A 57,671-nucleotide genomic window follows, 5' to 3' on the forward strand; every position below is an offset into this window, starting at 1 on the left:
ATTATTTCCAATAAATTAATATTTCTGCATCTGCGTGGAACATTTAGAATGTTATTGTTCAGACTACAGTAAACTTGCGTTTTATCTTTCTTGTGAAAATTCTCAATACAAACCTTAAATTACAAAAAGCTCAAAACACTTCCAATTTTAGTCAGAGTTAACACCGTGAACTCTAAGCAGATTTTCCTATCTTTGCGCCTCAGTTTTTGAGTAGAAATTATTTCCCGTTCAGAATGTCGAACAGAGATAAACTGCAAGAAATCCACTGAAATAAACAACAACAGGTCAGCGACCTTAGAATGCTTAAAATCAACCATTATCATGGAATACAAATTCTGGGAAATTGAGCCCAAATGGCAAGCTTACTGGGAGGAACACAAAACCTTCAAAACCGAAAACGATTTTTCGAAACCGAAATATTACATCCTCGACATGTTCCCTTATCCGTCAGGAGCAGGACTGCATGTGGGACATCCTGAAGGATATACTGCAACCGATATCATCAGTCGTTACAAACGAATGAAAGGGTTTAACGTACTTCATCCAATGGGATGGGATGCTTTTGGCTTGCCAGCCGAACAATATGCCATTCAAACCGGAACACACCCTGCCGTTACGACTCAGAAAAACTGTGACAACTTCCGTCGCCAGATCAAAACACTGGGATTGAGTTACGACTGGGATCGTGAGATCAACACAACCGACCCCAAATATTTCAAGTGGACTCAGTGGATTTTCACCAAACTTTACAACACTTGGTTTGATGCAGAGCAAGGCAAAGGTCGTCCGATTAGCGAGTTGCCGATTCCTGAGGATGTAAAAGCTGAAGGCGACGCAGCGATAAAAGAATACATCAGCAAAAAACGCCTGGCTTACTACGACAATGCACAAGTTTGGTGGTGTGCCAGCTGTAAAACAGTTTGTGCCAATGAGGAAGTTCTGACGGACGGCTCGCACGAAAAATGCGGGCATCAGGTGAAACGCAAAAACCTGAAACAATGGCTGCTGCGCATCCCTCATTATGCCCAACGATTACTGGAAGGACTGGATAATCTGGATTGGCCGGAAGGCGTAAAAGACATGCAGAAAAACTGGATTGGCAAATCAACCGGTGCTGAAGTTGATTTCAAACTGGAAGGTTTAACCGAAAATCTGCGAGTGTACACCACCCGCCCGGATACTCTTTTCGGTGCTACCTACATGGTCATCTCGCCTGAGCACCCCATGATGAGTGAGATTGTCACTGCCGACAACAAAGAAAAAGTTGAAAAGTACATTCAGGCCGCTTCGCTGAAGTCTGATCTGGATCGTACCGAATTAAATAAAGAAAAAACCGGTGTATTTACCGGTCGCCATGCGATTAACCCAATCAACGGCAAACAAATTCCGGTTTGGGTGGCCGATTATGTATTGATGGGTTATGGAACCGGAGCGATCATGGCTGTACCGGCACACGACACCCGCGACTTCGAATTTGCTGTCAAATTCGAAATTCCTGTCAACTGCATTCTTGACCCGAAAGATGCCGACGAAGAAACCCGGGAACTTGTTTTAGCAGGCAAAGCATGCTGGACCGAAGATGGTGCTTACATCAATTCGTCAAGCAGTGAAACCGGAATCGACATCAACGGCCTCAACAAAAAAGAAGGAATTTCAAAAGTCATCGACTGGTTAGAAGCGAAAGGAATTGGAACATCGACCATTAACTTCAAACTGCGCGACTGGCTTTTCAGCCGCCAGCGTTACTGGGGCGAACCTTTCCCTGTTATCCACTGGGAAGATGGTGAAGTAACCGTCGTGGAAGATGAGCTGCCTGTAAGCTTGCCGGATCTGGAAAAATTTGAACCGGGCGAAGGAGGCGAATCACCACTGGCAAATGCCGGCGACTGGCTAACCGTTGTTGACAAAAACGGACGCAAAGGCCGCCGCGAAACCAACACCATGCCACAATGGGCCGGATCGTGCTGGTATTACCTGCGCTACATCGACCCCAAAAACGACGAGCAAATCTTCGATCCTAAAGTAGAAAACTACTGGATGCCGGTCGATTTATATATTGGTGGTGCTGAACATGCTGTACTCCACTTGTTGTACTCCCGCTTTTGGCACAAGGTCCTGTTTGACCTGGGTATCGTTTCAACCGAGGAGCCCTTTCAAAAGCTGTTCAACCAGGGAATGATCCTGGCTTTTGCCTACGAAGCTCAATCAGGTGCTAAAGTCGCATCGGATTTAGTCGAAGAAAAAGACGGTAAATATTTCCACACCCAAACCGGTGAGGAAGTGCGTCAGATTGTAGCCAAAATGTCGAAGTCGCTGAAAAACGTGATCAACCCCGACGATGTTGTGGAAAAGTACGGTGCCGATTCACTTCGTCTGTACGAAATGTTTATGGGACCACTGGACGACACCAAGCCGTGGGCGGAAAACGGAGTCAAAGGAGTGTCCGGATTTTTGGGGCGCGCCTGCCGTTTCTTCGGAAACCTCGATAACATTGTTGAAGGCGAAGAAGACAAAGAAGTACTCAAGCTGCTGCAACAGACCATTATTAAAGTTGGCGACGATATTGAAAACCTGAAATTCAACACAGGTATTTCAGCCTTGATGGTTTTCAATAACCTGGCTATGAAAAAAGGAAAGGTAACCAAAGCAACAGCCGAAATCTTTGCAAAGATACTAGCGCCATATGCACCTCACCTGGCTGAAGAACTTTGGCAGCTGTATGGTAATACCGACACCCTGGCCTATGCAAGCTGGCCGGTAGCCGACACCAGCCTGTTGGTTGAAGACTCGTTCGAATATCCGGTTTCGTTTAATGGTAAAGTGCGTTTCAAACTGGCTATGCCAATGGATGCCCCCAAAGATGAAATTGAGCAATCAGTTCTGGCTCATGAGCTGGCACAAAAATGGCTCGACGGCAAAACACCGAAGAAAGTCATCATCGTACCGAAGAAGATCATTAACGTGGTATTATAATACCATTCAGATATAATATTGAGGAGATCCGTACCGTCGTTGGTGCGGATCTTTTTCATTCCGTCAGTTTCCTGAGCAAGCCGCTGAAAATATAACCATGAAAGGGATACACCATTGCCCAGTATAAACGTCCACCGACCCCCCTGGGCCGAAAAGTCGCCGTTTGCACCAACTCATTACCGTCAACCCGGAACTCCAGCCAAGCCTCGCCGGGTATCTTCATCTCAGCAAACAGCAGTAATCGTCCCTCGGCTTTATTCGCATACAGCACCCGCCAAAAATCAAGGGTGTCGCCCGCCTGAATTCGATCGACACTTGTTCGTCCACGCCGCAAGCCAACGCCCCAGGTCAGTTCATCCATAAAGCCCCGGATCCGCCAGAGCCAATCTCCGAAATACCAACCATTGTCGCCTCCAATGCGCCAGATTCGCTCGATGCAAGCCGGCAAATCCGCGATCCGTCTTCGCCGAATATCGCGGAAACATCCAAACGTTGGCACATTGATAAAATCTGAGATCTGATAATTCAGGCGTCCGCTAATTGTTGAATCTTTCCAGCTTGAGACAATTTCATTCTGTTCAATCTTTTTGAAAGCCTTCACAATCGCTTCTTCGTACGATAGCGGCTCGATGCCCAAAAGATCGACAAGCTCCTGATCGCGGGCAACAACCTCAACCTTCATGCTGTCGACTAAAGCGGTGGCCAGCTTATAGGAGGTAGACGTGACAAAATACAGCCAGTAGGACGAAAACTGCGGCGTCATAACCGGAACCGTTCCGACATAACGTTTAAGGCCCCGAACTTTGGCAAACTCCAGCAACATTTCTTTATAAGTCAGAATTTCCTTCCCGGCAATATCGAAACTGCGATGAAAAGTCGCTTCATTGTTTAACGTCAAGGTTAGGATCTTAATGACATCGCGAATCGCAATGGGCTGGCACCTCGTATTCAGCCACCTTGGAGCGATCATCACCGGGAGCTTTTCTACCAGGTCCCGAATAATCTCGAAGGAGGCACTTCCCGATCCAATAATAATTCCTGCCCGCAGTGTTGTCAACGCGTACGTCCCTTTTTTCAATTCATCTTCTACCGTTTTTCGCGACTGCAAATGCTTCGACAAGGTTTCAGAGTTAACAATGCCGCTCAGGTAGATCACCTGCCTGACCTGTGTTCCGGCGAGAGCATCGCGGAAATTAACAGCCGACAGCTTTTCCAGCGCATCAAAATCGGTCGCACCCGACATCGAATGAATTAAATAGTAAGCAAACTCGATGTCTTCCGGGATATTGCCTAAGGTTTCAGATCGGGTAAAATCATTTTCAATAATTTCGATCTTATCCCGGATTGAATTCGCCGGGCTAAAGCGTCGCTCATCCCTCACCGAACACACGATCTGGTGCCCCTGATCGACCAAAACAGGCAATAAACGTTTCCCGATATATCCGGTGACTCCGGTCAGCAATATTTTCATTGGTTCAGTTTACGTAATGACACAGCACTTGCCTATATAACGGCAAAGCGGTCAACAGTGTTCTGATTGGGAAGCGACATAAGCCTGCTGACCGATGTGCAAACAGGCTTAAGGCGACTGAGATTACGAGACAACAGGTGATAAACAAGCCATTACGCCTTCCGTTAAACTTTTTGTAATTCCTTCGACAGATGACTTTTAACAGGATTTATTCAGAATGAATATTCTTCATTTGCAGCCAATTTAAAATATGCTGAAAAAGCAATCACAACTTGATAAATTTTAGGAAATGACTGAGGAACGCAAATTCAAATTAAAACACCTGCTAAGCGACTACCTGATTATTACAATGGGGATGACCCTTTATGTTTTAAGCTGGACTTTATTTTTGATTCCTGCGGAAATCACAGGTGGTGGAATTAGTGGTCTGTCAGCGGTAATTTTCTACAGCACAAAATTCCCGATTGCCATTTCCTATTTCATCATCAATATATTTCTCATCCTGGCAGCCATTAAAATTCTGGGAGCCAGTTTCGGTATCAAAACAATCTGGAGTATGTTGGTGGCCACCACCCTGTTCTGGATCACTCCCGGGATGCTTAAAGAACCACTCATCAACGACACGTTCCTGTCGGCAGTACTCGGCGCCATGATGGGAGGCTTTGGCATTGGGCTGGTTTTCACCCGTGGCGGCAGTACCGGCGGCACCGACATCATCGCCATGATTATCAACAAATACCGGAATGTCAGCCCCGGGCGGGTTATCATGTACTGCGATGTGATCATTATTGCCTCCAGCTATTTTGTGTTTCACTCGCCGGCCAAACTGGTTTACGGCTATGTTACCATGTGGGTCCTTTCGTATTCAATCGATGCTTTTTTGAATGGAGCCAATGCTTCTGCTCAAATTTTTATATTTTCGAAGAAATTTAATGAAGTTGCGGATCACATCAACCTATACGCCGGTCGAGGCGTCACCATCATGGACGGGACGGGTTGGTACACCAAAGAAAACGTTAAAATTGTCATGACTGTTGTTCGCAAGCGCGAAGCAAGCATGGTTTTCAGAAAATTAAAAGAAATTGACCCGGATGCTTTTATCTCCATGGGCAGTGTGATGGGGGTTTATGGCAAAGGGTTCGAAAACATTAAAATTTAGCATGAAGAAGTATTGGGCGGAAGGAATTTTTATTGTTGTTGGAATCGTGTTAGTAAGCTGGATTTTCATTCAGAAAGAACAACGAGAGCCCGAGCCTGCAGTGGTCGTAGCACCCGTGATTATCCCGGAACCGGTGTTGAAGTTTGGACTTCCTGTCGATTCTTTTTACATTGAACCGGGGGTCATCAAACGGAATCAAAATTTATCCGACATCCTGATCGCTCAAAATATTTCGTACCAAACAATCGACGAAATTGCCCGCAAATCGAAACCTATTTTCGATGTTCGGAAACTGAAACAAGGCAACAACTGCTATTTCTTTTGTACGCCCGACAGCAACCGGACCGCTCAATATTTTATCTACGAAATCGACCCGATTGAATATGTGGTTTACCAGCTAAACGACAGCCTCGCCATTTACAAAGGCGAAAAACCCATTACAAAGGAAATAAAAACCGCATCGGGCGTTATTAGCTCGTCGCTGTGGAATACGATGATTGGCAACGACCTGAATCCGGTTTTGGCCATTGAGTTGTCGGAGATTTATGCCTGGACCATCGACTTCTTCGGCATTCAAAAAGGCGATAAGTTTCGGGTGATTTATGAGGAAAACTATGTCGACAGCGTATCGGTCGGCATCAGCGCGATTTATGCCTGCCAGTTTCAACACATGAACGAGGATTTTTACGCGTTTCAGTTTGAACAGGACAGCACCCTGAGCTACTACGACGACAAGGGAAACAGCCTGAAGAAAGCATTCCTGAAAGCGCCGCTGCAGTTTTCGCGAATCAGCTCCCACTTTTCAAGAGCCAGACTGCATCCGGTACTGAAGATTCGTCGCCCTCACCTGGGGATTGACTATGCCGCACCAACCGGCACCCCGGTTATGAGTATCGGCGATGGCGTGGTTACACGCAAAGGTTATCAAGCCCGCGGTGGCGGAAACTTCATCTACGTTAAGCACAACTCGGTTTATACAACCTGCTACATGCACCTGCATAATTTTGCCAAAGGAATGGCTCCCGGTGTTCGCGTTCGCCAGGGACAAGTAATTGGCTATGTTGGCAAAACAGGACTGGCGACAGGGCCGCACCTCGATTTCCGCGTGTTCCGGAATGGCTCGGCCATGGACCCGCTGCAGGTGAAAGCACCGCCTGTTGAACCGGTTAAAGAGGCACTGATGCCTGACTACACCATTCTTAAAGATTCGCTCATGCACCGGTTGGATGCGATTTCGTTTGGCGACGAGCCAGTCGCAACGCAAGCACAACTACAAGCTACGCTGCCGGCAGACCAGCCCGAACACGCCCCTGCCAATTAGCGCCCGGAACAGGCACCAAGGCAGCTTCTACGGCCATCATATTGAGCCAACGTGAAGGCGGCTGGCTGTCCAAAAAGTTCAGTAAGTTTTTTCGGTACTATCAAATTGTAAGCCTAGCCCAAGTTCCTAACCCCTAAATCCCCTGAAGGGGACTTAAGCCATCCGGCATCTGCCGGAGAGGTTTGGAGGGGTAAATCGAAAGTTGACTAACAATTTGCAAGTTGACAAAACCTGGAATCTACTTTTGGGACAGCCTCATTTAATACGTCAGGATTCCAAATCCTGACGGGCAAGGATAGACTTTAAATTGAGGTTGACAATACCTTCCCACAAAGCTAAAGCATTGTAAAACAAAAAGAAACAGGACAAACAGCCCATTGACTGGCATTTTTAACCGGGAGATTGACTGCTGGGGATTGCCGTTGCGCTATCCTGGCTTTGTGAAGCAGCTCCCGGACGTCCGGCCAGGCTCTTGCAGGCAAAGCGTCCTGACTCTTTCCCGAAAAAGCAACGATCCGAAGTCTGGAGTCATGACCCGAAGAACAAGAGTCATGACCCGAAGAACAAGAGTCATGACTCCGGTGATAAAAATCAGTAGTTGAAGAGTAGGAGTCATGACTCCCGAACAAAAAATCAATAGTTGAAGAACAGGAGTCATGACTCTCATGCAAAAAATCAATAGTTGGAGAGCTGGAGTCATGACCCGGGGACAAAAAATCAATAGCTGGTGAGTTGGAGTCATGACCCGGAAACGAATAAGCAGAATCGCCGGAGGAAAAAGCAACAGACCGGAAAGACTGCCGGAGATCCCGCCAGGTAAGAAGTGCTGTAACCGAAAACAACAGAACCGCTTGCCGGATGTTGAGTTCCTGCTTTGACTGCGGCTGTCTTTTCGGCTGAAATCTCAGCGACTAACTGACCGACGGAAGGTTGGCCGCCTTTACTTTTGCCCAATTCTCCGGACGATGTTGGCTTTTCCCTGGTGGAATTGGTCTTCCGGCATCCCGGTTTCCGGTAGTTTAATACGTAAGGATTACAAATCCTTACGACTTGCCTAATGCAAGTTAATACCCGCATGGCAACACCTTAAGAACATATTTAGCTCACTCATACACGAAATGATAAGGCTCCGTTCCTGCAGAAACGGAGATTATCGCCATTTCTTGTTTTACAAAAAACAAATATTAAAAACAATATATTTAACAACACAATGCCTATTCAACGCAAATGCATTATGTTTGCTTTGTAAACAAGGACTACTTACTACTCAATAACATGCTAAACCAAAATCAACGATATTATCGGCAGTTTTCGGTATGTATGCTGTTTATGATAGCCACACTAAGCTTACTCTGTGGATGCATGCAAACGAATCCAGGTACAGCAACAGCATTAAACCTAACCGCTTCCCGAAAAACAATAACCTTTGCGCCACCCGATTCCGTTTTGCTGCTTTCTCAAAGACTCAATAATCTTAGGTCCCAAGATGGAAAAACTGTCTCTTCCGAGCTTTTGCGACAAGCAGATTCGCTTTACTCCGCCATGAAGATCATTCCATTTCGCTTTCAACAACTAGAAGACTCAACTTACCTTGATCCTTCCTTCTTCAGCAAGAACAAGAAATTAGCCCAACAGGCCTTAAGTGACTCTCCATAGAAAGAATTGATTAGCGAAAAAGACTTTGAAGAGTATATTCTCCCCTACAAAATAGGTGACGAGCTGGCAGATAACTAGAGAGAGGTGCTGTACGACGAAAATCTATTACTACTAAAAAACAATCCCTTGCTAAATAAAAAAAGGCTGTCCGAATGAACGAACAGCCTCTTGGGAAAAAATCTATCATCAATTATTAAACGCCTAATTTATTCCGTCTAATTTGTTCCGGCTCGGTATAGTTACTCTTCACAACGTGCCCTTTTAACGGCACAATTTTTTCGTGAATGGCATCGATCAACCAGCTGGCTTGCGGGAAGAACGAGTCTTCCAATTCGTAAGCCGGCGTAATCCAGTTCCGTGAGCCCACCACTACCGGCGGTGCATCCAGCTCGTCGAATGCCAGTTCGGTAATGTTTGAAGCCAACTCGCGCATGAACGATCCGCGGGCCGAAGCGTCGCCGGAGATCACGATGCGGCCGGTCTTTTTAATCGACTCAATAACCGGCTCGTAATTAAATGGCACCAGCGTACGGGCGTCAATCACCTCGGCACTTAGGCCATATTTTTCCTGCAGAATATCGGCTGCTTCCAGCGCACGATACAGCGTTGCACCAATGGTCAGGATGGTTACATCCGATCCCTGACGTTTCACATCGGGCTCGCCAAATGGAATTTCGTAGTACCCTTCGGGCACGCCACCTTCGTGGAATTGCTCACCAATATCGTAAATCCGCTGACTTTCGAAGAAGATAACCGGGTCGGTTCCCTGCAATGCCGTATTCATTAATCCTTTGGCATCGTACGGCGTAACCGGGAAAACAACCTTCAAGCCCGGAATGTGCGCCGGTAAAGCGGTCCAGTCCTGCGAGTGCTGTGCACCGTATTTCGAACCAACCGACACCCGAACTACAACGGGCATTTTGATTACATTACCGCTCATGGCCTGCCACTTCGGCATTTGGTTGAACACCTCGTCGCCGGCACGCCCCAGGAAGTCGCAATACATGATTTCGGGAATCACGCGTCCACCGCACATGGCATAACCGATGGCTGTTCCAATAATTGATGCTTCGGCAATGGGCGAGTTGAACAAGCGGTGATAAGGCAAAGCCTCAGTGAGGCCGCGGTACACCGCAAAGGCACCACCCCAGTCGCGGTTTTCTTCACCGTAAGCAACCAAGGTCGGATCTTTATAGAATCGGTCAACAATGGCTTCGAACAAGCCGTCGCGCAGACCGTATTGTTTAATTTTCGAGAAGGGCTTGCCAGCCTTATCGAACGCAAAGCGCTCTTTTGTTTTCAGTTGTTTTACCCGTGGGTTTTCTTCCATGGGGTGATTCACCTCAACCGGACGGTCTTCCATCGCATCAACCGACTTCTCCGAGAACATCATTTCACCAATTAGTTCCGGGTATTTCTCCATATCCATGAGCGGCGAAACTTCTTTATCGATCGCCAGCTTCACGCCCCAGGTAATTAAATCGGTGGTTGCTGCGCGCATGCCATCCAACTCGGCGTCGGTTGCAACACCGGCTTTCACCAGCTCGCTGCCAAACCAAATAATTGAATCGGCTGCCTGCCAGGCTTCCACTTCTTCCTTCGAACGATACGACGATGCATCCGATGGTGAGTGTCCGCTGAAACGGTAGGTCAACACATCCAGCAGAACCGGGCCGCGTTTCTCTTCCAGAATTTTGCGTTTGCGTTTGTATGCATCAATCACGGCCAGCGGGTTGTAACCGTCAACACGTTCGGCGTGCAACTGATCGGCATTCAAACCGGCACCAATACGAGCTGCGACACTGTAACCGGCAGTTTCTCCACAGGTTTGTCCGCCCATACCATATTGGTTGTTCATGATATTGATGATCAGTGGCAGGCCACCTTTCATATCACCTTCCCACAACTCGTTAAACTGATCCATGGTGGCGAAGGTCAAGCCTTCCCAAACAGGACCACAGGCCATCGATGCATCGCCAATATTGGCAACCACGATACCGGCCTTGCGGTTTACTTTTTTGAAAAGCGCGGCACCCACGGCAATATCGCCCGATCCGCCAACAATGGCATTGTTCGGATATACGCCGAAGGGGGTGAAGAAGGCGTGCATCGATCCGCCCAAACCCCGGTTGAAACCGGTTTCGCGGGCAAAAATCTCTGCCAGTGTTCCATAAATCAGGAAGCGAATGGCCAACTCTTTCACCGTACCTTTAAAATTAGCTTTTACCGGCGCGAAGGTTTTTCCGTCGAAGTGATTTTCCATCACCTTCGTCAGTTGTTCGTCGCTCAGTTTATGAATGGCCGACAAACCTTTGGCCAGAATCTCACCGTGTGAACGGTGCGAACCGAAGATGAAATCATCGGCATCGAGCGTGTAAGCCATACCAACCGCAGCAGCTTCCTGCCCGATCGACAAGTGAGCCGGTCCCGGATGGTTGTAGGCAATTCCGTTGTATTCGCTTTTGATTTTAATCTCATTCAACATGGTTTCGAACTCGCGAATCACCACCATATCGTGATAAATGCGCAGGAAATCATCTTTTGAAAAATTAGCTTTTTCTTCTTCAACTGTTTTGTTGTATTGATTCACAGGAATCGGTTTGAAAGTCACTTCACCGGCTTTCCTGACATTTTGCGGATCAATAAATTGTACTTTAGGCATATCTTATTAGTTTTTAAGTTACGAGTTTTGAGTTTTGAGTTTCATCACTTGCGAAATTTTCGGCCTTTAATTTCAGATGTGCTCAGATAGCTCATAAGTCCTGAAATCATTTTGCTGATTTCCTCTGCTTCCTGATAAGCCTCATCAAACTCAGATTGATTAATATAATTGCTGTCTAATGCCCGATAAAGTTGCGATTTGACCTCTACGGAAGATCCCTTCGAAATGGACAAGAATTGGATAAACTCACGATTCCCCTCCCTCTCAAAGCCTTCTGCAATGTTGTCCATAACTGAACCGGAAGAGGCTTTAATCTGACTAACCAATCGATAATCTGATGAAAAGTTAGCTTGTGTTGCGTAAGTATGAATTCGCTGACACAATTGGCGCGCGAGCTGCCATGCTTTAATATCCTCGAATCGTTCGATCGTCGCCATAACTTTAAAATCGAAACATTAAACTTGAAACTATTTAAAATTGAAAGATCGTTTCTTTTATGATTTCACTGACGGTTGGGTGCGGGAAGACGATTTCTTCAACATCCTGCACCCGAAGCTGCGCTTCGACGAGTGCACAAGCGCCCCAAATCATTTCGGAGCAAGCACCGCCCACCATGTGAACTCCCAGAATCTCTTTGTATTTTTTGCCGACAATTACTTTACAGAAACCGTCTTTGCCTTCGTTTTCTGCAATGAAACGACCGGCATAGGCCATCGGTAATTTGCGGGTTTCAACGTCAATTCCTTTTGCTTTGGCTGCCGACTCGGTCAAGCCAACACCTGCAATCTCAGGGTGAGTGTACACGACGCCGGGAATGGCATTGTAGCGCATCACATCCTTGCGTCCCAAAATATGGTTAATGGCAACCTCTCCTTCCCGACTGGCCGTGTGAGCCAACAGGGAAAAACCGGTAATATCGCCCGCTGCGTAAACATTCGGAATGTTAGTCCGGCAGTACTGGTCTATTTTTACCCCGCGCGGAGAAAACTCAACGCCAATGTTTTCGAGGCCAATTCCCTGCACATTCGGACGACGACCAACAGACAGCAAGACCTGCTCGCCGGTTACCGACTGCACTTTACCATCCTTCTCAAAGATGACTTCCTTGCCTTTCAGCTCAGTTACTTTGGCATTCAGGTGATATTCAATTCCGCGTTTCGTGAATTCCTTGCGGACAAAGGCCGCAATTTCTTCATCAACGCCAGTCAGAATCTCCGGCAACATCTCAATCACCGTCACCTGAACTCCCATGGCATTGTAAAAATCGGCGAATTCAGTGCCAATGACACCGCCACCAATAATCACCAGGCTTTTGGGTAATTCTTTGAGTTGAAGAATTTCGCGGTTGGTTACAATCTGATCTTTATCCAAGCCCGGGATTGGCGGCACGGCAGCTTCCGATCCCGTACAAACCAACAGGCGGGTAACGTCAAAATCTTTACCGTCGGCCGTGACTGTAATCACATCGCCCCGCTTTTCTTTAATCACAGCTTCCGCCATCACAACCTCAGCTTTGGCATGTTTCATTTTGGCACCCACACCCGACACCAGCTTGCGCACCACCTTGTCTTTGCGCGACATGATCTTTGCAAAATCGAAGCCTACACCAGTGACTTCAATTCCGTACTTCGATGCCTCGTGTGCACTTTCGAGCACTTTGGCTGAGTTCAGGAGCGTCTTGGTTGGAATGCACCCTTCATTCAGGCACACTCCACCCAATGCTCTTTTGTCAAAAATGACCACGCTCAGCCCTTTTGCTCCGGCACGTTCGGCCGCAACATAGCCAGCGGGGCCACCCCCCATAATTGCTATATCGAATTTGTTACTCATTTTCTTTAGATGTTTAGATGTTAGACATTAGATTTCAGACTTTCCGCCATACTTTAGGGTAATTCAGTCTAAAATTTGCGTCTCTAATGTCTTCTTCACTATATCGACAGGTTTTCAATTTGTTCTTTAACTTCTTTCAGGAAGAGCGTTGCTTCGCCACCATCAAGTGCCTGGTGATCGTAGGTGAGCGACAAGCCCATCATCGGCACAAAGCCGTAAACACCGTCACCCAAATCTTTCGGACGGGGAACAATGGTACATACGCCTAAAATGGCGGTTTGTGGTAAGTTGATAACCGGCGTAAACATCTCGACGCCATAATTACCCAGGTTCGAAACAGTGAAACTGGCTGCTTCTGGTTTCAACAACTCCGGATCAACATTGCCCTTGCGAGCTGCACCGGCAACCGAAGAAAGCTGCGACGAAAGTCCTTCAATAGAAAGATCATCGGCATTTTTAACGGCCGGAACCATTAAGCCTCGCTCTGTGTCAACGGCCAATCCCAAATGAACCTTTTTAAACCAGCGCATGCTGTCGCCAATAAAGTGCGTGTTGACTTGCGGGAATTTTTTCAGCGCTTTAATTACTGCGAAACACACCAAGTCATTAATGGTGATATTTTGTGAAACTTCACCCGATTCCAATTTCTTTTTGAAGCTTTTGCGCAATGCCATAACCTTACGGGCATCAGCACTCATGTGGTGAGTTAACTGAGCCGAATTCTGCAACGACTGATGCATTGCCTTGGCAATCAACTTGCGTATATTTGGCAATTTCTTCACTTCGAAATCATCGCCATAAACAGGATTATAATTGATCAGATCGGCAGCAGTTGCACGACCTCCTAAGCCCGTTGCTTCTTTGACAGGAGCCAGATTTTCCGCTTTTGCTTTTTCCTGAGCCAATGGCGTCAATTTTGGCAATGCCTGAGCGGCAGCCTCAACATCCTGAGCAATAATACGCCCATGCGGACCACTACCCTGAATTTGCTCGAACACAACGCCCATTTTTTCGGCCATTGCTTTGGCGCGTGGTGAAATCCTGATTTTTCCTTCGGGCTTTTCAACCAAGACAACTTCCTCTTTTTCCGCAACGAGACTTTCTTGCACTACAACTTCCGGAGCTTGCTCCTCTGCAGCCGTTTCTCCTCCCGGACGGAACTCATCTACACTCTCTCCTTTTGCTCCCAATACGGCAACATTGGTCAAAACAGGAACTTCATCTCCAGCTTCGAAGAAGATAGCGAGCAACTCGCCATCTTCCTTTGCTTCTTCCTCAAATGATGCTTTATCGGTTTCGTAGGAGAAAAGGACATCACCCGTTTTTACCGGGTCGCCAACTTGCTTGTACCATTCTCCAATAATACAAGTCTCAACAGATTGCCCTTGCCTGGGCAGAATAACTGGAATTGCCATAGCAGTATCTTATTTCTTTTAATTAGTTTAAGTTTTAATCCGCCACCTGATCAACCTGAATATTCATCAACTTGTAATGACAACAGATCATCTATTTTAAACAATAAATCATCTCAAACACCTAATAAACAAGCTAAGAAACGAATTACGGTTGTAAACTTATATTTTTTAACTTGTATATACAAGTTTGAAATTGAAATTTAATATTTTTTCTTAATTTTGGTCTGACATTGACACGAAGTATCACTATTTCAGGCGCCAATCATCCATTTAAATTTGAATACGATTACTGAAATATGCTGAGTCGAAGACTTAGTTGTAAAGACAACAGAATGACGGAGAACAAACTACCACAATACAAAAAGCTATACGAGTCACTACGCAAACACATCCTTTCGGGTGTTTACGAGGAGGGAAGTCTACTTCCTTCGGAGAATGAATTGTGTGCCGTTCACAACATGACCCGCCCGACAGTCCGCCATGCTCTGGAAGCCCTCGTGCAGGATGGATTTATTTTAAAAAAGCAAGGAAAAGGCAGTATTGTCAGGAAACCACCACAGGATATTGGCATTCTCTCCATTTCAGGAACATCATCTGCAATTGGCAAGGATTTTCTACAAACTCAGATTCTGCAAAAACCACAAATTACTTCCTGGCCGGATCCCTTCCATTTTGACATTACTGAAGTTGAGCGCGATTTTGGCTGTATTTATATGGAGCGACTACGGATTGTAAACGGTCAACCTGTCTTTTACGACATCAACCATATTCCAAATATCAACCTACCGCGCTTTACGAGCCGAACGTTCGAGAACAAATCACTTTTCGAAATACTGAGAACACAGTACCAAATTGAAGTAAAAGGAGGCCAGCAGAAACTAAAGGCCATGAAAGCCGATGAGAAAATTCGCAAATTGCTCAAACTAAAAAAAGGTGAACCTGTCTTATACATTGAACGAAAATTATTCACCAATCGCGAAAATTTCAATATTTATTCAACAATCTATTTCAACTCGGAAAAACACAGCATTTTCGGAAGTTTTTAGCAAAAAGAGGTGGACATCCGTGCAACCACCCCTAACTGCACATAAATCTCCGGATCGGAGACTGGACGTCCACCTTTAATGACAAACACAAATAACGAATATTTTGCGGCTTCATCAATATTTTATACAACAGGCGAACGAAACACACTTTTTTTGCAACCTTTCCAACTTCCCAACGAAAAACAGCATCTAATTCTGCTCAATAACGAAAGTTGCAAGGCTACTCTTAAATATTCATTCATTTTACGTGAATATTTATACATGTAAATGCGAAATTCTTTACAAATCAGAATAAAATCCGCATCTTTGCCCATCGTTATAGAGCAACTTAACAAACTAAATTACACGACAAAATAGCCTTGAAATGCGAACACTATTTTGTGCTTAAAAGTATCTTCAGGACTATTTACCGGGCATAAAAACAAAATATTCACACATGAAAGTATTAAAATTTGGTGGCACCTCGGTTGGAAGCGTTGAAAATATGAACGCAGTAATGAATTTGATTACCGATGGAGAAAAAAAGCTTGTTGTATTATCCGCCATGTCTGGAACAACCAATACACTGGTTGAAATTGCTGACTACCTGAATAAAAAAAATAAAGATGCTGCTTTCACACAGATTGCTGCACTGGAACGAAACTACGAAGCCGTTGTCAAAGAACTGCTGAAGTCACCGGTACACAAGAAAGAAGGTAACAAGGCTGTCAAAAGCGCATTCAACACGATTAAATCTTTCACTTCGGGAGAATTCAATGAAGTTGGAGAAAGAACGATTTTGGCTCAGGGCGAACTAATTTCAACCGCTTTGTTCACCCAACTGATGAAAGAAAACGGGTACAATACCAAACTTTTGCCGGCTCTTGAGTTTATGCGGATTGATGCCGACAAAGCGGCCGACATGAGCGAGATTAAACCCTTAATTCAAAAAAATTTACAAACAGCGGGAGACGCTGATTACTATATCACCCAAGGTTTCATTTGTCGAAATATCGATGGTGAAATTGACAACCTGCAGCGTGGAGGTTCAGACTATACCGCATCATTGATTGGCGCGGCCATTGATTCGGAAGAAGTTCAGATTTGGACTGACATTGACGGGTTCCATAACAATGACCCTCGGTTTGTACAAAACACCCGCAAAATTGAGCAACTGTCGTTCAACGAAGCGGCTGAGCTGGCTTATTTCGGGGCAAAAATTCTTCACCCGCAAACTGTCCTGCCTGCCAAACTCCATAACATTCCTGTTCGCTTAAAGAATACGATGAATCCATCAGATGGGGGAACGCTGATCACACACGACTCAAGCGGTGTCGGAATCAAAGCAGTTGCCGCCAAAGATGGTATTACTGCTATAAAAGTGAGATCTTACCGAATGCTGATGGCTTATGGTTTTATGAAGAACTTATTTGAAATATTTGAGTTTTTCAAAACGCCAATCGACATGATTACGACATCGGAGGTCGCTGTTTCAATTACGATCGACAATACCACCAAACTCAACGACATTGTTCGTGAGTTGAAAGAATATGGTGAAGTTGAAGTAGACGAAAAACAAAGCATTATCTGTATTGTCGGTGATTTAATTGCTGATGAACACGGATTTGCGGCCAAGGTATTCTCAGCATTGGAGGGTATTCCGATACGAATGATTTCGTACGGTGGTAGCCGTCACAATATTTCGGTACTGGTTGCAACCAAAGACAAACAAGCAACACTTCAGGCATTAAGCGATCATTTGCTTTCATAACCAAGATGATTAAAGAAACACTGATCAGTCAGTTCCAAAACAGGGAAACACCCTTTTATTTTTACGACATGGATATTCTCAGGAAAACCATCTCGAAAATAAAAGCGGCAAACACTTACGGATTCCATGTGCACTATGCCATTAAGGCTAATGCAAATAAGGAGATTCTTACCTGTTTGTTTGACGCCGGTTTTGGAGCTGATTGTGTTAGTGGCAACGAAATAAGCAAGGCAATTCAAATGGGTGTTCAGCCCTCGAAAATCGCCTTTGCCGGCGTTGGCAAAACAGACAAAGAGATTATCACCGCGCTGGAAGCCGGAATTTTCAGCTTCAACTGTGAATCTCTTCCCGAATTACAGGTCATCGATGAACTTGCCGGAAAGCTGAACAAAACGGCGCCCGTTGCGATTCGGATCAACCCCAATGTTGATCCGAAGACTCATAAGTTTATCACCACCGGCTTGACTGAAAATAAATTTGGCTTCAATCATCAGGATCTAACAAAACTGGCCGCGCTCCTGAAAAGCCTGAAAAACATTCAACTAACGGGAATCCACTTCCATATCGGCTCACAAATAACCGACATCGAAGTCTTCAAGGAACTCAGTTTAAAAGTGAACGCGTTTTCAGATTGGTTTGAAGAGCAAGGGCTAAAATTGGAACACATTAACATGGGTGGTGGATTAGGTATTGATTACCAAAATCCAGAAACTAACACCTTCGCAGATTTTGAAGCGTACTTTGCCGCCTTTCACAAGCACCTAAAACTAAAACAGGGACAAGAACTTCATGTTGAACTGGGACGATCAGTAGTCGCCCAATGTGGTCACCTCATCACCCGGGTTTTATATCTAAAAGAAGGGCAAAGCAAAAACTTCCTGATTACAGACGCGGGAATGACTGAATTAATTCGTCCGATGCTCTACCAGGCTTACCACGCGATCAGCAACCTCACATCAAAACAGGAAGAGCATGCCTATGACATTGTCGGGCCGATTTGTGAAAGCACGGATGTTTTCGCTACAAATTTATGGCTTTCGGAAGCGAAAAGAGGAGATCTGTTAGCGATCCATTCGGCCGGTGCATATGGCGAAGTAATGGCTTCTCAATACAATCTACGTGATCTTGTAACCTCTTGTACTTCTGACAATTTTAGATCATAAACGAACCGATAATTAAGCTTTTGGCATAAAAGGATAAATAAATGATTTATTTTTAGTCATTAATTTTTTTAAAAGCAAAATAAGTCTACATTTGTCACTTACACTATTTATTTTTTATTGATTATGAACATTTTTGTAGGAAACCTCAATTACACGATCACTGAGGACGACCTCAGAGAAATTTTTGAGGAGTATGGTGAGTTAAGTTCTGTAAAATTAATTTCAGACAAATTTACCGGTAAAAGTAAAGGTTTTGGGTTCGTTGAAATGGCTGATGCTGATGAAGCAAAAAAAGCTATCGAAGAATTAAACGGAGCTGAAGTCGAAGGAAGAACAATGGTTGTTAACGAATCTATCGAAAAAAAGAGAGAACCTCGTGACAATCGCAGACCAGGCGGCGGCGGCGGTGGTTTCCGTGGCGGAAACAGTCGTGGCGGTGGTTACGGCGGCGGTGAAAACCGTGGCGGTGGTTACGGCGGCGGCGGCGGTCGTAGAGACAACAATTTCAGATCAAACTATTAATTCAGTTTGGACATGAAAGGTACTGTAAAATGGTATGACGCTACCAAAGGTTTTGGATTTATCCTGACCGAGGACAACAAAGACATCTTTGTACACCGCTCTGGTTTAGTAAATGCCTTTGCTGGTCTTGAACCTGATGAGACCGTAGAATTCGAAATTGGACAAGGTAAAAAAGGTCCGGTTGCAACGAACGTAACAAAAGTAGATTAATTTCGAGATTGAGCAGAGACCTCGGGTCCGCTCTTCAATTTAAGATATTTTTCACTCTTTGTTTAAAACCCGAAATACTTCGGGTTTTTTTTATTTTATATCGTCATCCTGAATTCAAAACGGCTCCCCCGACCAATCACCGACTCAACGTCAATTTCTCCGTCCAACGCCATCGCATAAGCCTTAGAAATAGACAAACCCAGGCCAGATCCTTCCTTTCTTCGGGTTAGATTCATATCGGCCTGCACAAAGCGATCAAAAATAGCATTCATTTTTTCCGGATAAATACCGCAGCCACTATCTTTCACGAAACAACAAAGCGAATCTTCGTCAATAGTATAACCGAACTCGATCGTCCCTTCCGCTGTAAATTTCACGGCATTTTTCAACAGGTTCATCAGGATCGTTTCCAATTTATATTGATCTGTTTCGATCCAGGTCTCCGCGTCTTCGTCCGGAATATCACATGTTAATTTTAGACCTTTCGCTTCTGCTTGCGACTCAAAAAAATCGAATAAAAAACGGAATTCATCTTCCAAACAAACACTCCGTATTATCAGCCTGTTCTCCCCTGCTTCAATTTTAGAAATCTCCAAAATATTGGTAATCGTATCCATCAACCTCCGTGCACTCAGGTTCACAACTTCAAAAAAACGTTTATCCTTCGCACCGTCAAATTCCTCATCCTCGAACATTTCCAGGAAGCCAAGAATACTATTCATTGGGGTACGTACCTCATGCGACATATTCATCAAAAAAGCAGACTTTAGTCGTTCACTCTCCTCAGCTTTTTCTTTGGCCGCTATAAGTTCTGCCTGGTTCTGCTTCGATTGACTGATATCCACACAAAAGCCTTCATAAGTGGAATCCCTTTCATCTAACTGCACGTAGATTGAAAACCATTTGATCTTACCGGAAATTAATCTGGCCTCAAACTCATAGGCCATTACCTGCCCTTTATCCTTTAACAGACGGAGAAAATTTTCACGGTCACTACCTTCCAGCCAAAAATCAGCCACATTTTTATAATACCGTACGAATTCGTCATCGGTCTGACATTCGAACTGATCAAGCAATGTTTTATTGAAAATTTGAAACTCGCCAGTAAGTGCGATCTTAAAAATACCAACCGGGGCCTTTTCAAAAATGTAACGGTACTTCTCTTCGCTTTTACGCAACGATACCTCTAACTCCTTCCGCTGGCTAATGTTACGCCCGATACCCAAAATACCAATCAAGTCACCATCATATTCATAGATTGGTGTTTTTATCGTTTCCAACATTTCGCGATGTCCATCGGCAAATACGACTTCCTCTTCATAAACATAGGGATCATTCTTCTTCATCGCGGCTTGATCCTTAAGATTGAAATGATCGGCTAAACCCTTCGAGAAAAAATCGTAATCCGTCTTTCCTATGATTTGACGCTTATCGACACCAAGGAGCTCTGCCAGTCGGTCATTGCACTGCAAAAATACCCCTTGTGCATCCTTCAGCCAAACCAAATCAGGAATCGCATCAATCAAAGCACGCAAACGCCCTTCTTGTTTTCTAATATTTTCTTCAGCCTGTTTTGCAGCTGTTATATCACGGCGTATACCGACCATCCGCTTTACTGTACCATTCTTGCCCGACCGAACTGCTGAACCGATTACCTGATGCCAACGATAGCTACCATCAGCATGTAACATGCGGGCATCGTATGCATATTCACCGCACTTCCCGGTAAGTATCCGGTCAATCTGCTTCAGGAAAACCAAGCGATCTTCCGGGTGAATCCGATTAAGCCAAACCGACCGATCCAGATTGCCATTTCCCGGCTCATACCCAAGCATCGTAAAAAAAATAGGCGTTGCGAACCAAACATCATTTACGACATCCCAGTCCCAAATGCCGGTTTGAGTTGTCTCTAAAGCCACCCGAAGCCGCTCCTCACTGGCTCGCAGCTCCTCCTGCAATCTAAAATGATGTGTAATATCGATCAGCGTGCCGGAAATAGCGGGTTTGTTCCTGTATTTGGTTAAACTTCCCAATACCCGAACATGAATGATGCTTCCGTCTTTCTTCACCCCTCTAAATTCATACTCTAATGAGTCCGTATCGCCATTGATTCTCTTTTTAACATTCTGCCTCACCAGCGCCCTGTCCTCTTCAAAAACCATGTCTCCGGGTCCCATTCCTTCAACTATTTCATTATAGCTGTAGCCAAAAATTTCGCAAAAACGGGGATTTACATACTTGAAACTATCATTCTGAATGATATACATTCCGACCAATGAATTCTCCAGTAAACTGTTTTTTAATGCAGCCATCGCATCTGTCGAATTCACGTCCTTATGTTTTCTTGAGTCAGCTCCGAAGATTCGGGAAAACAACTTAAACATGATAACATTTCTTTAAATGGATTGGAAAGATCGTCCTCTTATCTAAAATAGCTAAAACCCGGGACATAGACCAACTAAAACAGCCACAAAATCAGCCCATTCAAATAAAAGTGTGCACAATGACAAAAAATATCATGTCTCAGAATGATTCCTCACGCCAGCATGAAATCCAACATAACTATATTCGGTGCTACCTAGACGAGATCAAAGTCGAAAGATATCGGTTGACTTACTGCGGGAGGTAAGTTCAACCCGAAAACGGTCGCGAAGGGGATGAAAGACAGCCTCTGCGATCTCGGGCTTATTATTTTCGCCGGATATGTGGCTCAAAAAGATTGTACCGAGATTTTCTCCGGCAAATTCACTCGCCAGACTAAAGGCCTGGGTATTGGACAAGTGCCCAATTGACGACGAAACCCTTTGTTTCAAATAAAAGGGATAAGGGCCGTTCATCAACATATCATCATCATAATTGCTTTCTAAAAATACGGCATGACACTCCGAAAAGTGAGATTTTACGTGTTCGCATACTTCTCCAATATCCGTCATCACTCCAACATGCTTGTCGCCATAACTAACCCTAAACGAACATGCATCGGCTGCATCATGTTGTTTTGAAAAAGGATGAACATCGAACTCCCCCAATTGAAATGACTGATTTGGCTCAAACCAAACAACGTTGTCCGGTCGATTTGCCTTGCTCAAAGCAAGAAAAGTTTTTTTCGTTATGTAAACCGGAACTTGAAGTCGTTTACTTAAAACGCGGGCTCCACGGGCGTGATCGCAATGTTCGTGAGTAACCAGAAGTGCCTTTATTTTTTGCTCTTCAATCCCCATGGACTGCAAACGCAACTGGAGTTGACGGGCGCTTAGTCCTACATCAACCAACAACGCTTCACTCTCGTTCCCGATGTAATAACAGTTACCATTGCTTCCCGACGCTAAAGCGCATACTTCCAATTTACTCATGCTCCAACTCAATTCTCGATAAAATTTCTGAGACTGTGATATTTCCGCCTGTTAGCGTATATTCTGCCTGTTCATAATAAGGCCGCCTTTTCTCTAACATGCCTTCAATAAATCCGACCAACTCTTCAGGACTTTTACCTTTAACTAAAGGACGCTCGCTTTTGGAATGCCGCAAGCGTTCAGCCAGCTCATCAGCCTCAACATCCAGGAAGATGCAAACCCCTGTCCGATTCATTACCTGTACATTATCAAAAAAACAAGGAGCTCCACCACCGGTCGCAATCACAACATCTTCAAATTCAGAAACCTCCTGCAAACAGGCCTGTTCTTTGAGCCTGAAACCCGATTCACCTTCCTCTTCAAAAATCTGAGGAATTGTTTTGAAATACTTTTTTTCCAGATATTTATCTAAATCCAGAAAAGACAGGTCCAATTTATGAGCTAACTCTTTTCCCAAAGTAGTTTTGCCACAGGCCATATAGCCGATTAAATAGATTCTCATTTAGAACAGCGACATTTGGTTCTTATCATCATCTTCTTCTTCGTCATCCTTCTTTTTTCGATTGATTTCAAAAGGAACATCTTCCGTATCAACCTCCTCGGTCTCTTCCACCGGCTGCTCGTGTATATCTTCATCTTTCACAACCGGCTCGATCTCTGCAATATTATCGATCTCGTAATTGGTTAACCGTTTGCCTCGTGCTTTGTACGATTTAACGCCAATAAACTCGGAAACTTCAATAATCTCGTTTTCACGCTGAGCATTCTTCCCGCCAAAGGTAATCTCTAATCTTGGATAATGCACCCAGGTGATACTGATTAGTTTATTTCCGGGATGGTCTCCGATAAAGCTGAGCCGCTTTCCTTGCACATCGTCAACCTGAAACCGCTTCACATAGTAGAATTCTTGCTCTGCATCGTAATAAACAACCGATAATACTTTTTCATGGTCAAATTTTTCAATGGCTAGTATATCCTGATCGAAGTGATTACTCAGATCGAAATTGTAAAGTTGATAATCACCGTTTTTATACAAAACCAGAATCTCGTCGTCCCCCTGGAATTCACCCAAAAACTTCCCGCGACCGTCTGAATTCAATCGCAATACATCTGAATCGAACCAAATTTTACGACCACCGAGCGTGGAAACACCCTTTTCTTTCAGGACAATTTTATGCAGTTCATACTTCGATAAAATATTCCCCATAGCGCCGCGGCCTTTGATTGCCAGTTCTCCCATATCAACTTCAAACATCAGGCGCTTCAATCGAGCTTTCGGTTTCAACGTAACTTTCAGCACTTCTGCCTCTCCATTCGGGTTTGCACTAAAATACCAAATCCGGGAACCGGCAGTTCCTCTCGTCACATCATATTCTTTATCCCGTGTCACCCCGGTTACAGCAAAACGTTTCATATAAAAATGACCTTGCTTCCCGTCTCGGTAAACAACATTGTATATCGTGCGTTTATCGTTTTTCTTGAAAACGGCCAAATGCTGGATATTCTTCCCAATGAAAGCTTTGTCAGAAACCTTCGTTATGAAATAGGTTCCGTCTTTTCGGAAAACAATGACGTCGTCAATGTCCGAGCAATCACAAACATATTCCGCTTTTCGAAGACTGGTCCCGATAAAACCTTCTTCGCTGTCGAAGTATAATTTTTCGTTGGCAACAACCACCTTGGTCGCTACGATATTTTCAAAATTCCGTAATTCGGTTTTCCTTTCCTTTCCCTTACCATACTTGGCTTTTATGCGCTCGTAATAGTCAATGCTGAAAGGTATGATATTTTTGATGTTGTGATCAATCTCCTTAATTTCATCCTCAATCGACTGAATATGATCGTTCGCTTTGTCGGAATTGAACTTCAGAATCCGAGCCATGCGAATCTCCATCAACTTCAGAATATCTTCACGGGTAACTTCCCTGATGAGCTTGGGCTTCCAAGGTCCCAAGCGTTTATCGATATGGGCTATTGCCTCATCCATATTCTCCGACTGCTCAAACTCTTTATCCTTGTAAATCCGTTCTTCAATAAAGATTTTTTCCAGCGAAGCAAAATGAAGGGCATTCTGGAGCTCGCTTTTCCTGATTTCGAGTTCCAATTTTAGCATCGCAACCGTTTGATTGGTATTCCGAATAAGAATATCAGTCACGCCTAAAAACACTGGTTTATCATTTTCAATGATACAGGAGTTTGGCGAAATAGAAACTTCACAATCGGTAAACGCATAAAGCGCATCAATGGTCTTATCTGAAGAAACGCCTGGCGCCAGGTGGACCAAAATCTCAACCTTATCCGACGTATTGTCGTCGATATGCTTGATCTTAATCTTACTCTTCTCGTTCGCTTTAATGATAGACTCAATCAACGAACTTGTTGTCCGTCCGAACGGAAGTTCCGTAATGACCAGCGTTTTGTTATCCTGTTTTTCAATTTTAGCCCGAACCTTAACAGCTCCACCACGCAACCCATCGTTGTATTTTGAAACGTCAACCGAACCTCCTGTTGGGAAATCGGGATACAACTCAAACTCCTCGTTTTGCAGGTGTGCGATCGAAGCGTCAATTAACTCAAGAAAGTTATGAGGAAGAATCTTGGATGCAAGTCCTACGGCAATCCCCTCTACACCCTGCGCTAATAGCAACGGAAATTTCACGGGCAAGGTTACGGGTTCTTTGTTGCGACCATCGTAAGACAATTTCCATTGCGTAGTCTTTGGATTGAATACAACATCGAGGGCAAATTTCGATAGCCGGGCTTCAATATAACGTGGTGCAGCTGATCCGTCACCGGTTAAAATATTCCCCCAGTTTCCCTGTGCGTCAATCAATAAATCTTTTTGGCCCAGCTGAACCAAGGCATCACCGATTGAAGCATCACCGTGCGGGTGATACTGCATGGTTTGCCCGATTATATTGGCCACCTTGTTGTACCGTCCGTCGTCCATTTCCTTCATTGCATGAAGGATACGTCGTTGAACGGGCTTTAGACCATCATTGACGTAAGGAACGGCTCTTTCAAGAATCACATAGGACGCATAATCGAGAAACCAGTTCTTATACATTCCCGGCAGATACGTGATATTATCTTCCATTTCCGAACCTGACTGATCTGTTTTGATATCCTCTTCGCTCACCTTAAATTACATTTAAACGTTGCTATTAAACTTCATCCTTTTCAACATACAGGTTTTCAATAATGAACTCCTGCCGGTCGGGCGTATTTTTTCCCATATAAAACTCAAGCATTTGTGCTACCGATTCATGTTTCTTCATCAGCACAGGTTCCAGACGAATATCGGGGCCAATGAAATTTTTAAATTCATCAGGGGAGATTTCACCCAACCCTTTGAATCGGGTTATTTCGGCTGCTTTTCCACATTCAGCAATAGCCGACAAACGTTCCTCATCGTTGTAACAATAAAAAGTCTTTTTCTTATTGCGCACCCGGAATAAGGGGGTTTGCAAAATATATAAATGTCCTTTTTTAACCACTTCGGGGAAGAACTGCAAAAAGAATGTGATCAGCAACAAGCGAATGTGCATACCATCCACATCAGCATCGGTAGCGATAATCACCTTGTTGTAACGCAGGTCATCCAGGCTCTCTTCAATATTCAGCGCAGCCTGCAGCAAATTAAACTCTTCGTTTTCGTAAACAACCTTCTTGGTTAAGCCATAGGTATTCAGTGGCTTTCCTTTCAAACTAAAAACAGCCTGCGTATTAACATCGCGTGATTTCGTGATTGAACCGCTGGCCGAGTCCCCCTCAGTAATAAAAATGCTGGACTCAGCTTTATTTTCTTTGTTCGAGTTGAAATGTACCCGGCAGTCGCGCAATTTGCGATTGTGCAAGCTAACCTTTTTGGCCCGTTGCTTCGCTAATTTTTTAATGCCCGAAATAGCTTTGCGCTCTCTCTCTGACTCCTGAATTCGGCGCAGCAAAACTTCGGCGACATCAGCATTTTTATGCAGGTAGTTATCCAGCTCTTTCTGTACAAAATTGACGACATGATTCCGAACGGACGGTCCGTCAGGACCAATGTCGCGCGATCCTAGTTTCGTTTTTGTTTGCGATTCGAATACAGGTTCTTCAACCTTTATACTGATAGCCGCAATGATAGAAGCACGAATATCTGAGGGATCAAAATCTTTTTTATAAAAGTCACGGATTGTTTTCACAATTGCCTCGCGGAAAGCGACCAGGTGTGTTCCTCCCTGGGTTGTATGCTGACCGTTGACAAACGAATAATAGTCTTCGCCATATTGGTTGCCGTGCGTCAGTGCAAGTTCAATGTCCTCCCCTTTGAGGTGAATCACCGGATACAACGGTTCTGCATCCAGGTTTTCCTCCAGTAGGTCTTTCAAGCCATTCTTACTCTGATAACGGTCGCCATTACAGTAAATGGTTAAACCGGCATTCAGGAAAGAATAGTTTTTCATCATGTTCTCCACGTAATCGGCCCGGAAACGATAATTGCGGAAAATATCCACATCGGGCACAAAACTGACCTCTGTCCCGTTTGGAAGCTCGCTTGTTGTAACGTCTTTTTCGTCGACAACATGACCTTGAGAGAAAATAATTTCTTTGACCTGCCCCTCGCGAAAAGCTTTAATGTTGAAAGTGGTAGAAAGCGCATTCACCGCTTTAATACCAACCCCGTTCAACCCAACCGATTTTTTGAAGACCTCTGAATCGTATTTAGCCCCGGTATTCATTTTCGAAGCCACGTCTTTCAATTTACCGAGCGGAATACCACGTCCGAAGTCGCGCACGCTAACGATTTCATTAGACACCTTTACTTCGATTTTCTTCCCGAAGCCCATCATAAACTCATCGATAGAGTTATCGAGAACCTCTTTCAGCAACACATAAATACCGTCATCACTGGCAGTTCCATCCCCCAACTTCCCAATGTACATACCGGGGCGTTTGCGAATATGCTCTTGCCAGTCTAGCGTTCTAATGGATCCTTCGTCGTAGTTTGGAGTCATAATTTCAACAGAATTTTATCACAAATATAAAGAAAACAAAAGTGCGCAAAATTTGAAAGAATATGTCAATAACTAATGCCAAACAGTTGAAAAATTCCCCATAAAAGAAGGGCAATAGCACGAAACCATTTGCCCTGACCAACTGAGCCCGCTAATTACTAATTCGTTGACTTAGCCGTAAACATCCAATTATTTTATTCGATCGATTCAACCAACTTATTGACGAGAGCAACTGTTAAAAAATTCTCGATTTCGTTCGCCTCATCCAACACCATGATCATTTGCGACAACAGCAGCTCAAAATCCTAAAAATCTCTCCCTCCATGATTTTCCGGTGCTAGAATACTTTCGGGTTCAGCAGTTCAGGAGTCATGCAACTAGTCGGATAGGCAAGCCATTATTACGACGCGTATTCCGTTCTAACTTATTTTCTATTTCAAATTGTCTTCGTGATAAACCAAGACTGGCTTATTAAAATGTCTGATTAATTCATGGGTGTGCGAACTGGAGAAAATATCTTCGAAAAATCCTTTCCGTTCTTTCAAGGCAACAATCACGTCAGGATTTTCCATTTTCACATAAGCCTCAATGGACTCCTCAACATCTTTCCCTTTTGACAAATAAAACTCAGGAGTGTATTCCGGAAGCGAATTTTTCACCAATGTTTGGAAACCAACCCACTTCAGTCGATGATCGAAATCGACATTATTACAGTGATGAAAAACGTGCAGATCTAAACGCGAACCGCAGGCAAGCAATTCGACCATGCTTTTAATCGCATCAAGATCTTCGCTATGCATCGCCGTTGCATAAAGCACTTTATTAAATCTCAAATACTGCCGGTCATCAGGAATCACTAAAACAGGGCAAGCTACCTTGTCCAATATATTGGGGTAATTGATGATTCCACCCGGGCTTTCGGAAATACTGCTGTAATTACTCATCATCAAGACAACATCTTTTTCCTGTTCGATAAGTTCATCAACATACTCCAGCCGATTGTACTCGCGAACTTCATATTCGAAAGGAATGTTCCGGGGATTGTGCAGTAAATATTGAGAGGTGATCCGTTTAATTTCTTTTTCGGCCCGTTCGTAATCTGCCTTAATTTGAGTTTCAGCATACTGCATACCTGTTCCCAAATTAGGCGGGGTAACTCCCAAATAGTTCGCACCGGTAACCCAATTAAAATCTTCGATGTAAACAATCCTTAGCTTTCTATTTTGCTGGCCACTAATTGAAAAAGCAGAATAAATCAGATTTTCCATATTCCTCAGTGTATCCAACAACAATACATTTGTTTTCATGGCTTTTATTTTTTGGTTTAAAAACGTACTCCCGGGGTGACTTGCTGAACTTAAAACCGGAATTCCAGTTGAGAACAGCGCCACATAAACTGATGTGGCAATCTTATTAGTTGTACGATTATCGCGACTGTTTGTTAATGATTTGGTCATTCACTCCAAAACAATTCACCAGTGCGCTCCCGATTGTTGGCTTCTCCCTTTGACAGCATTCGTTCTGATTCAGACGGTGCCACATGCTTTCTTTAAACTTCATGATTCTTCATTTTTGCCTGAACGATTTATTTAATAAAAAAAACATTCCGAATCCAAGGTTCCATGCGACAAGAATACTACGAAACTGACAACAACCCGAGAACAAGTCAACAAATGACAACTCAATTTTTATAAAAAGCAGAATCCTTACAATGAGTGTGAAAAATGAAAGACAGAAGACACCTTTTCGGAAATAACAACTGCTAATAGAACCACGCAAAGGTTCAAATATGAGTACCAACCCCAAAACTTAACCCCAGAAACCAAGACGAATTCCCTTTTTAACTATAAAACAAAGACATACAAACAAGGTGAGACAAACGAGCGGATGCCCAGATATGACTACGAAAACAGAATGATCTCAGACATAGCATATATAAGTTTTTTTAAAGTTTAAAAGACAGTGCGACTGACAGTTTTAATTATCTTTGCCCGGTTATGAATGGAAAACAGATACTCTTATTTCTGCTGTTGGTCGTTGCCGCCCACCAACTTAGGGCGCAGCAGGGTGTAGAAACATTCGGAACAGGAGGAAACTATTCGACCCGCAATTTCGATAGCGAAGAAGGTGATGACCAGGAAGGTGACGAGCACGATCATGACCAAGAGGAGACCAAAAAGGTCCCTTCAATCATCTCGGTCTGGAAAGTTGCCAACTATGGAGCCAATTATGAACCAGCAAAACTGGATACCGCATTAGACTTCTACCATGTTTACAATCCGGTTCTAAAAAGAGACTTACGTCCCATATTTACCGGCAACATGGGAGGAGCTTATCTTTCCGGCGATTTCTTCAACAGAAGCTACAAATCGGATTTTTACTTTTACCGCTCGTACGAACCCTATGTAAAGTTTGCCGGCGATATAAAATTCATGAACACAACAACTCCTTATACACTGTTGGATTATACCCAAAGTGAGAACCGAAATACCAGAAACGAAACCCGGTTTAATGTTTTTCACAGCCAAAATGCCACTCCTAAGTTTAACTTTCAGCTTTTTTACGATCAGGACAAATCGACTGGGCACTATCAAATGCAAGAGAACAAGGTGCACGATATTGGCATGGCTACAACTTATAAGTCGGACAAATTCAACTCGCACGGTGCAATTATCTTCAACCGGTTAAAAAGCGAAGAAAACGGAGGATTGCAATCCGGACAAAACCTGAACGACTATAAAGAAACTGAGACCTTCCTGGTAAATTTAACGACGGCCAACTCTGAAATACGAAACAATACGATTTCGCTGATTAATGAATATCGGCTGGGAAAATACGAAGAGCAAGAAGACTCGCTTGGAAATATTAATGACGTATTTAGACCAATTACCGGCTTTATACATGAATTTGAATACTCATCCAACCGTCGGATTTTCGTAGATACATCGCCTAATTTAGATTACTACCCAGCTTTCAGAGATTCGTCTGCAACCAACGATACGGTTTTTTACAACCGGCTGACCAATACCTTTCAGTTAAAGTTTTATGAATCGCCAAACCGGAAATACACATTCAGCAAACGCGTTTTCATCGGGAACGATCTGATCACGACCAAAATGATGGATATGGACAGTACGTACCTGGTCAAAGACAAACTAAACAACACCTTTGTCGGAGGGGCTATTTCCAGGGATGAAGGTAAATTTTGGCGATGGAATATTCAAGGAAAGTTTTACACAATCGGCTATCGCTCTGGCCAAACCGAATTAAATGCCTTCATCTATAAACCACTTCGCATCGGAAAAGACACGACGAGCTTATATGTTTCAGGAGAACTGAACACCATTGTTCCCGATTATTTCCAACAAAATTATTATTCAAACCATTACAACTGGACAAACCGATTTGACAACATCAACGAGATGATTATTAAATCGCGCATAACTTCGGAGAGATACAAATTGACACTGGGCTTTAATTACGCCTTGATCGGAAACTATATTTTCAACAATCAGGAAGCCTTGCCACAACAAGGAGGCAGCGAGATGCTGGTTCTTTCTGCTTACCTGAATAAAGATTTCGAGTCGGAGCACTGGTTAATCCGTGCGCAGGCTTTGTGGCAAACAGCAAATCAGGAGCAATACCTGCACCTGCCTGATTTGACCGGATACCTAAGTGTGAACTTCAAACTACTAGTCTCCAAAGTCCTTCACACCGACTTGGGATTTGATGTGAGATATACGACAGCCTATTATGCGGATGCTTTTGATCCGGCAACCGGAAGATACTATTGGCAAAATCAACAAAAAATTGGTAACTTTCCAATAGTAGACCTGCATGCTAATTTAAAATTGAAACGGACCAGGGCGTTCTTTCAATTATTAAATGCGGCAACCGGAATGTTGGATGGAAACTATTGGGCTGCTCCAGATTATCCATTTTACAGAAGGACGTTTCGCTTAGGCATTGCCTGGTCATTTTATGATTAGACAAACCTAAAACGTTGGTATGAAGAGAAAAACATTCACCCCTTATGTGCTTTTCCCGTTCCTTTTGACGGTTTTGTTATCGTGTGGCAATCAAGCCCCAAAAAAGCCGGTCGGTGATAAACAACCCGCCAATACCGAGCTGAGTCGAATCATGAAATCCGGCAGACTAAAAGCTGTTGTCGATTACAACTCAACTAATTACTTCATCTATCGCGGCAGGCCAATGGGGTTCAAATATGAACTCTTGCAACACCTGGCCAAGGACATGGGGTTGAAACTTGAAATTTCGGTTAGCAACAATCTTGATGAAACTTTTGACGGGCTGCAAAAAAAACGTTTCGATCTGGTTGCCAAAAACCTGACTGTCACCAAATCACGCAACAAAGTCATCGACTTCACAATTCCACTCGAAGAAACCCGTCAGGTTTTGGTACAGCGACTTCCTGAAAACTGGAGATCAATGCGTTCACAAGCGATTGAAGATTCGCTCATCCGGAATCAGTTGAACCTGGCCGGAAAGACTATTCATGTTCAAAAAAACACCTCTTACTACCGTCGTTTAATGAATCTTTCAGATGAAATTGGAGCCGAAATCAACATTGTACAGGACACCATCTTTGGCGTCGAACAATTGGTTGCGATGGTATCTAAAGGTGAGATCGAATACACTGTTTGCGATGAAAATGTCGCGCGGGTAAATCAAACTTACTTCCCCAATCTGGATATTAAAACTCCGATTAGTTTCCCGCAAAACATTGCATGGGCAGTACGACGAAACAGCCCGGAATGGCTAAGTTACCTCAACAATTGGATTCGCAATTTCAAAAAGACCAAAGAATTTGCCATCCTCTACCAAAAATACTTCGAATCAAGTCGTTCCAACCCGTCCGTACTCGATGACTACCATTCGATCAGTGGAGGGAAAATATCGCCCTTTGATGAGTTGATTAAACAAAAAAGTAACCAGGTTGGCATCGATTGGCGTTTAACAGCTGCGGTTATTTACCAGGAATCGAAGTTTGACCCTACAGCCACATCCTGGGCAGGAGCTTACGGATTAATGCAGGTGATGCCCGAATCAGCGGATCTTTTTCGGATTAATGACTACGAAGAACCGGCCATGAATATTGAAGTCGGCGTAAAATTGCTGAAATGGTTGGACGACAATTTCAAGAAAGAAATTCCGGACTCCGCGGAAAGAATCAAGTTTGTGTTAGCGGCATACAATGTCGGCTTGGGACACGTAAAAGATGCTCAACGACTAGCGGCCAAATACCATAAAATTCCGATTGTATGGGCGAACAACGTTGACTACTTCCTGCTGAATAAATCAGCCTCAAAATATTATAAAGACCCGGTTGTGAAATGGGGGTATTGCAGAGGAGACGAGCCGTTCAATTATGTGAACCGGGTTTTGAGTACCTATCACCACTACGTCAATCTTATTGAGACATCGTAAACTGATGTTTAGCCTGAGTGAGCAGGTCTATAAATTCGGAAAGGATCATGGCAGTTGCTCCCCAAATAATTTCGTCAGCAAAATGAAAACAAGGAACCTGCAACAGCCCGGAAGTCGTTTGAACAGGGCAATATTTTAGCTTCTGCCCTTCCAGAAAATCCTGTATTGGGAACAAAATTAGCTTTTCAGCCTCCGCTACATTAAGAACAAAATCCGGCTTCTTGTCAGTCCATGCGACATAAGGAAAGATCTTAAACTGGCTAACCTGAACGTACAACTCAGACAGCCGCCCCAACAACAAAACGCTTGACGGGTTTATTCCAACTTCTTCCTGAGCCTCGCGCAATGCTGTAACCTCAGGCTTTTCGCCTTCTTCAATCTTTCCTCCCGGCAGACTAATTTGCCCGGGGTGATTTTTCATGGCAGTAGCTCTTTTGGTCAAACAAGTGTGCAACTTGCCTTCGTGCGGGAAAAGTAAGAGCAAAACGCTACTATAGCGGATTTGGTTTTCATCCAAATCGCTAACAAAGAGCCTTCGTCCCGGAGGAATCATTTTCAAATGTGATTTTCTCCCAGGTAACCCGGAACGCAGCAAGCCGGCAATATATTCAGGACTGAAATCATGCATTGGTTAAATATAAGCAATAATTGAAAAAGGACAGCAGAACGACCACCGCGGGATCAACGGAAACCTAAAAGGAAAATAAAAAAATAACTTTTCCCTGAATTTGAATTGAGAAACAACTGCAGGACAAACGTCGGCGTTAGTCGAAGCGGATTGTTTTTTCGGGTGAAATTCGACCAACAAGGTACGATGGACCGAGCAACATCAACAAGGTGACCAGCAGCGCCCCAAGATTGAGCAACAACAAATGCGTTGCCAACAAATTTATTGGCACCGTGTCGACGTAATAGGATGCCGGATCAAGGTGAATAATCTTAAAATAGTACTGCAACAGGCAAACAACAACCCCAATTAAATTCCCCCACAGCAACCCTTTTCCAACCAAAAAAGCAGATAAATAAAGGAATATTTTGCGAATATTGACATTGGCAGCTCCCATCGACTTCAAGATACCGATCATGCGGGTGCGCTCTAAAATGATGACCAACAAACCGGATATCATGTTAAACCCGGCCACCACAACCATCAAAAGCAGAATGATCCAGACGTTCATATCAAGCAGGTTCAGCCAATCAAAAATATAGGGATACTTCTCTTTTACATTAACGACACGCAACATCGGTGCATCAACATCCAGACTCTCCAAAACCAAGGTTCTCACCTCACTCCCAATATCCTCTACCTCGTCCAGATTGTCCACAAAAACCTCGTAACCGCTAACCTGGTCCTCGGTCCAATTATTCAGACTCTGAACATGACGCAAGTCGACCAACACGAACATGCGATCGAACTCTTCCAGCCCCGACTTAAAGATACCACCAACGGTAAACTGTCGAATGCGCGGAACTCTTTCAGCTTCATTTAAAAAATACATCCTGAACTTGTCTCCAAGTTTCAGTTTCAGTAAATCCGAAATCTGTTTCGAAATCCAAACCTGATCGGAACGTGCAGAGTCCAACGAAATCACCTCACCTTCGACTTTACTTTTTTCGAAGAAACTCCAATCGAAATCGGTACTCACTCCCTTCAAAATAACGCCTTGTATCTCGTCTCCGGCTTTGATGATCCCGGGTTTAGTCGCGAATTGCTGAACATGAGCCACACCGCTCATCGTTTTGAGATCTTGAAGAAAGGGTTGATCTTTTTCGATTGGGATCGTTTGATAACTCTGATTGCTATCGTAGTTGACAATCTGCAAATGAGCCGCAAAACCATTCACTTTGCTTTCTACTTCGCGCTGAAAGCCCGTAACGATGGCTACTGCCAGAATCATAACCACCAAGCCCAAACTGATACCAGCAACAGCCAAACGGACAATCCGCCGAGACAAGTGCTGTTCGGAATCTTTCGATGAAAATAAACGTCGTGCTATGAATAATTCAGTATTCAAATTTTGGGATGCTGATTGGTCGTAAAGCTACGAACTTTCTGTATTCCGACGGTTAATAAACGGAAGAATCAGCAACGAAATTAATCCCACCAGAATCATCATGGCCGTCATCGATGAGTGAGCAAGGAATGCAAAGACAACAGCATCAGCTTTACTGATTCCATATACAATCAATGCCTGAATGACCATAAAGTGCCAGGCCCCAATTCCACCCTGAACAGGCGCAACCATACCGAAACTACCCAATACAAACGTAGTTAGTGCGGCAATAGCTGATAAATGCGCGGTAAATTCAAATGAGAAGAAAACCACATAAAGCATTAAATAGTACATCAGCCAAATAAAGACCGTATGAAAAATAAAAGCCCACTTATGCTTCATATTCTTAATCGTTCGCAAACCTTCGCCGAACTTTTGCAGTGTGACCTGGATTTTATGGAACAAGGCTGAATGCTTGATTTTCCGCCTAAAATAATAAAACGCTCCCACCACTGCGATCAGACTGATGATGACTGCCGGCGAAAATGTGATATTCTCCAGTTTATTCTTCACCACGGGATTATTATCTAAAAACTCAAGGATCTTTCCGAACTGGGTACCAATAACAATCAAAGTTAACAAGAGCATCATAATCACATCAATAATACGCTCGGTAACAACGGTACCGACAAGCTTTGTAAACGAAATTTTTTCATATCGCGACAAAACTCCGCACCGCGAGATCTCTCCCATTCTCGGAATCACTAAATTCATCAGGTAACCAACCATGACAGCCAGAAAAGTATTCAAAACACGGGGTCGCCGTCCCAACGGTTCAATCATAATCACCCACCGCATAGTACGACTAATATGGCTGAGCAATCCTAAAAATAAGGAAAGCCACACCCATAAATAATTCACATCGTTTTTCAGGATGGACTCAATCCGTTCAAGATCCTGATCTTTGTAGACTAACCAAAAAATAACCACGCCCAAAATAAAAAAGGCCAGGACTTTAAGGAACTTCAATAACTTATGTTTCAAAATGAACTTGTTTATTTCTGAAAATGCGCTATTTTTAAGAAGGTTTAGCAACACTTTCACGCATTTTATAAAGTACTTTTTTAAATTTGCACGCCTTATCCAAAAGCCCAAATCGCTGACAAAAATAAATATTTGTTTTAAACCGCATTCTTTTTAATAACATATTCAGCAAACCTGAAATCAGAACACACACAATTATGACAACTGTTAGGGCCAAGAAAAACCTGGGTCAACACTTTTTAAAGGATCAAAATATAGCCCGAAAAATTGTTGACAGTCTGCAAAATGAGCAAATTCCTGATGTCTTGGAAATTGGCCCTGGAATGGGCGTGCTGACTCAATATTTATTGTCAAAAGAAAACTATAAAACGACCGTGGTTGAAATCGATCACGAGTCAGTTGATTACTTAAAAAAGCACTTCCCGCAGTTGGAGGATCGTATTATTTCGAAGGATTTTCTGAAAATGAAGCTTGAAGACTATTTCACCGACAAGTTTGCTGTCATCGGGAACTTTCCATACAACATCTCATCGCAGATTTTTTTCAAGGTTCTGGATTACAAAAATCAAATTCCGGAGGTCGTTGGCATGATTCAAAAAGAGGTTGCGGAACGTTTGGCAACAGGCCCTGGCTCCAAAACTTACGGAATTCTGAGTGTTTTCCTCCAGGCTTTTTACGATATTGAATATCTTTTCACTGTTCACGAGCAGGTGTTTAGTCCTCCACCGAAAGTCAAATCTGCCGTAATTCGGTTAACACGAAACGAGCGCGAAAAACTCGATTGCAACGAGAAATTATTTTTCACTGTCGTGAAAACAGCTTTCAACCAAAGACGAAAAACCATGCGCAACTCGTTGAAACAGATGATAACTGACGACACGATTAAAACCAATGAAATTTTCAACCTGAGACCAGAACAATTGAGTGTAACAGAATTTGAAAATTTAACCCGACTGATTGAAAGTCAATCATAAATTTCTTTGCCATGAACGAAGAATTGAACATGGAATTTATCCTCAAACTTCAGGACCTTATTGAAGCTGAAGAGTCGGCTGAGGTTTTAAAGTTACTGGATGGTCTTCACCCAACAGACATTGCGGAGATCATGGACAAGCTGAACATGGATGAAGCAAAATTTCTATACCTGCAATTGGAAGGAGAAATGGCTTCGGATGTGTTACTTGAAATTCCGGAGAATGTCCGTCGCCGGTTTTTGCGCGTCTTACCGCCCGAAGTAATCGCCCACCAGTTCGTAGAGCACATGGACTCTGACGACGCTGCTGACATCATGGGAGAACTGGAGGAAGAAGTTGTTGAAGCTGTTCTTTCTCAAATTGAAGACAAAGAACAAGCCGGTGACATTGCCGACCTGTTGGAATACGACGAAGACACCGCCGGTGGTTTGATGGCAAAAGAATTGATTGCAGTCAATGAAAACTGGACCGTTCAAACCTGCCTCAAGGAAATTTCAGCACAATCGGAAGAAATAGATGAAATCTATTACGTCTACGTTGTCGACGATGATAACATATTAAAGGGAGTACTTTCCCTTTCTAAATTAATCCGCAAATCAACAACCAGCAAAGTCAAAGATTTAATTGACGTGGACATCCAATCGGTAAAAACCGATACTATGCAGGAAGAAGTTGCCCAGATTATGGAAAGATATGACTTGGTTGCACTTCCTGTTGTCGATCAAATCGGGCGCTTGAAAGGGCGTATTACAATTGACGATGTCGTGGATGTTATTCGCGAGGAAGCCGGGAAAGATTACCAGATGGTATCGGGTATTACCGGAGATGTAGAATCGGGCGACAACGTTTGGCGACTTACCCGCGTGCGTATTCCCTGGCTGCTGATCGGTACCGTTGGAGGACTCACCGGCGCCCAGGTTTTAAGCTCACATCAGGACACCCTCAACCATATTCCGGCCATGGCATTTTTCATCCCTCTGATTGCCGCGACTGCTGGTAATGTCGGAGTACAGTCCTCGTCAATTGTTGTACAAACACTGGCTGCCGGAAGTCGCAAATTCGACACGCTAGGAAAAAAACTATTCAAGGAACTTGGAGTCGGTCTGGTTACCGGTTTGTTTTTCGCTGTACTCATTTTTTGTTACAATTATTTATTCAGCGACGATTATAAACTGACGCTCACTGTCAGCTGCACCCTCTTTATTGTAATTGTGTTCGCCTCGCTGTTTGGCACACTGATTCCTCTTATCCTCCATCGTTTCAAAGTCGACCCGGCAGTAGCCACCGGACCGTTTATCACAACGATGAATGATGTGCTCGGCCTGTTACTTTACATGGGTGTCGCCCACTTCTTTTTCAACTTTTTGGCATGAAGAAAAAAATTCTCATCGGCCGAAACGACTTGGCCGGCTTCCCCGAATTAAAACTTGAAGACATTGAAGTTAAGATAGATACAGGCGCATTCACATCAAGTTTTCATTGCCACGACATTGAGCTAATTGAAGTAGAAGGTGAAAAAAAACTGCATTGTTACTTTTTAGATCCCGATCATGATCAATATCACAACAAAGAATTTATCTTTGACCGCTTTTCCATAAAAAGAGTTCGCAGTTCAAACGGCATTCTGGAAGAACGGTACAGCATTGAGACTCAAATCTTTCTATTTGATCAACTCTACCCGATTGAACTGACATTAACGGAACGAGGCAACATGAAATTCCCGGTTTTACTGGGCCGCAAATTCCTGTCAAAACGTTTTGTTGTCGATAGCTCCAAAACAAAGCTCTCTGCCAAAAACAAAATATGGCTTGTCGCTTTGCAGAAAAGCATGCAATAGTTTTCAATTAAAAACAAAAGGACTTAATATTCAGACAAAGTGAAGATTGTTATTTTATCACGGGATCACAATCTCTATTCAACAAAAAGACTTGTTGAAGCAGGAGAAAAGAAAGGCCATGAAGTGATTGTTGTTGATCACTCAAAATGTGACCTGGTAATCGAGAAAAAGAAACCAGGTATTATCTACAAAGGTCATATGATTACAGATGTTGATGCCGTGATTCCACGAATTGGAGCATCGGTTACTTTCTTCGGAACAGCGGTTGTTCGCCAATTCGAAATGATGAAAGTTTTTACAGCCATCGAATCACAAGCACTGGTTCGTTCCCGCGACAAACTGCGCAGCTTACAAATCCTGAGCCGGGCTGGTCTGGGCTTACCCAAAACAGTTTTCACCAACTATTCGCGCAATGTTAGCGATATCGTAAAAAGCGTTGGCGGAGCACCGCTTGTCATTAAATTATTGGAAGGAACGCAAGGACTGGGAGTTGTTTTGGCTGAAAATGACAATGCAGCCGAATCAGTTATTGAAGCTTTCAACGGACTAAAAGCCCGCGTAATTGTACAGGAATTCATTTCAGAAGCCCAAGGAGCAGATATCCGCGCCTTTGTTGTTGATGGTGTTGTTGTAGGGGCCATGAAACGTCAGGCTAAGAAAGGCGAATTCCGCTCAAATCTCCACCGCGGAGGAACTGCAGAGATCATCGAGCTCAGTGAAGATGAGGAAAATGCAGCGTTGAAAGCAGCCCGGGTTTTGGGACTCGGTATTGCCGGAGTTGACATGCTACAATCGAAACAAGGTCCGCTGATTCTGGAAGTAAATTCATCTCCCGGATTGGAAGGAATTGAAGCCGCAACCGGCAAAGATATTGCCAACAGCATTATTCGGTACGTCGAGCGAAACGTCTAGCGATATGAAAAATCAACCTCTTCAACTTCTGGGGAAAACAATTCCAACTGGTCGAAAAACAATCATCAACCTGGAAACGGCCCGCCTACACACGCACAATAAAATAGAAGTGCCTGTGATTGTTCAACGAGGTAAAGAGCCCGGCCCGGTGCTACTTTTGCTGGGGGGAATACATGGTAACGAAATTAACGGGGTTGAAATCATTCGCGAACTCATTTCGAAAAAATACAATAAACCAACCAGCGGTACCATCATTTGCATCCCCGCGCTCAATGTCTTCGGATTTCTGAATCAAACCCGGGAGTTTCCCGACGGTAAGGATTTGAACCGCATGTTCCCCGGAACCCAAAATGGATCAATGGCCAGTCTGTTTGCTTGGAACCTGATGAATAATATTTTACCGGCAGCAGATTATATTGTCGATTTTCATACCGGAGGAACGAATCGCTTCAACAGCTCACAAATTCGGATTAGCAAGGAACATCCGGAACTGTTCGAACTGGCAAACATTTTCAAACCACGTTTCATTGTTCTGGCTCCAGATCGGGAAAAATCTTTTCGTCAAGCCGCGACCAAACTAGGCAAAAAAATTCTGTTGTTTGAAGGAGGCAAATCATTAGACATCCACAACCGCATTACCCAACGGGGAGTAAATGGTGTTTTGCGATTGATGGATCATTTGGGCATGCGCGACTACAGCGAGGAAATCGCCGAGATGCCTAAGATTGATCCAATATTTATTCGAGAATCAACATGGATCAGAGCTCGCCATGGAGGAATGTTCCGCTTTCAGGTGAAAGATGGCGCCAAAGTGGAAAAAGGAGATATCATTGGAAGTATATCTGACCCTTACGGCGAATTCGAAAGGGCTGTCAAAATACCAGAAAGCGGATACATCATCGGCCTTAATCACGCCCCGATCGTATACCAGGGCGACGCCCTCATACACTTGGGAAAAGTCTGATCAACCGGGCCCAACTGAGAGGTTAATCCGGGTCATAGATTACCAAATCATTAGAAATTAGTTCTCGGAATAATAGCGCTTAAAAAGGCTGCCAACGCCGTCGTAATTATTATCGGCAATGCTCAGCATTCCATTCTCGCCGGGATGAATAATCCCCTCCAGCACAACGGCTTGCAAAGCAAACGCAGGCGATAATTGAAGGTAATTCTCCAACTCGCCGGAGTAAATTGAGTTCTCACTGGATATCTGAAAAGTTCCAACAGACAGCTGCGTTCCGTTTTCAGAAATAGCATAAAATCCATCGCGATTCAGCAAAAGAACGATTATCCTTCCGGAGCTTTCTGCCGTTTCATGAATATTGTTCGCTATACCGCCATCGGTTTGTACCCAAGTCCATTGTCCATAGAAATTATTGTCTTCTGATAGTTCATCCCGTTCAGGACCTGCACAAGCAAAAAAGAGCAAGCCTACCAGCAAGGTATAACTACAAAATAGTGGTTTCATCGGTTACGTTTCCAGAAAGATGAGCAAATAGCAATTCGGTTGCGTGGCGGGAAAAAGAAATCCAACAGTCTTATCCGGCATTAATGGCAACAACAGGATCAAGACGGGAAGCGATCCAGGCCGGGACGTAACCGGCAATCAACCCGATAAAACCGGACACAAGCAGTCCCATTCCAATATTTTTCAAACTTAACACCAAGTGCATTTCCGACACCGAACTAACCAGCTCAGAGCCGACAAAAACCAAAACTAAACCAATCAATCCGCCGATTAGCGATAAGATAACAGCTTCGAAAATAAACTGAAGAAGGATAAAATACCGTTTAGCACCAAGCGATTTTTGGATACCGATAATTCGCGTTCGTTCTTTTACCGACACAAACATGATGTTCGCAATCCCGAATCCACCCACCAGAATACTAAACCCGCCGATCACCGTCCCGGCAATATTGAATACAAGAAAAAAAGCGTCAAAACGAGTGGAAATAACACTCACCTCGTTAATGGCAAAATCACTCTCCTCCATCGGGCGCAATTGGTGCAAGCTTCTCAGAATCCCTTCCAACTCTGAAACAAACAAATCATTGTCGACATCATCTTTGGCTTTCACATTGATCGTCTGTCCCATCTCCCGATTCCTGAAATCAACCATCGATGAAGCCAGGTTTGTTGAGACATGGAGTCGTTTGTCCATACTCGTTCCAAACATGTCTGTCCCCTTTCGGGCATAGGTCCCAACAATTAAAACCCGACGCCCCTTCACTTTTATTGACTTCCCAACCGGGTCAACGCCTTCAAACAACTTATCGGCCAGCTCTGCTCCGATAACTGCCATGGGAGCCCCGCTATCCATTTCCGACTGCGTAAAATAGCGCCCCCCATTGATATCCAGATTCCACAGATTAACCAAATCGTAGGTACTGGCCATAATTTCAGCATTTTCTGCCGATGAACTTCCAAATTGAATAGTCGTATTAAAAACAACAAAAAAAGTAGCGAGTTCGGTGGATGAGGAACGTCTCAAAATTTCATCAGCATCTTCTTCCTTGGGGATTGGACGATTCAGATATTTCCACCACGGATATTCGGTTTCACCTTCGGGTGGCGTCCATGGCCATTTCTGTACATAAACCATGTTCGATCCAAGCGAATTCAAACTTTCACGCATGTATTTTTCCAACGAATCAATAACCGTAAAAACCGAGATAATAGCAAAAATACCGATGGTTATCCCCAATAGCGACAAGATTGTCCGCAGCTTATTACCACGCAACGCGTTTATTGAGAGCGAAAAACTTTCGATGATAAGTCGTAAAAGGATCATCAGCTTGGATTTTTTGTAAAGTTAAAAGAATTCAAAAACTCCTTGCTGCTCCTTCGTGTTTCTATTTCATTTATTTTTAATCTGATCGACTTTTCAGCTTTCCAGACCGAAAAATTCTTCCTATTTTCAACGCAAAATTTTTGTTTTCCACAAAGATTATCTCCATTTAATTATTTGAAATTACTATCTTTGCATCGCATTTTTAACAAACTGTAAATGAAGGATTTAAAAAAGATAAAATCAGCCCTGATTTCCGTTTATCATAAGGATAGACTCGATGTCATTGTAAAAAAATTAGATGAACTCGGTGTACAACTTTACTCAACCGGAGGTACACAATCATTTATCGAAAGTTTAAATGTGCCTGTTACCGCAGTTGAAGACCTGACAGGTTATCCCTCAATTCTGGGAGGCCGTGTGAAGACCCTTCACCCGAAAGTATTTGGCGGAATCCTGAACCGTCGTGACAACAGCGGCGACCAGGAACAGATTGCACAATATGAGATACCTGAGATTGATCTGGTTATTGTAGACCTTTATCCTTTTGAAGAAACAGTTGCATCAGGTGCTTCTGAAGAAGATATTATAGAAAAAATAGATATTGGCGGTATTGCTCTGATTCGTGGAACAGCCAAAAACTTCAACGATGTTATCATCGTTTCATCACGCGATCAGTACGAAGAATTCATTGAATTACTGAATGCGCAAAATGGCGAAAGCACCCTGGAAGACCGAAAAGCATTTGCCCGCAAAGCATTTGCAACTTCGTCACACTACGACTCAGCCATTTTCAATTATTTCAACAACGGCATCACCGATACCAACCGGGTTAGCCTGAACGACGGCAAAGTATTGCGTTACGGCGAAAACCCGGACCAATCGGCAACGTTCTACAAGTTCGACAATGCAGACTCAAAAGTAACTTTAGCGAACGCGGAAGTTCTGCAGGGCAAAGAATTGTCGTACAACAACCTGCTGGACGCTGACGCAGCCTGGAAATCAGCTTCGGATGCTTACCACGCCGTTAGTCATATCGAAAATAAAGTAGCCGTTTCTGTTATCAAGCACCTTAACCCTTGTGGGCTGGCTGTTACCGACAACATTTTGAAATCACTGGATCTGGCATGGGAAGGTGACCCAATCAGCGCATTCGGTTCAATCATTTGCTTTACCGAAACAGTGACTGCAGAAGTCGCACAATGGTTTGGTAAGAAATTCGTTGAAATCATCATTGCCCCGGCTTTCACTCCGGAAGCACTCGAAGTTTTCGGGAAAAAGAAAAACCTGCGTTTGTTGGTTACGCCAATCAAAGCAGAAAAAACCGGTGAAAAACTCTACCGCTCAATCAGCGGAGGGATGCTGGTTCAGGACGAAGATGAAGGCATGGACACCGACTTCAAAAATGTTACAAAAATTCAATTCGACAACAATAAAATGAATTTGGCCAAGTTTGGTATTACAGCTTGCAAGCACTTAAAGAGTAATGCGATAGCCTTGGTTAATGAAAACAGCGACGGTTCCTTCTGGCTGACAGGCGCAGGAATGGGACAACCCAACCGACTTGATAGCCTTCGCCAACTGACGATTCCTCGTTTCAACACGAAAAAAGGAGTTAAAATTGAAGAATCCGTCCTAATATCAGATGCATTTTTCCCATTCCGCGACAGCATTGAAGCGGCCAATGAATTTGGGGTAAAATTTGTCGTTGAACCCGGTGGCAGTATTCGCGACGAGGAAGTGATTGAGGCTTGCGATGAGTTTGGTATCGCCATGCTGTTTACCGGACGCCGTCACTTTAAACATTAATTTTAAAATCAGCCGGTTCATAAACCGTTGACATTAGGAGACTAAAAACATGGGATTGTTTTCTTTCTTAACCCAAGAGATTGCGATTGACTTGGGAACAGCCAATACCATCATCATACAAAACGACAAAATTGTTTTAGACGAACCATCAGTCGTTACCATCGACATGAAAACGGAAAAGCTTTTCGCCATTGGTGAAAAAGCCCGTCAAATGGAAGGACGAACACCGCCCAACCTAAAAACAATTCGCCCGCTAAGGGATGGTGTGATTGCAGACTTTAACGCTGCCGAGCAAATGATTCGGGGAATGATTAAAATGATCAACCCCAAATCGCGCCTGTTCACACCATCATTGAAAATGGTCGTGTGTATCCCCTCAGGATCTACCGAGGTGGAAATCCGTGCGGTTCGTGACTCTTCGGAACATGCCGGTGGTCGCGAAGTTTACATGATCTACGAGCCAATGGCGGCAGCAATCGGTATTGGTCTAGATGTGGAAGCTCCCGAAGGAAATATGATTGTTGATATCGGTGGTGGTACAACGGAAATTGCGGTAATCTCTCTGGGAGGTATTGTAACCAACAAATCGATCCGTATTGCCGGTGATGACTTAACAGCCGACATTATGGAGTACATGCGCCACCAGCACAACATCAAAGTTGGTGAACGTACGGCTGAAGATATCAAAATCAATGTTGGTTCTGCCTTGTCACAGCTTGAAACTCCCCCAAATGATTACATTGTTCAGGGGCCAAACCAAATGACGGCTTTGCCAATTGAGGTGCCGGTATCTTACCAGGAAATTTCTCATTGTCTCGAAAAATCAATCTCAAAAATTGAAACAGCGATTTTGAGTGCCCTGGAGTTGACGCCTCCTGAATTATATTCCGACATCGTAACCAAAGGTATTTATCTGGCCGGCGGTGGCGCTTTGCTTCGTGGACTGGACAAACGCTTGTCTGAAAAAATTAATATTCCCTTCCACGTTGCCGAAGATCCTTTACGTGCGGTCGCCCGCGGAACTGGTATTGCACTTAAAAACGTTGATAAATTCTCTTTCCTGATCCGGTAATGCCTGAACAGGAAAGAGCAAACTTTCCGGTGAATGAGGAGTTTGTTACGCTTTCTGGCGCGAAATTATTTCTTTCTGTTGTTCCTGTTGCTCGAAGCAGTCAGTATTAGTCTGACTGTGAATTATAATAACTTTCAACGAGTTAAATTTTTCAATTCAAGCAACAGCTTTACAGCATCTATCTATGAGCAATTTAATGCGATAACAAGCTTCTTTTCGCTGCAACAAACCAATGCAGAACTGGCAGAAGAGAACTCGCGCCTTCGCACACAATTGGAGCATTACAAGCAAACCTTTCTTCCGAACGACTCGATTGCACCTGTCGCAGAAACCGCTGATACGACCTTGAGTCAGTATGATTTCATCCCTGCCAAGGTCGTCAATAATTCGTTCACCAAACAGTACAATTATATTACCATCAATAAAGGCAGCAATGATGGGATAAAAATTGACATGGGAATTATTGGCCCGGGCGGAGTCGTTGGGATTGTCACCAGCGTATCGAAGCATTATTCCACCGGACCAACTATTCTGAACAAGCGTTGGTCGGTTTCGGCCAAAATACAACACTCCAATTATTTTGGCACACTTGCCTGGAACGGCTTGGATCCGAAATATGCCCGTTTAAATGAGATTCCATTTCATGTTAAAATGGAAATTGGTGATACGATTGTAACCAGTGGTTACTCGGATGTATTTCCTGAAGGCATTCCAATTGGCGTAATTGAAGAATTTGATCATGCCAGTGGCCGCAACTTTTTCGACATATCAGTTAAATTGCTCACAAATTTTGCCAACTTGAGCTACGTTGAAATTGCCAAGAATAACCACCTGGAAGAATTAATCGATTTACAGAAGTTGAATACATATGAATAGCGGAATATTAAAATATGTTACGTCCTGGGTAATCCTGGTGCTGATTCAGGTTCTGCTGCTTAACCACATTCAGATTAGTGGTTTAATCAATCCGTATTTGTACATCTTATTTATTCTTACGCTGCCTTTCAGCATTCCAAATTACCTGTTATTAATTCTCGGGTTCTTATTGGGATTAAACATCGATATTTTCTCCAACACACTTGGCATTCATGCGTCGGCCACGACATTTCTGGCATTCATCCGTCCGTACGTAATCAACTTGATTTCCTCACGCGACGTATTGGAACTCAATCAAACACCCCGGATTTCGGAGTTAGGTTTTTCGTGGTTCTTCCGCTATACAGCCATTATGGTTTTAGCTCACCATTTCTTCCTGTTTTACATTGAAGTCTTTTCCTTCAATGGATTTCTGTACACGCTTTTGCGCACACTCTTCAGTTCGGCCCTAACGATTGTACTGATCATCATTAGTCAATACATGACCTCAAAAGATTAGCTGCCGTGGACAAATACGCAAAACGAAAATTTATTCTGGGCGCCATCTTCGTATTCATTGCGATTGTATTCATCATTCGGCTCTTTACGATCCAAGTCATAGACAGCTCTTACAAACAATACGCGACAAAGAATGTCCTCCGCAAGGTGATCAACTACCCGGCCCGGGGGTTAATCTACGACCGCAACGGTGAGTTATTGGTATATAACAAAGCTGCATACGATTTACTGGTTACGCCCCGAGAAGTCTCCACCTTCGATACGACCCAGTTGTGTTCAATTTTAAAAATTGAACAGGCTGATTTAATGGCTGAATTAAAAAAAGCCAAAAAATATTCGCGCTACAAGCCATCGGTTATTGTCAAGCAGTTGTCGACCGAGATGTATGCCATGCTGCAGGAAAAGCTGTACAAGTACCCCGGCTTTTTCGTTCAAACGCGAACCTTGCGCGAATATGCACATCCTATTGCCTCGCATATGTTGGGCTATGTCGGGGAGGTCAATCAATCGCAAATCAACAAAGATTCTTACTATTCACAAGGCGACTACATTGGCGTAACCGGCATTGAACGAACCTACGAAAAAGAACTCCGTGGTCATAAAGGGGTTAACTACTTTTTAGTGGATGTTCATAACCGCCTCAAAGGAACCTACAACGACGAAAAGAACGATTCTGCAGCCGTGCTGGGTAATAACCTCACAACCACGATTGACTCCAAACTACAGAGCTATTGCGAATTACTGATGAAGAACAAGCGTGGAGCTGTTGTCGCCATTGAACCAAAAACCGGAGAGATTCTTTGTTTTTACAGTGGCCCCGACTACAATGCAAACTTATTGGTTGGTCGCGAACGAAGCAAAAATTACCAGCTTCTGCTTAACGACACCCTAAAGCCACTGACCAACCGGGCCATATCGGCTGCTTACTCACCCGGTTCAACCTTTAAAACATTAAATGCTCTGATTGCTCTGGAGGAAGGAACGATCACCGAAAACACAGCAGTGTCCTGCTTCGGAAAGGCCTCTTCACCTATTCGCTGTACACACAACCACGAAACACCGATTACGCTGGTTGGGGGAATTCGCGAATCCTGCAACCCGTTCTTCTGGAATACTTTCAAAACAATCATCAATAAATATCCGACTTCGGAAGAAGGCTACAAAAAATGGCGCGAGCATATCCTCAGCTTTGGATTGGGCCAAACCCTGGGAACCGAATTTTACGGGGAGTCAAAAGGAAATATTCCTGAAGCATCCTATTACGACCGGTATTTTGGCAAAAGAAGATGGAATGCACTCACGGTTCGCTCCTTGTCAATCGGGCAGGGGGAAATCATTGTAACCCCTTTGCAAATGGCAAACATGGCAGCGGTAATTGCCAACCGGGGCTATTACATCGATCCGCACATTGTGAAAGCCATTGAAGATCCGGACCAAAGCTCCAGAAAACTCTCTTTCGAAAAGAAAGTAAGTATGATACATCCCGAACATTTCACCAAAGTAATCGAAGGGATGCAGGAAGTGGTAGACCAAACAAATACACGATATACAGCACATGTCGAAGGAATCGATATCTGCGGAAAAACCGGAACCATCCAGAACAGTCATGGCTCCGACCACTCCGCGTTTATTGCCTTTGCGCCCAAAGATGATCCTCAAATAGCGATCGCCGCCTATGTTGAAAACGGTGTATGGGGAGCCCGATATGCAGCTCCCATCGCCAGCTTGATGATTGAAATGTATTTGAACGATTCCATCACTGCTCCAAACCGAAAAGCCTTGGAGAAAAAAATGATCGAAGCAAACCTGTTAAACCCCAATCAACCCAAATAATGGCAAGCAGAAATAACATATGGGCAAATTTGGATTGGCTGACTATCGGCTTCTACGTCCTTTTGGTATTCATTGGGTGGATTAACATTTACGCTGCTGTTTACAACGAAGAACACAGCAGCATTCTGGATATGAGCCAACGCTATGGCAAACAGCTGATTTGGATAGTTGCCGGCTTCGTTTTGGCCGGAACGCTGATCCTGATAGACAGTAAATTCTACGTCTCTTTTGCCTATGTCATCTATATTGTCACCTTAGTCCTACTGGCTGCTGTCTTGCTTATTGGGTCCGAAGTAAAAGGAGCCAGATCGTGGTTCCAAATCGGGAGCTTTGCCTTTCAGCCGGCCGAGGTGAGCAAACTGGCCACGGCCCTTGCTCTGGCTAAGTACATGAGTTCGTACAATTTCAAGATCGAAAAGCTCCAGTCCATCGCGGTCATCGGAGCAATTATACTGGCGCCAATCATGTTTATTTTCCTTCAGAACGACACCGGCTCTGCACTGGTGTTTGCGGTTTTCGCCTTTGTGCTCTACCGTGAAGGAATGTCGGGAGTATTCTTGTTCATGGGGCTATTAATCGCGATGGTGTTCATTATAACACTCATGCTGGCCCCTTTGGTCACCATTGGCATTATGACCGCTGCCGCCATTTTGGTGTATTATTTCATGAATCAAAAATTCATGGAAGCGATCAAAGCACTGGGGATTTCGGCCAGTATTTTCTTCATTTTCTGGCTTACTAACAAATTTCTGAAGTTGGGCTTTCCCGACACCCGAATTGTACTTTTTTCAGCTCTCCTGGCAAGTTTAATTTTTGGGATCTATGCGTTGCGCCATCGCCTCAAGAATTTGCTGTTGGTCATTGTCGTGTACATCAGTTTGGTTATGATGACCTTCATCGTCGACTACGTTGTCAACGACATTATGCAACCGCACCAGCGGGCACGTATTGAAGAATTGCTGGGTATCAAATCCGATCCGCTGGGAGTTGGGTATAATGTGAACCAATCGAAAATTGCCATCGGTTCGGGTGGCATGTGGGGAAAAGGATTCCTGAACGGCACGCAAACCAAATTCAACTTTGTGCCGGAGCAAAGTACCGACTTCATTTTCTGTACCGTAGGCGAAGAATGGGGTTTTGCCGGAACAACAGTCATCATCCTGCTGTTCCTTGCACTTTTATTGCGGCTCGTTTTCCTAGCCGAACGACAACGATCGGTTTTTAGCCGGGTGTATGGCTACAGTGTTGCTTGTATCCTGTTCTTTCACCTGTCCATCAACGTTGGGATGACCATTGGACTGGCACCGGTAATCGGTATCCCACTTCCCTTCTTTAGTTACGGAGGTTCGTCGCTGTGGTCGTTCACCATTTTGCTGTTTATCTTCCTGCGCTTGGATGCCAGCCGCATGGAGAAACTGAGCTACTAAAAACAACCTTTCAATTTTAGTCCCATTTCAAGTACTTCCGCCAGCTATGTTGTTCTCTGAATCCCAAAACTTCCCGAATTTTACGATTTGAGAATAATGCTTCATGCTCCTCCAATTCCCGAATAATTGGCACATCGGGAAAGAACTTTTCAGCCAATTCTTTGCTGGGAATAACAGCGCCGTTGTGATCGTTTCCGGCATTGAAAACCTGGTAACCAAGGCCGTCTTTTTCCAGACATAAATCCACAATCTGTCCTAGATCGCGCGCATCGATATAACAGAAAGCATTCCTGCGGCGCACTTCCGGATTTTTAAAATAGTGCGGAAACAGCTCAGCGTATTCGTGAGGTTCAATTACATTCCCGATACGAAGGGCATAAATATCAAAGCCCGAACGCCGCTGGAAACTCCGTGCCGTTTTCTCATTGACAACCTTCGATAATCCGTAGCTATCCATGGGGTCAACGTCATAATCCTCCTCCAAAGGCAGTACTTTAGGGTTGGTTTTGCCATCTGAAAAACAGATACCATAAGTGGTTTCTGATGAAGCAATAATAATCTTTCGAATTCCAAGTTTAACAGCTGCTTCAATCACATTGTAAGTGCCCATGGTATTGACCCTAAAAGTCTCATTATCCGGAATGATTAAGATCCTGGGCACGGCAGCAAAATGGACTACGGCATCAAATTTTTGCACCCCATTTCCTGCGTCCAATTCATCTAAGCCGGCATACGAACTCATCGCATTAAACACCTGTCCGGAATCCGTAATATCAGCTACCAGATTATTCACCCCCGGGTAATCCAAAGGCACCAGGTCTACATTCATCACTTTATGTCCTTGGTCAAGAAGATAGTGAATTGCGTGTTTCCCGGCCTTTCCTGATCCCCCTGTAAATAAAATTCGCTTTTTAGTCATGTTCGCCTATTTAGTTTGATTTTACGTGTTGCTGATCGACAGCTTGTGTACCATAACTCAATTTTTTATTCAACTGTATTTCCGATATAAAAATTAATCTCAGTTTTCGTGTTCTTCAATAATTCCAGAGATTTCACTTCTTCAATTAACCGTTCCCATTCATTGTAGGTACTTTGACATTTTATGGTATAGGTTCCAGGTGTCATTTTCAGCGAATAATATCCAGAGGTATCGTTCGTGGTTTTTAAATCTGAATTTTCTACCCATACTTCAAACTGATTTTCTAAGTAATATTCATTTACTGACCAGTCAACGTGATATATGTGTCCAAAAACGAATGAAGAATCATGGAGTGTCGTGTCTAAACTTGAACCAATTTCAGCTCTACCATCAATGAATTGTCGATTAAGACACGAACTAATAATGACAAGAACAGTCGAGAATATCAGTAAGCGGGTAAATCCCTTCATGGAACTCATTTCTTTGGTTTTTAAATTGGTGCACAACTACGAACTAATAACACCGACTCCGATGAACTCTTAAGTTACGAAACTTCAAAAAAATATTCATGTTCATTTTGATTTCGTTCCAAACCGGAGCGACATAAAGCTACGGGGGTACTTCGAACATCCGAAAGGGTACTTCCGAAGTACCCCTCCCACTTCCAAATCGACTTCATTCACCTAAAAGGTGAACGAAAGCGGTTCCAAGGTGAATCCGTTCGGTTCGGAAGTGAAATAACGCAGTAAAAAGGTGAACCGACTCTGCTTTGAACTGAACGAGAGCCGCTAAAAGGTGAACGAGAGCAGTTCGGAAATGAACGAATGCAGCTCAGAACTCCGAGATTCCAGTCCAGAGGTGAACGAAAGCGGTTCGGAACGGTAATGTTCATTAAACTGTGTCAATCAGTGCTCATTCGAAAGCCCGGGTTTTCGAACTTCCAGATCCCTCGACTACTCGCCCTCAAACAGCAAACCAATGGACCTTAGTCTCGCTCTTTCCTTTTTTTGCGGCGGTAATAGACCAGGAACACCACTAGTGCGACCGGCAAAACCACATAGAGAATAATATTGAATAAAGAGGGCGCAACAGGTTCGGGTACCGGAGACGGATAATGCTCCGGCGTTTGAGCCAGCACACATACAACGACAAGCAGCATGAGCAAAGCGGTATTCAATAGTTGTTTCATAGCATTCTTGTTTTAATTGTCTTACCTCTTTATAAACGAAGCAATCGAAACAAGGGTTTGTTCAACCGAGGTCACGCACATTCATTTGAAACGGAACCAGACTTCACCCCTTCCTGATACCAAACGATTGACTTTTGACTAAGCCAAAAGCAGGAAACGCGACCGGACGATATATTCGCAAAGCCCACCTTCAAGCGAGTTCCCTCGGTACCAGAGTGCCGTGTCGGATAAAACCAGGCCTCTCTTTGACCGCCTTTTATTCATTATCTGCAAGCACCTGTCGCTATTCTATCTCCGCAACAATATCCACGTAATTCTTCCCATACTTTTTGGCACAATTTGGGCAGGTGGTGTACCACATGTACCATTTCTTAATTTTCAACCCTTTCTCCTTTACCACTTCTTCATAATCGTTACACCACTTCCCGGCATCTTTAAAAGGACCTTCGTACACTTTACTGAAAAAATGCCCGCTTAATCTCGTATTCTCAGCATCCGGAATTTCTTTATCAACAGCCAGGTAGAGGTCCATATTCCATCGCGAAGTATGATCAGCCAGAACCATCCAGTCGAGAATTTTAGCTTCCGAATCTTTCACCTTTTTGTCGAGCTTCCGCATGACTCGTCCAAAATTCAAAGGCCTGTAAAAGAGCGTCCGGACATGATCCTTGATAAATTTTTTATCCGTCCAGTCCAGCATTTGGTTGTCCCAATGAGTTGGATCAAAAGGTGGACAACAATCATACACGGGTTCTGTTTTTGGTTCCATGACTTCTTCATTTATTTGATTCCCGAACTTGAACTAATGTAGCCGGATTTAAATCCGCTTTATATTGAACGCTGAAAAGCTGCCGCCAGCTTTCCAATTTTAATTGTCATAGCTCACAACTTGTGCAAAAGAACGTTTCAGTGCTTTATGAAACCGGTATTTGGGGTACCCGAAAATCACTACCAGCCCGTTGACCGACTTTTGAGGAATCCCCCAATGTTGCTTGAATTTTTTCGCCCCGTGACGAATTAGCGGGTGTATACTTCCGATCATACAGCTTCCCAATCCTAGGCTTTCGGCAGCCAGCATCGCATAGGTGGCGGGTATCACCGGATCAATCGGATCGGAATAAGGTGACGACAAAAAATACATCGCCAAAGGGGTATCGTACAACAAATAATCTACATTACCCTTCTTTCGTTAGACCAGTTTATTGATTAACGGAAAGCCAAAACCTTTCATCAGCTCATACGCTTCGTTGCCGGCCATTTTCCACAACCAGATCCCCGGGGGCTTAATCAACCACCTGGATTTCGCCATTTGGTCGATCGCGTCGAAAGCAAACTCCCGGACCTTCGCCCGGCCTTTAAACACCAACAACTTAACATCAGAAGGCGGTAAGACTACCGGAGCTGTCAGTGCAGCTTCGATAATCTGATCAATCAAATGCGGCTCAATTTCTTTTTTCTTGAAATCACGAATACTCCTGCACCCAAGCATTAACTGATACAAGTCGTCAAACAAAGTTTTCCGGCTGGCATCGGGAAGCGGTAAAAGATCATCCAGCGAAAGTTCCCGCCCTTCAATTTCAACCGCCGATTCCGGGCAAATGGCCATACAATGCCCGCAACCATAACAGCCAAAAACAGGATCGGATCCAAGCGTAACCCGGCCACCTTTCATCACCAGTGAACCATCTTTGCAGATGCTAACACAAAGCCCGCACTGATTACATTTTTCATCGTCGACATGAATAACACCTGTGTGTTTCGTCCGTGACGTAGGAATAGCCATGATCGTTCATTTTGGTTTTTTGAATACAAGTGTGACCTTATTTTTAAACGCCTTATTCGCATTGAAAGTTATACCGTGCAGTGGTGCAATTGTATCGGGAAAGCCACGAAATCTGCCTCTCGGAAACGAATTCGTCCGATTAAAAGAAGGGCCTCAACCGCGCTGTTTTAGCAGAAAATATTGTTGGATGATAATTGGGAGAGATGTGTATCCAGCAAGTGATCACTGCGGACTGCAACTTGCAGTTCCTGCTATTTCAACCGTTCGATTTGAATCCCGGAAGAGCTTTCAACATGGTCGATCAAGTCTTCGAAGAAGCGTTCGAAGAGTTCCCTCAATTCATCAAAATTGCGTTCAAGTACTTCCATCGCCTGGCTTGTTTGATCGGGCAAACTGGTTCGCCGTGCCATGATGTGCAGCGACTGCTGAATGCCGTCGAGGCGAGCATACGATTCGAGTCGTTTGTGTTGAATAAGGAAAGGCAAAAAACCCTGCACCCGGACAGGAAGTTGAAAGAAATTAGCCAACAGCACCGCATGCACATGTTTGGCAAACTGTCTTAAGGTATGAGGCGAATACTGCCGCCAATACCGGGCCAAAAAATGATCGAAGATCACATCGGTGACAATCCCGCAATAACGCCCGTAAGCCGGCCGAAAATAGGCGGCGGCCTCTTTCACAACCGGGTGCGTATCGGTAAACGAGTCGATGGAACGATGCAGGAGAATTCCTTTTCGCACATCATTTGAGAAATGGCGGTATTGTTGCCCTTTCACATAATCGCCAATAAAGTTACCCAGCAGAATTTCGTCTGCTTCGCCTGATAAATAAAGATGTGCTAAATAATTCATTCCTGCTTCTTTCAATCAATCCAATAAACCATCCACCCCTAAGGTTGTTCACCGCCGGCCTTTTCAACACGGCTCTTAGTCCGGTTAAAACCAGGTAACTTTGCCGCCGAAATCAGAATAACGCCAACCAGCGTTAATAGTCCGCCAATGAGCTGGTGCAACAAAGGGAACGTTCCAAAATAAATGAGGCTACCGATTAACACGAAAACAACTTTGGTGCTTTGAACGATCGACGACTTCGACACTTCGATGTAGTGAAACGAATAATAGATACACAAAACGGCGACAAAGGGGCCTAGCGCACCACCAATGGCAATATTTATCAATGCACCTGACGGTATTTTGAATGGATGCCCCAAAAACAAAAACATGATGAGCGAAAATAAAAACAGCCAAACCGAGCGGTTGGTGTTGATCAGTTCTGGCGACATATTGCGGACATTCATTTTCACAACCAGGGAAGCCGTAGCCGCAAAAATGGCATTCAAAAGTACAATGCCTGCTCCCGGAATAAACAGTTCAGAAAGGCTGGTGCCACCCTGATAGCTCACCACAAAAGCACCAACCAACGCCAAAAAAGCCCCAAAGGCTTCCATCTTTGTAAAGCTCTCCTTAAGAAAGAAAATACCCATCGCGGTCAGCAAAACCGGGTACAGGTTTCCCATGAAACTGGTCACTGCCGGATCGGGAATAATTTGAATGGACAGGAAAAAGAAAACTGTCGTCAGAATTTCGAGTATCCCAAGGGTTACTAACGTTCGTTTCTGCCGTTTACTCAGTGCTCTTAAATAGCGGTGATGTTTTCGGTATACAAACCAAACGATATTGAGAAAAGCCCCCATGGCAAACCAATATAAACCGAACTGACTGAGGTGTACCTCATTCAGCGCTGCTTTACTGAAGATGTATATATTGGAAAATGCGATCGTTGCAATGATCGCAAACAGGTATCCTTTCAGCCGGTCTGATTTCATTCTAAGGAAGTTTGACTCTAAATAGTTCGTTCCAAATGTACAAAAATAAGTAAGGCTTCACCCCTTTCGGGATGAAGCCTTCATTTATATTAGATCACTAATTTCCTTACAAGTGTGCTTTAATCGCTTTTGTCTCTCCCTCAAAACCTGGCATTTTCAATAAGGCGAGCATCTTCTTTTTATGAGCATCAACACCCGGTTGATCAAACGGATCCACATCGAAAGTGCATCCTCTCATACCATCGGCAATCTCGAAGCAATAGATCATTTATCCTAGAATATCTATCTATTTCTGGTTTAAACTCAAAAAACGAAGTCGTCCCGAAAAAGTCTTCAGTCCAGCCCTGCTTAATAAGCTTCATCTGTTACCGAAGCCGTTCCGTTAACAGACGCATTTCGGCTGCAGGATTTTCGCCGGCATACAAAATATTGTAAACAGCCTCGCAAATCGGCAAATTAACTTTGTATTCCAGGTTAATTTCATGAATGGATTTTGTCGCGTAATACCCCTCGGCAACCATATGCATTTCCAGTTGAGCTGTCCGGGTGGTATAGCCTTTTCCAATCATGGTTCCAAAGGTGCGATTTCGTGAGAACTGAGAATACGCAGTCACCAATAAATCGCCTAAATAGGCTGAACTTTTGATATCGCGGGTAATCGGATGAACTTTGTCAACAAAGCGCTTTATTTCCTGAATGGCGTTTGCAATTAAAACCGCCTGGAAATTATCGCCGTAACGTAAGCCATGTACAATTCCCGAGGCAATGGCAATCACATTTTTCAGTACAGAAGCATATTCCGTTCCGAAAATATCATCCGACACATGAGAGCGGATGTAGGGACATTCCAACTTAAAAGCGAAATCGCGGGCCCGCCGAATATCCGGACAGGCAATGGTCAAATAGGAAAGACGCTCCAAAGCAACTTCCTCCGCATGACAAGGTCCGGCGATAACACCGATTCGTTCAAACGGCAGTTTAAACTTTTGGTTCAGGTATTGCCCCACGATTTGGTTCTCTTCCGGAATAATACCTTTAATTGCCGAAACAATATACTTGTTACTGATATCAACAGTCATGTCGCACAAGGAACGGTCTAAAAAGGCTGACGGAATGGCCAAAACCAAAACATCAGATTTTTCAAACGTTTCATTGATGTCACTATAGAAATCAATCCGGTTGATATCGAATTCAACACCCCTCAAGTAACTAGGGTTATGTTTAAATCGTTTGAACTGCTCAATACTATCCGGATTACGGAAATACCAGCCAATACGATCAACATTGTTCAGGAGTATTTTAGCCAGTGCTGTTGCCCAGCTACCGCTCCCGACTATTGCTATTTTGGGTTCAGTAAACATATTAACAAGGTCAATGGTTTAAGCGGTCCAACCGGTCACTTCTTCCATTGATGGATTTTGCAATCCCAGTTTATTTTTTTTGTTGTATCCGCAAAGGTCGTTAAACAGCTTTCCGGCTTTTACTTCTTTTAATGCATCAACTTTTTTGAAACCCATCTTACGAAGAACTTCAATCCATTCACCCGGAATTCCGGCAGATTCAAATTTCTCGTCCGAATCAGCGTCTGCTTTCTTCTCCGGTTTCATTTGTGGAAAGAAAAGCACATCCTGAATGGACAGGTTGTTGGTCATGAACATCGTCAAACGATCGATCCCGATTCCCATACCTGATGTTGGAGGCATACCGTATTCCAACGCTCTCAGGAAATCCTGATCGATAAACATCGCTTCATCATCCCCTTTTTCCGAGAGCGTCATCTGATCTTCGAAACGTTCGCGCTGATCAATCGGGTCGTTCAACTCCGAGTAAGCATTGGCCAACTCTTTTCCATTTACCATCAATTCGAAACGTTCTGTCAGCTCTGGATGTTCACGGTGTTTTTTTGTCAATGGT

Annotated in this window: 48 protein-coding genes (1 of these 48 running past the window's edge); 21 read left to right on the top strand and 27 right to left on the bottom strand. The window is 43.9% G+C overall.

What is annotated here, in order from left to right; all coding sequences use genetic code 11:
• Nucleotides 1–321: 321 nt before the first annotated feature.
• On the top strand, nucleotides 322–2,973 hold the full coding sequence (leuS, locus tag GJV22_RS20880; protein WP_163718323.1) for a leucine--tRNA ligase: 2,652 nt from the start codon (nucleotides 322–324) through the stop codon (nucleotides 2,971–2,973).
• A gap of 55 nt (nucleotides 2,974–3,028) precedes the next feature.
• Here the strand turns inward: leuS and GJV22_RS20885 are convergent, their stop codons facing one another.
• A complete protein-coding gene (locus GJV22_RS20885; protein ID WP_163718325.1) occupies nucleotides 3,029–4,444 on the bottom strand; it encodes an SDR family oxidoreductase in 1,416 nt (471 codons plus the stop codon).
• Nucleotides 4,445–4,733: 289 nt separating this feature from the next.
• Between GJV22_RS20885 and GJV22_RS20890 the strand changes: the two genes are divergently transcribed.
• Nucleotides 4,734–5,603: a YitT family protein gene (locus GJV22_RS20890; protein ID WP_163718327.1), complete on the top strand. Its 870-nt coding sequence runs from the start codon at nucleotides 4,734–4,736 to the stop codon at nucleotides 5,601–5,603.
• Nucleotide 5,604: 1 nt separating this feature from the next.
• Nucleotides 5,605–6,924 (top strand): M23 family metallopeptidase, encoded by a 1,320-nt coding sequence (locus tag GJV22_RS20895; protein WP_163718329.1) that lies wholly within the window; start codon nucleotides 5,605–5,607, stop codon nucleotides 6,922–6,924.
• A 1,849-nt stretch (nucleotides 6,925–8,773) separates the two neighbouring features.
• Here the strand turns inward: GJV22_RS20895 and GJV22_RS20900 are convergent.
• From GJV22_RS20900 to GJV22_RS20915, 4 genes are all read right to left on the bottom strand, one after another.
• Nucleotides 8,774–11,242, bottom strand: a complete 2,469-nt coding sequence (locus GJV22_RS20900) for an alpha-ketoacid dehydrogenase subunit alpha/beta (RefSeq protein WP_163718331.1) — start codon at nucleotides 11,240–11,242, stop codon at nucleotides 8,774–8,776.
• A 44-nt stretch (nucleotides 11,243–11,286) separates the two neighbouring features.
• A complete protein-coding gene (locus GJV22_RS20905; RefSeq protein WP_163718333.1) occupies nucleotides 11,287–11,679 on the bottom strand; it encodes a four helix bundle protein in 393 nt (130 codons plus the stop codon).
• Between the two features lie 34 nt (nucleotides 11,680–11,713).
• On the bottom strand, nucleotides 11,714–13,072 hold the full coding sequence (gene lpdA, locus GJV22_RS20910) for a dihydrolipoyl dehydrogenase (RefSeq protein ID WP_163718336.1): 1,359 nt from the start codon (nucleotides 13,070–13,072) through the stop codon (nucleotides 11,714–11,716).
• A gap of 98 nt (nucleotides 13,073–13,170) precedes the next feature.
• Nucleotides 13,171–14,487 (bottom strand): dihydrolipoamide acetyltransferase family protein, encoded by a 1,317-nt coding sequence (locus GJV22_RS20915; RefSeq protein WP_163718338.1) that lies wholly within the window; start codon nucleotides 14,485–14,487, stop codon nucleotides 13,171–13,173.
• 332 nt (nucleotides 14,488–14,819) lie between these two features.
• On the opposite strand from GJV22_RS20915, the gene GJV22_RS20920 reads away from it, so the two are divergent.
• From GJV22_RS20920 to GJV22_RS20940, 5 genes are all read left to right on the top strand, one after another.
• The gene (locus GJV22_RS20920; protein ID WP_163718339.1) at nucleotides 14,820–15,533 is read left to right on the top strand and encodes a GntR family transcriptional regulator; all 714 of its coding nucleotides are present in this window, start codon (nucleotides 14,820–14,822) and stop codon (nucleotides 15,531–15,533) included.
• A gap of 436 nt (nucleotides 15,534–15,969) precedes the next feature.
• On the top strand, nucleotides 15,970–17,283 hold the full coding sequence (locus GJV22_RS20925; protein ID WP_163718341.1) for an aspartate kinase: 1,314 nt from the start codon (nucleotides 15,970–15,972) through the stop codon (nucleotides 17,281–17,283).
• 5 nt (nucleotides 17,284–17,288) lie between these two features.
• Nucleotides 17,289–18,446, top strand: a complete 1,158-nt coding sequence (lysA, locus tag GJV22_RS20930; RefSeq protein ID WP_163718343.1) for a diaminopimelate decarboxylase — start codon at nucleotides 17,289–17,291, stop codon at nucleotides 18,444–18,446.
• Nucleotides 18,447–18,569: 123 nt separating this feature from the next.
• Nucleotides 18,570–18,968: an RNA recognition motif domain-containing protein gene (locus GJV22_RS20935; RefSeq protein WP_163718345.1), complete on the top strand. Its 399-nt coding sequence runs from the start codon at nucleotides 18,570–18,572 to the stop codon at nucleotides 18,966–18,968.
• A gap of 12 nt (nucleotides 18,969–18,980) precedes the next feature.
• On the top strand, nucleotides 18,981–19,178 hold the full coding sequence (locus GJV22_RS20940) for a cold-shock protein (protein WP_163718347.1): 198 nt from the start codon (nucleotides 18,981–18,983) through the stop codon (nucleotides 19,176–19,178).
• Nucleotides 19,179–19,273: 95 nt separating this feature from the next.
• Here the strand turns inward: GJV22_RS20940 and GJV22_RS20945 are convergent, their stop codons facing one another.
• From GJV22_RS20945 to GJV22_RS20970, 6 genes are all read right to left on the bottom strand, one after another.
• Complete coding sequence (locus GJV22_RS20945) at nucleotides 19,274–21,562, bottom strand: PAS domain S-box protein (RefSeq protein ID WP_163718349.1); 2,289 nt, start codon at nucleotides 21,560–21,562, stop codon at nucleotides 19,274–19,276.
• Nucleotides 21,563–21,766: 204 nt separating this feature from the next.
• Nucleotides 21,767–22,531 carry an MBL fold metallo-hydrolase gene (locus GJV22_RS20950; RefSeq protein WP_163718351.1) on the bottom strand — a complete coding sequence of 255 codons (765 nt, stop codon included), beginning with the start codon at nucleotides 22,529–22,531 and terminating at the stop codon, nucleotides 21,767–21,769.
• Nucleotides 22,524–23,033, bottom strand: a complete 510-nt coding sequence (locus GJV22_RS20955) for a shikimate kinase (protein WP_163718352.1) — start codon at nucleotides 23,031–23,033, stop codon at nucleotides 22,524–22,526. Before GJV22_RS20955 ends, GJV22_RS20950 begins: the two co-directional genes overlap by 8 nt.
• Nucleotides 23,034–25,670: a DNA gyrase/topoisomerase IV subunit A gene (locus GJV22_RS20960; RefSeq protein WP_238480370.1), complete on the bottom strand. Its 2,637-nt coding sequence runs from the start codon at nucleotides 25,668–25,670 to the stop codon at nucleotides 23,034–23,036.
• Between the two features lie 25 nt (nucleotides 25,671–25,695).
• On the bottom strand, nucleotides 25,696–27,528 hold the full coding sequence (locus GJV22_RS20965) for a DNA topoisomerase IV subunit B (RefSeq protein ID WP_163718354.1): 1,833 nt from the start codon (nucleotides 27,526–27,528) through the stop codon (nucleotides 25,696–25,698).
• A gap of 431 nt (nucleotides 27,529–27,959) precedes the next feature.
• Nucleotides 27,960–28,835, bottom strand: coding sequence for a universal stress protein (locus tag GJV22_RS20970; RefSeq protein ID WP_163718356.1), 876 nt, complete (start codon nucleotides 28,833–28,835; stop codon nucleotides 27,960–27,962).
• A 690-nt stretch (nucleotides 28,836–29,525) separates the two neighbouring features.
• Between GJV22_RS20970 and GJV22_RS20975 the strand changes: the two genes are divergently transcribed.
• Nucleotides 29,526–31,517: a putative porin gene (locus tag GJV22_RS20975; protein WP_163718358.1), complete on the top strand. Its 1,992-nt coding sequence runs from the start codon at nucleotides 29,526–29,528 to the stop codon at nucleotides 31,515–31,517.
• 19 nt (nucleotides 31,518–31,536) lie between these two features.
• Nucleotides 31,537–32,976, top strand: a complete 1,440-nt coding sequence (locus GJV22_RS20980; protein WP_163718360.1) for an MltF family protein — start codon at nucleotides 31,537–31,539, stop codon at nucleotides 32,974–32,976.
• Here GJV22_RS20980 and GJV22_RS20985 read toward each other — a convergent pair.
• From GJV22_RS20985 to GJV22_RS20995, 3 genes are all read right to left on the bottom strand, one after another.
• Complete coding sequence (locus GJV22_RS20985; RefSeq protein ID WP_163718362.1) at nucleotides 32,960–33,604, bottom strand: NUDIX hydrolase; 645 nt, start codon at nucleotides 33,602–33,604, stop codon at nucleotides 32,960–32,962. The two genes, GJV22_RS20980 and GJV22_RS20985, sit on opposite strands and share 17 nt — an antisense overlap.
• 136 nt (nucleotides 33,605–33,740) lie before the next feature.
• Entirely contained in the window at nucleotides 33,741–34,991 is a 1,251-nt protein-coding gene (locus tag GJV22_RS20990) for an ABC transporter permease (protein ID WP_163718364.1), read from the bottom strand.
• 27 nt (nucleotides 34,992–35,018) lie between these two features.
• Nucleotides 35,019–36,014, bottom strand: a complete 996-nt coding sequence (locus GJV22_RS20995) for a lysylphosphatidylglycerol synthase transmembrane domain-containing protein (protein WP_238480371.1) — start codon at nucleotides 36,012–36,014, stop codon at nucleotides 35,019–35,021.
• A 197-nt stretch (nucleotides 36,015–36,211) separates the two neighbouring features.
• Between GJV22_RS20995 and rsmA the strand changes: the two genes are divergently transcribed.
• From rsmA to GJV22_RS21020, 5 genes are read left to right on the top strand one after another with little or no spacing between them, the layout of a single operon-like run.
• The gene (rsmA, locus tag GJV22_RS21000) at nucleotides 36,212–36,988 is read left to right on the top strand and encodes a 16S rRNA (adenine(1518)-N(6)/adenine(1519)-N(6))-dimethyltransferase RsmA (protein ID WP_163718366.1); all 777 of its coding nucleotides are present in this window, start codon (nucleotides 36,212–36,214) and stop codon (nucleotides 36,986–36,988) included.
• 11 nt (nucleotides 36,989–36,999) lie between these two features.
• On the top strand, nucleotides 37,000–38,361 hold the full coding sequence (gene mgtE / locus GJV22_RS21005) for a magnesium transporter (RefSeq protein ID WP_163718367.1): 1,362 nt from the start codon (nucleotides 37,000–37,002) through the stop codon (nucleotides 38,359–38,361).
• Nucleotides 38,358–38,825, top strand: a complete 468-nt coding sequence (locus GJV22_RS21010) for an ATP-dependent zinc protease family protein (RefSeq protein ID WP_163718369.1) — start codon at nucleotides 38,358–38,360, stop codon at nucleotides 38,823–38,825. Before mgtE ends, GJV22_RS21010 begins: the two co-directional genes overlap by 4 nt.
• A gap of 39 nt (nucleotides 38,826–38,864) precedes the next feature.
• The gene (rimK, locus tag GJV22_RS21015) at nucleotides 38,865–39,737 is read left to right on the top strand and encodes a 30S ribosomal protein S6--L-glutamate ligase (protein WP_163718371.1); all 873 of its coding nucleotides are present in this window, start codon (nucleotides 38,865–38,867) and stop codon (nucleotides 39,735–39,737) included.
• A gap of 4 nt (nucleotides 39,738–39,741) precedes the next feature.
• A complete protein-coding gene (locus GJV22_RS21020; protein ID WP_163718373.1) occupies nucleotides 39,742–40,701 on the top strand; it encodes a succinylglutamate desuccinylase/aspartoacylase family protein in 960 nt (319 codons plus the stop codon).
• Nucleotides 40,702–40,758: 57 nt separating this feature from the next.
• Here the strand turns inward: GJV22_RS21020 and GJV22_RS21025 are convergent, their stop codons facing one another.
• Nucleotides 40,759–41,205: a hypothetical protein gene (locus tag GJV22_RS21025; protein WP_163718375.1), complete on the bottom strand. Its 447-nt coding sequence runs from the start codon at nucleotides 41,203–41,205 to the stop codon at nucleotides 40,759–40,761.
• 70 nt (nucleotides 41,206–41,275) lie between these two features.
• Nucleotides 41,276–42,529, bottom strand: coding sequence for an ABC transporter permease (locus tag GJV22_RS21030; protein ID WP_163718377.1), 1,254 nt, complete (start codon nucleotides 42,527–42,529; stop codon nucleotides 41,276–41,278).
• Between the two features lie 216 nt (nucleotides 42,530–42,745).
• On the opposite strand from GJV22_RS21030, the gene purH reads away from it, so the two are divergent.
• The 6 genes from purH to rodA are packed head-to-tail and all read left to right on the top strand — an operon-like array spanning nucleotide 42,746 to nucleotide 50,041.
• Entirely contained in the window at nucleotides 42,746–44,335 is a 1,590-nt protein-coding gene (gene purH, locus GJV22_RS21035) for a bifunctional phosphoribosylaminoimidazolecarboxamide formyltransferase/IMP cyclohydrolase (RefSeq protein ID WP_163718380.1), read from the top strand.
• A gap of 49 nt (nucleotides 44,336–44,384) precedes the next feature.
• Nucleotides 44,385–45,407 carry a rod shape-determining protein gene (locus GJV22_RS21040; protein ID WP_163718382.1) on the top strand — a complete coding sequence of 341 codons (1,023 nt, stop codon included), beginning with the start codon at nucleotides 44,385–44,387 and terminating at the stop codon, nucleotides 45,405–45,407.
• A 33-nt stretch (nucleotides 45,408–45,440) separates the two neighbouring features.
• Nucleotides 45,441–46,283 (top strand): rod shape-determining protein MreC, encoded by an 843-nt coding sequence (mreC, locus tag GJV22_RS21045; RefSeq protein WP_163718384.1) that lies wholly within the window; start codon nucleotides 45,441–45,443, stop codon nucleotides 46,281–46,283.
• Nucleotides 46,276–46,782, top strand: a complete 507-nt coding sequence (gene mreD, locus GJV22_RS21050; RefSeq protein WP_163718386.1) for a rod shape-determining protein MreD — start codon at nucleotides 46,276–46,278, stop codon at nucleotides 46,780–46,782. The genes mreC and mreD overlap by 8 nt, the downstream gene beginning before the upstream one ends.
• A 5-nt stretch (nucleotides 46,783–46,787) precedes the next feature.
• On the top strand, nucleotides 46,788–48,614 hold the full coding sequence (mrdA, locus tag GJV22_RS21055; protein WP_163718390.1) for a penicillin-binding protein 2: 1,827 nt from the start codon (nucleotides 46,788–46,790) through the stop codon (nucleotides 48,612–48,614).
• A complete protein-coding gene (gene rodA, locus GJV22_RS21060; RefSeq protein WP_163718392.1) occupies nucleotides 48,614–50,041 on the top strand; it encodes a rod shape-determining protein RodA in 1,428 nt (475 codons plus the stop codon). Before mrdA ends, rodA begins: the two co-directional genes overlap by 1 nt.
• Before the next feature lie 16 nt (nucleotides 50,042–50,057).
• Here the strand turns inward: rodA and GJV22_RS21065 are convergent, their stop codons facing one another.
• From GJV22_RS21065 to lysS, 11 genes are all read right to left on the bottom strand, one after another.
• Nucleotides 50,058–50,960, bottom strand: a complete 903-nt coding sequence (locus GJV22_RS21065) for an NAD-dependent epimerase/dehydratase family protein (protein ID WP_163718394.1) — start codon at nucleotides 50,958–50,960, stop codon at nucleotides 50,058–50,060.
• A 65-nt stretch (nucleotides 50,961–51,025) separates the two neighbouring features.
• Nucleotides 51,026–51,439: a hypothetical protein gene (locus tag GJV22_RS21070; RefSeq protein ID WP_163718396.1), complete on the bottom strand. Its 414-nt coding sequence runs from the start codon at nucleotides 51,437–51,439 to the stop codon at nucleotides 51,026–51,028.
• Nucleotides 51,440–51,945: 506 nt separating this feature from the next.
• Nucleotides 51,946–52,149, bottom strand: a complete 204-nt coding sequence (locus tag GJV22_RS21075; RefSeq protein ID WP_163718398.1) for a hypothetical protein — start codon at nucleotides 52,147–52,149, stop codon at nucleotides 51,946–51,948.
• 283 nt (nucleotides 52,150–52,432) lie between these two features.
• Nucleotides 52,433–52,918: a hydrolase gene (locus GJV22_RS21080; RefSeq protein WP_163718400.1), complete on the bottom strand. Its 486-nt coding sequence runs from the start codon at nucleotides 52,916–52,918 to the stop codon at nucleotides 52,433–52,435.
• Between the two features lie 99 nt (nucleotides 52,919–53,017).
• Entirely contained in the window at nucleotides 53,018–53,314 is a 297-nt protein-coding gene (locus tag GJV22_RS21085) for a nitroreductase family protein (protein WP_163718402.1), read from the bottom strand.
• A gap of 24 nt (nucleotides 53,315–53,338) precedes the next feature.
• Nucleotides 53,339–53,932 (bottom strand): 4Fe-4S dicluster domain-containing protein, encoded by a 594-nt coding sequence (locus tag GJV22_RS21090; RefSeq protein WP_163718479.1) that lies wholly within the window; start codon nucleotides 53,930–53,932, stop codon nucleotides 53,339–53,341.
• Nucleotides 53,933–54,183: 251 nt separating this feature from the next.
• Nucleotides 54,184–54,783, bottom strand: a complete 600-nt coding sequence (locus tag GJV22_RS21095; protein WP_163718404.1) for an acyl carrier protein phosphodiesterase — start codon at nucleotides 54,781–54,783, stop codon at nucleotides 54,184–54,186.
• 38 nt (nucleotides 54,784–54,821) lie between these two features.
• Complete coding sequence (locus GJV22_RS21100) at nucleotides 54,822–55,757, bottom strand: DMT family transporter (protein WP_163718406.1); 936 nt, start codon at nucleotides 55,755–55,757, stop codon at nucleotides 54,822–54,824.
• A 106-nt stretch (nucleotides 55,758–55,863) separates the two neighbouring features.
• Nucleotides 55,864–56,025, bottom strand: a complete 162-nt coding sequence (locus GJV22_RS21105; RefSeq protein WP_163718408.1) for a hypothetical protein — start codon at nucleotides 56,023–56,025, stop codon at nucleotides 55,864–55,866.
• 97 nt (nucleotides 56,026–56,122) lie between these two features.
• On the bottom strand, nucleotides 56,123–57,118 hold the full coding sequence (locus GJV22_RS21110) for an NAD(P)H-dependent glycerol-3-phosphate dehydrogenase (RefSeq protein ID WP_163718409.1): 996 nt from the start codon (nucleotides 57,116–57,118) through the stop codon (nucleotides 56,123–56,125).
• Nucleotides 57,119–57,136: 18 nt separating this feature from the next.
• On the bottom strand, nucleotides 57,137–57,671 hold the end of the coding sequence (lysS, locus tag GJV22_RS21115) for a lysine--tRNA ligase (RefSeq protein ID WP_163718411.1). It continues 1,187 nt past the right edge of the window; the window shows 535 of its 1,722 coding nt (coding positions 1,188–1,722); its start codon lies off the right edge, out of view; it ends in the stop codon at nucleotides 57,137–57,139.

Source organism: Mangrovibacterium lignilyticum, assembly GCF_010882175.1.
GTDB lineage: Bacteria > Bacteroidota > Bacteroidia > Bacteroidales > Prolixibacteraceae > Mangrovibacterium > Mangrovibacterium lignilyticum.

What these genes read in the sequence shown, in the direction of transcription:
- leuS (WP_163718323.1), top strand. Translation starts at nt 322, where the DNA reads ATGGAATACAAATTCTGGGAAATTGAGCCCAAATGGCAAGCTTACTGG.
- GJV22_RS20885 (WP_163718325.1), bottom strand. Translation starts at nt 4,444, where the DNA reads ATGAAAATATTGCTGACCGGAGTCACCGGATATATCGGGAAACGTTTA.
- GJV22_RS20890 (WP_163718327.1), top strand. Translation starts at nt 4,734, where the DNA reads ATGACTGAGGAACGCAAATTCAAATTAAAACACCTGCTAAGCGACTAC.
- GJV22_RS20895 (WP_163718329.1), top strand. Translation starts at nt 5,605, where the DNA reads ATGAAGAAGTATTGGGCGGAAGGAATTTTTATTGTTGTTGGAATCGTG.
- GJV22_RS20900 (WP_163718331.1), bottom strand. Translation starts at nt 11,242, where the DNA reads ATGCCTAAAGTACAATTTATTGATCCGCAAAATGTCAGGAAAGCCGGT.
- GJV22_RS20905 (WP_163718333.1), bottom strand. Translation starts at nt 11,679, where the DNA reads ATGGCGACGATCGAACGATTCGAGGATATTAAAGCATGGCAGCTCGCG.
- lpdA (WP_163718336.1), bottom strand. Translation starts at nt 13,072, where the DNA reads ATGAGTAACAAATTCGATATAGCAATTATGGGGGGTGGCCCCGCTGGC.
- GJV22_RS20915 (WP_163718338.1), bottom strand. Translation starts at nt 14,487, where the DNA reads ATGGCAATTCCAGTTATTCTGCCCAGGCAAGGGCAATCTGTTGAGACT.
- GJV22_RS20920 (WP_163718339.1), top strand. Translation starts at nt 14,820, where the DNA reads ATGACGGAGAACAAACTACCACAATACAAAAAGCTATACGAGTCACTA.
- GJV22_RS20925 (WP_163718341.1), top strand. Translation starts at nt 15,970, where the DNA reads ATGAAAGTATTAAAATTTGGTGGCACCTCGGTTGGAAGCGTTGAAAAT.
- lysA (WP_163718343.1), top strand. Translation starts at nt 17,289, where the DNA reads ATGATTAAAGAAACACTGATCAGTCAGTTCCAAAACAGGGAAACACCC.
- GJV22_RS20935 (WP_163718345.1), top strand. Translation starts at nt 18,570, where the DNA reads ATGAACATTTTTGTAGGAAACCTCAATTACACGATCACTGAGGACGAC.
- GJV22_RS20940 (WP_163718347.1), top strand. Translation starts at nt 18,981, where the DNA reads ATGAAAGGTACTGTAAAATGGTATGACGCTACCAAAGGTTTTGGATTT.
- GJV22_RS20945 (WP_163718349.1), bottom strand. Translation starts at nt 21,562, where the DNA reads ATGTTTAAGTTGTTTTCCCGAATCTTCGGAGCTGACTCAAGAAAACAT.
- GJV22_RS20950 (WP_163718351.1), bottom strand. Translation starts at nt 22,531, where the DNA reads ATGAGTAAATTGGAAGTATGCGCTTTAGCGTCGGGAAGCAATGGTAAC.
- GJV22_RS20955 (WP_163718352.1), bottom strand. Translation starts at nt 23,033, where the DNA reads ATGAGAATCTATTTAATCGGCTATATGGCCTGTGGCAAAACTACTTTG.
- GJV22_RS20965 (WP_163718354.1), bottom strand. Translation starts at nt 27,528, where the DNA reads ATGACTCCAAACTACGACGAAGGATCCATTAGAACGCTAGACTGGCAA.
- GJV22_RS20970 (WP_163718356.1), bottom strand. Translation starts at nt 28,835, where the DNA reads ATGAAAACAAATGTATTGTTGTTGGATACACTGAGGAATATGGAAAAT.
- GJV22_RS20975 (WP_163718358.1), top strand. Translation starts at nt 29,526, where the DNA reads ATGAATGGAAAACAGATACTCTTATTTCTGCTGTTGGTCGTTGCCGCC.
- GJV22_RS20980 (WP_163718360.1), top strand. Translation starts at nt 31,537, where the DNA reads ATGAAGAGAAAAACATTCACCCCTTATGTGCTTTTCCCGTTCCTTTTG.
- GJV22_RS20985 (WP_163718362.1), bottom strand. Translation starts at nt 33,604, where the DNA reads ATGCATGATTTCAGTCCTGAATATATTGCCGGCTTGCTGCGTTCCGGG.
- rsmA (WP_163718366.1), top strand. Translation starts at nt 36,212, where the DNA reads ATGACAACTGTTAGGGCCAAGAAAAACCTGGGTCAACACTTTTTAAAG.
- mgtE (WP_163718367.1), top strand. Translation starts at nt 37,000, where the DNA reads ATGAACGAAGAATTGAACATGGAATTTATCCTCAAACTTCAGGACCTT.
- GJV22_RS21010 (WP_163718369.1), top strand. Translation starts at nt 38,358, where the DNA reads ATGAAGAAAAAAATTCTCATCGGCCGAAACGACTTGGCCGGCTTCCCC.
- GJV22_RS21020 (WP_163718373.1), top strand. Translation starts at nt 39,742, where the DNA reads ATGAAAAATCAACCTCTTCAACTTCTGGGGAAAACAATTCCAACTGGT.
- GJV22_RS21025 (WP_163718375.1), bottom strand. Translation starts at nt 41,205, where the DNA reads ATGAAACCACTATTTTGTAGTTATACCTTGCTGGTAGGCTTGCTCTTT.
- GJV22_RS21030 (WP_163718377.1), bottom strand. Translation starts at nt 42,529, where the DNA reads ATGATCCTTTTACGACTTATCATCGAAAGTTTTTCGCTCTCAATAAAC.
- purH (WP_163718380.1), top strand. Translation starts at nt 42,746, where the DNA reads ATGAAGGATTTAAAAAAGATAAAATCAGCCCTGATTTCCGTTTATCAT.
- GJV22_RS21040 (WP_163718382.1), top strand. Translation starts at nt 44,385, where the DNA reads ATGGGATTGTTTTCTTTCTTAACCCAAGAGATTGCGATTGACTTGGGA.
- mreC (WP_163718384.1), top strand. Translation starts at nt 45,441, where the DNA reads ATGAGGAGTTTGTTACGCTTTCTGGCGCGAAATTATTTCTTTCTGTTG.
- mreD (WP_163718386.1), top strand. Translation starts at nt 46,276, where the DNA reads ATGAATAGCGGAATATTAAAATATGTTACGTCCTGGGTAATCCTGGTG.
- rodA (WP_163718392.1), top strand. Translation starts at nt 48,614, where the DNA reads ATGGCAAGCAGAAATAACATATGGGCAAATTTGGATTGGCTGACTATC.
- GJV22_RS21065 (WP_163718394.1), bottom strand. Translation starts at nt 50,960, where the DNA reads ATGACTAAAAAGCGAATTTTATTTACAGGGGGATCAGGAAAGGCCGGG.
- GJV22_RS21070 (WP_163718396.1), bottom strand. Translation starts at nt 51,439, where the DNA reads ATGAGTTCCATGAAGGGATTTACCCGCTTACTGATATTCTCGACTGTT.
- GJV22_RS21075 (WP_163718398.1), bottom strand. Translation starts at nt 52,149, where the DNA reads ATGAAACAACTATTGAATACCGCTTTGCTCATGCTGCTTGTCGTTGTA.
- GJV22_RS21080 (WP_163718400.1), bottom strand. Translation starts at nt 52,918, where the DNA reads ATGGAACCAAAAACAGAACCCGTGTATGATTGTTGTCCACCTTTTGAT.
- GJV22_RS21090 (WP_163718479.1), bottom strand. Translation starts at nt 53,932, where the DNA reads ATGGCTATTCCTACGTCACGGACGAAACACACAGGTGTTATTCATGTC.
- GJV22_RS21095 (WP_163718404.1), bottom strand. Translation starts at nt 54,783, where the DNA reads ATGAATTATTTAGCACATCTTTATTTATCAGGCGAAGCAGACGAAATT.
- GJV22_RS21100 (WP_163718406.1), bottom strand. Translation starts at nt 55,757, where the DNA reads ATGAAATCAGACCGGCTGAAAGGATACCTGTTTGCGATCATTGCAACG.
- GJV22_RS21105 (WP_163718408.1), bottom strand. Translation starts at nt 56,025, where the DNA reads ATGATCTATTGCTTCGAGATTGCCGATGGTATGAGAGGATGCACTTTC.
- GJV22_RS21110 (WP_163718409.1), bottom strand. Translation starts at nt 57,118, where the DNA reads ATGTTTACTGAACCCAAAATAGCAATAGTCGGGAGCGGTAGCTGGGCA.